Source organism: Candidatus Binataceae bacterium (assembly GCA_035308025.1).
In the GTDB taxonomy this organism is placed as follows: Bacteria; Desulfobacterota; Binatia; order Binatales; family Binataceae; genus JAJPHI01.
Window position 1 is genome coordinate 57672 of record DATGHL010000052.1, and the last position, 55870, is coordinate 113541.

Genomic DNA, 55870 nt, shown 5'->3' on the forward strand with positions numbered 1-55870 from the left:
GCCGGTCGCGGGCGACAAAGTCCAGTCGGTGAATTGGAACTCGACGAGCGAGGCTCGCGTGCTGATGAACAATTTTCCGATGGAGCAGATGCCGCCATTCGCCGCGGAGAAATTTATCGCTGATCTCAAGGCCGGCGTAGACCGCGCCAAGGCCACTTACCACGTCACCGTGCCGGTGCGGATCGATATCTGCGACGCGGCTGACGGCCGCGTGATGCAGTCAATTACCGAGTAAACTCACTCTGCCGGTCGAGATGGAGAAATCCTTTCAAGTTCCGACGCGCGAGGAATGGCAACTCGGCGGCGACACCGACACCGAGCTGACGCTGCCTGAAGTTCCGCGCCCGGCGCGGCCGCCCGCCGAGTCCGGCTATGAGCGGCTCGAGCGTCCCTTGCAGGTCGTTACCGTCGAGCATCTCGCGTGGATCGCGATCGGTGGTTGGACGCTGCTCACGCGGTTGAGCGCGCTCGGTGATCGCCCGCTGACGCCGGCCGAGGCGCGCCACGCGCTGGTCGCCTTCGATCTGATAAACCGCACGAGCGAGGCCAGCGCCGCCGGCTTTCATTCGTCGTGGTCGGGCTGGCTCGATCTGCTTACGGCTGGAATCTTTGCGCTGTGCGGCGCGAGCGATATCGCAGCGCGCGCGATCTTTGTTGTGTGCGGCATTGTGCTGGTCGCGCTCGCGTTCATCCTCCGCCCTTACCTCGGGCGCGCTGGTGCGATCGGCGCGGCCGCGATGCTCGCACTCTCGCCCTCGATCACCTGGTTCTCGCGCAGCGCGACGAGCGGGCTCGCGGCCGTCACGCTAGCCGTGTCGGCCGTTGCGCTGTTCATGACGATGAAAGCGCGGCCGTCTGCGCGATGCGCGGGGGCCCTGGGAGTCGCCGGCGGGCTGATGGTCAGCGCCAGCCCGATCGGGCTCATCATTGCGACGATCTTCGTTACGGCGATGGTGATTATCGGGCTCTTTGCGATCTTGATGACGAAAAATCGGTGGCTGCAAGTCCGCGTCTGGTTCACGCGCTACGGCAGTATGTCAGCAACCGCGATCCTGACTGCGATCGCAGTTTGCATCTTCTCTAGTCTCGTCGCCGGGTCCTCAATCGCTGGAATCGACCGGGTAATGGCCGCATTCATGCCGCTGCGCGCCAGCAACTTTCGTACGGCGCTGAACACGATCATTCTGCCTCTGAGTTTTTACGAGTTTATGATTCTGCTCGGCGCCGGCGCTGGTTTCGTCACAGTGTTGACGGCGCGCGCGCGTTCCGGCTTCGCCTTCTTCATGACGCTATGGGTCATCCTGAGTGCGAGCTTCTACTTGATGACGCCCGCGCATACGCCTGAGCAGATATTGATGGTCGTGGTTCCCGCCGCGCTGCTGGCCGGCGTTGCGATCGAGTATTTGAATCGGACGCGGCTATGGCCGCCGGCGCGCTGGGTGATCGGCGCGCTCGGGCTGCTCACAATTTACCTACAGCTACTGACGAACTTCGTATATTGCGCGCCGGATCCGAATGACGCGCCATGGGCGCGCCACGCCAATCTCTATTGGGGCGAAGGCGCGACGACGCCGCAAACCGCGACGCAGTGCGCTGCGGTACTCAAGCAGATAGCGCCAGCCAGCCCCACGGTCTATCACGCTGGGGAGTGGCCGCCCGCGCTCCGCTGGTATCTGCGCGAGGCGCGCCCGGTCGAACTCACTGCCGCTGCGATCGTGGTGGCGACCGATCCCGGCGGGCGCGCCAATGCGGGCGGCGGTAGGCAATTCGACTATGAGGAGACGTGGATTCCGAGTCCGGCTGGTTTGGATACCACGCGCGCGGTGCGCTACTTTTTTTCGCAGCGGACGTGGGGGGAAGTGACTACTCGCATCGCCTCGATTCAGGCAAATCCACGGATTGGAGCGGCTGCGCCGAGCGTGACTGCGCCGCCCTCGCGACCCTGAGCTGCGGGCCTCAGGTGCATAGCGCGATTATCACGGCAGTTTCGACAATCTCGCCCGCCGCTCCGATCAGATCGCCGGTCACTCCACCCAGCCATCGCCGATAAGCGGCGCGCAGGAGTAACGCGAAGGCGACTGCGGTCAGCGCACCGCGGATCGCAAGCGTCTTCGACGCGGCGAGCGTGCCGGCGGCGGCGATCGCCGAGGCAATCAACAAAGTCCCCTGATCATTCTGCCGCAGCAGCTCCGCACCGGCGCCCTCGCAGCGGAGATATGCCATCCGCTCGGCGACCATCACCATCGCCCAGCGGGCAAGACCCGGCGCCAGGTAAAGCGCGAGGGATCGGCGCTCTGGGACGGCGTTGGCCAGTGCAGAGACTTTAAGCAGTAAGAGAAAAAAGAGCGCGACTGCGCCGAACGTGCCGATGCGGCTGTCGCGCATGATCTCGAGCGCCCGCGCGCGATCGCGTCCGGCGCCCAGCGCATCTGCCGTATCGGCCAAGCCGTCCAAATGCACCGCACCTGTCACGACCGCCAGCGTCATGACGGCCAGGATCGCGCGGGCTGACGGTCCCATGAAGCGGCTTGCGGCCGAGTCCTCAAGACAGAGAAGCGCGCCGATTGCGAAGCCAATCAGTGGAAACCAGCGGAAAGACGCCGCCACCGCTTCGGGCGGGCGCGGCCGATTATTCAGGGTCGGAATGATCGTGAGAAAACTGGCGGCGAGTCCGAGTTGCGTCAGAATCCCGCCGCGCGTCGCCGGCGTTGATAACGCGGACGACCCGTCGGCCTCGCTCATTCGAGTTTGCCGGAGACGCCGGCGCTCGCGAAAGTCGCCATTTGATGAAAGAGCGCCAGCGCGCTCTCGACGAGGTTCATGGCCAACGCCGCACCGGTGCCCTCGCCAAGTCTCATCCCGAGATCGAGCATCGGCGCGGCGGCCAGCGATCGGAGCGCGAGCGCGTGACCGCCTTCGGCCGAGCGATGGCTGAAGAACATGTAGTCGCGCGCCTGCGGCGCGATTTTTATCGCGACGGCGGCGGCCGCGGTCGCGATAAAACCGTCGACCACTATAGGCGCGCGCGCCGCGGCGGCGCCGAGGCATGCACCCGCCATCGCCGCGAGCTCGAAGCCGCCAACCGCGGCTAGGAGATCGATGCCGTTGCCGGCCGCTGCGCGATGACGTGCGATCGCAGCTTCGACCGCGGCGACCTTGCGCTGCAGACCGGTGTCATCGACGCCAGTGCCGCGGCCGACCAGTTGCGCCGGCGCGAGTCCGGTCGTCAAGGCGAGGAGCGCCGCCGCGGATGTGCTGTTGGCAATGCCCATCTCGCCGATTCCGATTAGGGTTGCGCGGGCCGCGGCAGTGCTGCGGGCGCTCTCGATACCGACTTCAAGCGCGCGACGCGCCTGCGCCTGAGTCATCGCCGGACCCGATAGAAAATTTTTCGTGCCGGTACCGACGCGCGCATAGGTTACTCCTGCAAACGGCGTCAAACTGGTATCGGTCGCGACGCCGACGTCGGTCACCCGCAGGTCGTAGCCGAAGCGCCGTGCGAGCACGCTGATCGCCGCGCCGCCCGCGCCGATATTGCGCAGCATCTCGACGGTCACGGCCTGCGGATAAGCGCTGACGCCGGCCTCGGCGACACCATGGTCGGCAACGAACACGAGAATCGCGCCACGACCCATCCGCGCGGAGCCGTCGCCGCGGCAGGCCGCGTAACGCGCGACGATCTCCTCGAGCCGCCCCAGGCTGCCGGGCGGCTTGGTGAGTGAATCGAGCCGCGCGCGGGCGGCGCGCTCGGCGGCTTCGTCCGGCGGTTGAATTGCCGCGATAGTTTCGCCTAGGGACATGGCATCGTGCTGGAACATTGTAATCGTGGCCGGAAATTGACAGGCCGGACGCAAACGCGCAAGCAGTCTACCGCCTTTATACCGCGGACGGCTTTGCCGTGCGGACCAAGATGCGCAAGAAGATCGCGCGCCGCGCACGCGAGCCGGCGCAGGATCTCCTCGAGCAGCGGCTCCTCGCCCGCCCTCCTCATTGAGCTTGGATGGTCATCCTTCGATTCAAACTGAGCGGCCTTATCGGAGACTGGTTGTCGCGCGTCCCGGTCGCTGCCAGGAAAGCCCGCCTGTTCCGTAGCCGGATTACCTTTAAATCCGGATTCAGACTGCCACCACGACCATTTGGTTTGCCAACACAAAGCTATGGGATGATTCCCCAAAATCTTCGGGGTTATGCTCGCCTCGGCGTTCTCTGCGGGTTGGCGACACTGAGCGTCAAAGCTTTGAGCGCCACGTCATCGGCAGGCGTGGCTTGGCTGGGGCTGGGTAAAAGAGGTGCTACCCGATGAAGGACGCACACCGCCCACGCCATGCCCCGCCACTGCGTACTCATTCGGTCGCCCGCGAAACAGTCGGATCTCCGTCTTCGAACAAATAGGGCACTAGCGTCGACTGCGCCGGGATGCGGTGCTTGTGCCACCTGCCGCCGCCGTAATAGGCGAGGCTCCCCGGCGCCGCGTTACCTTCACCATTATAGTAGGAGATGCAATCGCGCAGCGGCGCCGTCGCGATGTCGACGACGCGGCAATGCTCCGCATACGCATCTTCCAGCTCCTTGCGGACATCGACGATCCTCGCGCCGCGCTCCCGCATGGTCCGCAGCATCCACACGACATAGTCACTGTGCGCGTCGATCGCGTCGGTGAAGTTGAAGCTGCCGCCGCCGCCCTGCGGACCGGTGACGATGAACAGGTTGGGGAAACCGTGGCTGTGCAGGCCGAGGAACGTCTTGGTCCCCTCGCTCTCCCACTTCTCCTTCAAGGTGCGGCCGCCGCGCCCGGTAACCATGTTGAAGGTCGAGGTGCCCATCCACTGGAAGCCGGTGGCGTAGATCAGCACGTCGAGCGGATATTCGACCCCCTCCTGGACGATGCCGCGCTCGTTGATCTCGCCGACGCCGCGCGGCGCGGTATCGACCAGATGGACATGCGGCAGGTTGAACGCCGGCAGGTATTCGTCGTGGAAGGTCGGCCGCTTGCAGCCATACGGATAATACGGCTTCAGTGCCGCCGCGGTCTTCGGGTCCTTGACGATCGCGTCCACGCGCGCCCGAATCTGCTCCATGATGCGGAAATTGGAATCGAGCTGCTTCTGGGTCAGCTCCTCCGGGCTCAGCTCACGCTCGTGTTTCCTGGGCTTCCTGTCCGGGACCTTACCCGCCAGATAGTCGTCGTTGGCCTGGATGGCGGTGCGGCCGGCCGAGATCTTCGCGAAGCGCGCGCGCCTCGCCCGGGCCCATCCAGGCTCGTTGGCCCAAGTCGCCCGCTCCTCGTCGGTCGTCGCGCGCTGGTCGCGCACGTCGATCGAGGACGGCGTGCGCTGGAACACGTAGAGCTGTCCAACAATCTTCGCGAGCTCCGGCACCGCTTGCACCGCGGTCGCGCCGGTGCCGATGATGCCGACCCTCTTGGCGCGCAGGTCGATGTTGTAGTTCCAGCGCGAGGTATGGAAGGACTCGCCCTGGAACTTCTCCATGCCGGCGATGCGCGCCAGCTTCGGCGTCGTCAGGATGCCGTTGGCCAGGATCACGAAGCGCGCACGCATCGTGTCGCCGCGATCGGTCTCGACGATCCAGCGGCCGCAGGCCTCGTCCCAGGTCGTCCCTTCGACCGTCGTGTGGAACAGGCAGTGGTCGTAGAACCCGAACTTTTGGGCCAGGTTCTGGCAGTATTCGAGAATCTCGAAGCCCGAGGCGAACTTCATCGACGGGACGTAACCCATCTCCTCGAGCAACGGCAGGTAGCTGTAGGATTCGACGTCGCAGGCGATGCCGGGATAGCGATTCCAGTACCAGGTGCCGCCGACGTCGCCGCCCTTCTCGCAGAAACGGACGTCGGTGAAGCCGGCTTGGCTCAGCCTGTGCCACAGCAACAGTCCGCCGAAGCCGGCGCCGACCACCAGGATCTCGCACTCGTCGGTCAGCGCTTCACGCGGGATCGGTGGCTCCGAATAGACGTCGTCCAGATATTTCTTAAACTCGCCTTCCATCGCCATGTAGTCGGCGGCACCGCGGCGGGCTTCCTTAAACGCGCGGTACTTGGCCTGCTCTTCTGCATCGAAGATCGCGCCGGCCGGCAATTCCGGCAGCTCCTTCAGCTTCTGATCGGTGAGGACGGAATAGCCCTTGCCGACAATCTTTTCGGACGCCTTGGCCGCTCGCGTGTTAAAGACTTTCAAGCCTGTCTCAGGGTCGATAAGAACTGGCGCGTTCATTTGAGTTCCTTGTGAGTTCCTTTTGGGTGAGAGGGTTCTTTAGCGAAGACCATGCCTTTACGGCAGCCCCTTAATGAGCGACGTACTGTGCTTGGGCAACCCTCGCGCTACGAACAGTTTCGGAAAACGCTAAGTATCAACTCAGTATGCTAATCTATATATTGCCTATCATGAACACGTAGCTCAATGGCTGTGCGACAAGACGGGTCTGCTTGCAGCCGCGCTTCGACTAGCTGAATTGAATGGTGGGCCAGTCCGATGCCAACCGCTCTCCGTCAATCGGCGCCATGAATGATGGTTGACGCTATACAGACGCTTGACGCTATACAGTGGTTGATGCTTGGCGGCTGACACGGCGCGTGAATCGCCACTTCCTAAAGCGACTTTGAGCCGAGTTTAATACAGCGCAACTGGAACTCGCCGTTAGCTGCGATCCGAGCCCCCTTCAAGTTGAGAGATTGAAACATGGCAGACGCATCTGCGCTAACCCGCATCCTGGTCGCTCTGGCGCATAGCAGTGATCTAAAAAGTCAGCGCGTAAAAAAAGATGATCTTCCTCCCGATGTGGTCGCCGCCGTCACGAGATGGACCGCGATAGGCAACGCAAAGATGGGGAAGCCCGCAGCGGCACTCGATGCCATCGCCGATTCGGCGTTGCGGTCCAAATATTCCGATGACGAGCGAGAGTTTTACACGCTCGAATATTCTCGTGCCGCCGGTAGCGTAATAAAGGGTTGGCTGATCGTTCAGGGCGGCGTCGTGGTAGGCGACGTGTCGGACGAACCGAATTCGGGCTCACCGAGCAAGGATTTTTTGACAGCACGATTGCCCGTAAAACCGAGTGCGATCGCGCCCGACGGCACGGATGTTCGCATGCTCCTCCAGTTGAACAGTGGTAGCTTGGCGCATTTCGAGCTGGCACCCGGCAAGATCTCACATGCCGTCACCCACCGTACCATCGAGGAAATCTGGTACTTCCTCGGGGGACAGGGCGAGATGTGGCGCAAACAAGGGGATCGAGAACAGATCGTGCCGATCGAAGCGGGTGTATGCACAACGATTCCATCCGGCACAAAGTTCCAGTTTAGATCGTATGGATATGCGCCGCTGGTCGTCGTGGTTATCACAATACCGCCATGGCCCGGCGGAGACGAAGCCTACGAGGTCGACGGAAAATGGAAGCCGACCGTGGGTTAACGAGTTCGCCGCCGAATCATCTGCCCTGAACGTTCTTACCGTAAGCGTCGATGCGATCGGCGCATGGCGGCCACTGCATCCTGCCGAACACCCGGGCAAGGGTCGCAAGCCTGCGGAAATGATCAATGGGCTAGCTCAGAATTCCCGCTTCGCGCAGTTCAGTGATTTTTTCTGCCGAGTAGCCGAGCAGCCGGCCCAGCACCGCTTCGGTATCCGCACCGCGCAGCGGCGCCGGGCTACGCACCCCCCGCGGATGCTGCCTCACGGTCCAGGGCATGCCGATGTGCGTTCTCCGGCCAACCTCCGGATGCTCCAGCTCAACCAGGCATCCTCTTTTCCGCAGATGGCCGTCGTTTGCAAGGTCCTTGTTACTCATCGAGGGAAATGCGGCCACGCCGGCGCGCTGTAATGCCTTGGTGACCTCCCAGCGATCGCGGGAGCTCGTCCAGGCACTGATTATCTCATCCAGTGCCAACTCATTTGCTTTACGTGCCGCCGCTGTATTGAAGCGCGGATCGCGCGCCAGCTCCGGCTGTCCCATCGTCGAGCACAGCGAGCGCCATTCGCTTTCGCTGCCGACTACTATACTCACCCATTTGTCCGCGTCGCCTACTGCCTTATAGGTATTGTGCGGCGCCATCAGGCGATCATGGTTACCCATCCGGGTCGGCTCGGCGCCCGTCATAGAGTACTGCATCAGGCCCTCGCCTATCAAAGCGGTCGCGGTTTCGAGTTGCGACTGATCGATGAAGCGACCCTTGCCGGTCTTTTTTCGATTTATCAGCGCAGCCATCACCGCGATCGCAGCGAACACGCCGGCGTTGGGATCCATGTAAGAGATACCCAGTTCCATCGGCGGACCGCCTTCGTATCCCATCGTGGCGAAAAAGCCGGACAGCGCTGCTGCAGGCGGTCCATAACCGAGATAGTTCTTGTATGGTCCATCCTGACCGTAGCCTGACATCGAGATCATGATCAGGTCAGGCCGATATTGGCGCAGCTTTTCGTAACCTAAGCCCATCCGTTGCGAGACGCCACCAGCGAAATTTTCGACCACGACGTCGCATTGCGGCGCCAGATCGTAAATTACTTGCAGCCCTTCAGGTGCAGCAAGATTGAGCGTGACGCTACGTTTGCCCTGGTTGTATTGGTTAAAATATCCGGAACGATTCGGTCCCGGCACGTCGTCCGCGAACGGCGGTATCGTCCGGGTGACGCAGGGCCGTTTCTCACTTTCGATCCGCAGCACTTCCGCACCCATATGCGCCATTTGCAGCGTCGCAAAAGGTCCCGCCCAAGCCCATGTGAAATCAAGCACTCGCACTCCCGCGAGGGGTAGCCTAGTGTTTCCCATCTGCATCACCCTTCAGATGATTCCTGCATCATACAAAGCCGCGAATTTCGCGGGACTCATCCCCAGTTCGTCCACAAGAATTTCTTCGTTGTGTTGTCCGAGCCGCGGCGCCAACGAACGAATCGACCATTCACCACCCCATCTGGCTGGTGCGCCCGGAAGCCGCAGCTTACCAACTCCGGGATAGTCAAGCGTTACGAAGTAGTCGCGGAAGTTGAGTTGCGCGTCCGCGTAAACATCTTTCATCTGATTGACGCTGGCGAACGGTACCCGTTTGCCCTGGCCCGCATGAAACAGCTCTTGCGTTTTCCAGCTCGACGCCCACTCCTTGATAAAGAGATTAAGCGCGTCGCTGTTCGCCCCGCGCGTGAGGCGATCTTTGAACAGCTCCTCATGCGCCCACCCCGGATCGCCCATCACTTCCACCATGCGCTGCCACTGCGCTTCTTCGGCACAGGCCACGAAGATAACCCCGTCGCTGCAATCAGCCAGGAGCCACGGTCCCAAGATGCGGCGCCCCAGTCGCGAGGTCTCGCGTCCCGCATATGTGTAATGCATGAAATTCAGTTCGAGCATCGCGGCAATACATTCCTGCTGGGAAATCTCGATCGTGAGGGGTTCCCCACCGCCGAGCCGGCCCCAATAGGCCGCCAATGCGGCATAGCAGGCATGCAAGCCGCCTTGGTACTCCGGCTGATCGCCAAACGCCTTGAGGGGTGGTAACTCCGGGCTCTGCGAGGCCCCGGGAGCGAGAAAGGCCATCCCGCCCGCGTTTTCAAGGTTGAGCGAGTAGGCTTTCCAGTTACTATATGGACCACTGTCGCCGAAGGGCGATATTCCAGCGATGATTAATTCGGGAAACTGCTTGGCCAGCTGGTCACTCTCGAGGCCACGGACAGTGCGTTCGCACGGCGGCACGTTATGCACCAGGATATCGGCGTTGCGCAGCAGCCGTCCGAGGATCTCGCGGCCTTCGGGCCGATCAAGCGCCAGCGTAACCCCGCGCTTGTTGTTGTTGAGGTAGAGGAACAGTCCGCTCTTCTCGGGATTTTCCTCGTCGTTCGGAAATGGTCCCCGCCGCCGCGAGCGATCGCCGCCGGGCGCTTCGATCTTGATCACATTTGCTCCAAGATCAGCCATCATTTTTGCGGCAAATGCTGCCGCTATGCCTTCGCCGCATTCGACCACGTTTATCCCAGCGAGGATTCCGTCTTCCGATCTGCTCGAACTCTCATCGCCCGAGGTCATCTCGTCCTCCGTCGTACAGCGGGCCAGCCACGACCCTTAAAGCGCGCAGACTTTAGCACGTTCCGAAGCAAACTCCCGAGCCGACAGGTTCTTGGGTCCAGCCACCCACCTACGATACCACGCTAGTTGCCCCACGAGTTTGTCGCGCTGTTCGGGGGTGAAACGCGCCGTCGGCCGGGTGATTAATCACGGGAGACTCAGGTCTTCGCACTCACTGTGGTAAGCTCAGGTCTCGCATTTCGGCAGCCTCCACATATGCGGCGGCATCCTCGGGCAGTAGGAGCCTAGCCGCGACCAAGCGTTGCGCTGCCGCGCGAACCTCCTCGGCGTAGCGACCGTGCGTGACGTACCGTTCTTCAAGCGACAAGCGCGGATCACCAGCCGCGATCCGCTCCGCTTTGCTTCGCGCGAACGGAATGAAAGAGCCCATCGCCGAACATTCGTCTCTGGGTGCGCTCGCCAGCAGGTTCCAGCCGGTATACGTTCCGACCGGTGCTGCGATATCCGGGAGTCGAATACCGGCCAGATCGATGCCGTCCGCATCCACTTTTGGCACCAAGGTCGAGTAAGCGCGACCGCGTGAGACCGGCGGCAGCGTACTGATAATTCCGCGGTCGAACTGAGGTCCGTAATCATAGAGCTCGCGGAAACTCGCCACGCCGGTGTAAGTCACTCCCGGAATTTCCGGAAAGCCTACAGCGGCTTGCGACGATGGCGCCGTCAGAGTGCCATCGTGCAATCGCGGCACCCTGCTCGGCGGCGGCTCCTTGCCCGACACAACCCATTCGGTCAAAGCGGCCAGTAGCGCGCGCAGCGCGGGACCCGGGCTAATCGGATTCTGCAACTGCCGGCAGATACCACGTCCCGAAGCCACGCCATGCGCGATACTCGAAAGCAGGTAGAAGCGCACGTTGACTGGATCAACCAGATCTTGTGTTCCGTCGGGTGTGGTAATGGCGAGAGAAGCGCTTTTGAACCAGTAACTATTGGAATCGTTCACTTCCATGATCTTGGGGTACGAACCGGAAGCCTCGCACCGTGCGAGCACGCTATCAGTCTTGCCCGTGAGCGGGTCGGTAAGGCTGGTGTAGGCGAACGGAAAGACCTGTTCCGGATAAACGTGGCTCCAGCGCTGGAACGCGGTGCGGTTGGGTTGCGCAAACCGATGATTGAAAAATCCTCCACCAGCCCCATTGATATACGGCATCATGCCGTCGAAAACCTGCCGCCCCTGCTCATCCTGGTTGAACCCGAGATACAGGAAAGGTCGATGGAACCGCCCGGACTGTGATAGGCCTGTCGCGACAGACCAGTTGACTGAGTTCACCAGCGGGTTGGGCGTCCCATTCGCATCAGCCGTCGAATGGCGCAGAAACGCGACGAAATCGCGCACCGCCGCGAACCCGATTCCGATGACTTTCGGATCCGTTGCAGGGTAGACGAACTGATAGATCACGCCACGCTCGAAGGCTTTCTTGCGTGCCGGAGTCAGCTGGATTGTTGCCGCATCGAGGTATTCCCAATCATCCGCCGGTACAATGATCGGCGGCTCATCGCGGTACTTGCGCACGGTCAGTGTTGCCCTGGATTGATCGAGGCTGGCCGCCGGGTAGGTCAGCGGCCAGCTGAACATCTCCGCCTCAGACGATATGTTTTGCGGCGTATCAACCATGATCTCTTCCAGCGCGGGGCCGATGATCGGTTTCCCATCGACTGATGCGACCGGAACCGTGATGGTCAGGCGATCGTTGCCCGATGGTGCGGTAGCGTCCCAGCCGGTCCAGACGATCGCATAGCCCTGACGCATCAGGTATCCGGTGCCAGCGTCGCCAGGGCCGCTGGGATCATTTATCGGCATAAACTCAGGCGGCGCCTTGAACGGAAAATTCAAGGGAAGGTACGTCATTTTGTTGCCGCGATTAGTCACATCGAACAGCAACACTTTATTGCCGCGCGTCAAATCCACCGGCTTCAAAATATAGAAGTCAACTGCATATTCGACCTTGCCGTCGATATTGCGCGGTGCTAATCCGATATCTGCGATAACGGAGTTGCACTGGCTTGCAGGATCAAGCTCGCCGAACGCGCGTCCTGTCAGTTTTTCGTAGCATCCGACTTGCCCGAACGATGCTCCGCCGAATACTGGGGAGCGCTCGGCATCGAACGAAATTTTTGTGATCATCAGCCCGTTCCCATGCTTGCGGCATTGCGCTTGCGAAGCGTCCTAATCTAACATTCTGCGTCACCTTTGGGTCAGGATCGCGCGCTAACTGAGGGTTTGCAAATGACCTGATTTCGGTAGGACTCTGAGGCGAGGTTCAAAAGCGGATTTAACGACCGTAAAAATGATCGGGCGTCCGGGATTTATGGTATCGCTTGCATGACCGGCTGCGGAGCATAAGGTCCGCACAAACTCCGACTGTGCCCGCAAGCTAGTCCGAAGGAGGCTAACTTAATGATCGAGAGAAAACAGCGCGTACCTTTTCGCGATTTCTCAACGCTGGGCGCAGACGACCGGAAGATGGGGGAGCGCACCCAGGTTAACGGCAAGGTTGTCAACATCTTCCGCGTGCTGATGCAGCATCCCAAGCTAGTCAGGGCGTGGGGAAAATTCGCGAGCTACATACTTTCCGACCAGCAGACCTTGGCGCCCCGCGAGCGGGAGATTTTGATCCTGCGCATCGGATGGCTCAACCAGGCGCCCTACGAATTCGAACAGCACGTTCGTATCGGAAAGGCTGCTGGCCTCACCGATGATGAAATCGATCGGATCGGCAAAGGGCCGGGGGCAGGATGGAATAAACACGACGCGGCGCTGATTCAGGTTGCCGACGATCTGTTCAGGAACTCCGTCGTCTCCGACGAAACCTGGCAGACGCTGTCCGTCCGCTACAACACCGAGCAGATGATGGACGCGGTGTTTACCGTCGGCCAGTACAACCTGGTCTCGTGGGCGCTGAACAGCTTCGGCGTCCCGCTGGACGATTACCTGCCGGGCTCGAAGAAATGATGATTGGAGACAGCGGCAAAGGGTTACGAGGGATTCGAGTTGCGATAACGTGCCAAACGGGCCGAGCAAATTAGAGGACGGCCATCACCGATGGTCGTCCTCTTCCTTTTGGCCGCAGCTCTTGCAGCGATGCGCTCGATCGCAGTACGAAAAGGCGAGGAGGCGGAGCAAATAATGGAGATAGTCGACGCACAGATCCACGCCACTCATAGAGGGCTCGAGCAGTCAATCGCGATCATGGATGCGATGGGCGTGAGTGCTGCCGTGCTCGACGATTGGCCGCCGACGCGGCAGAAGCTGCCGAGCGGCATCAGTCGCTTTGAATATCCCTTCGCCGAAGACGCAGTCATCCGCTTCCCGGCGCGCTTCGCCTACGTCGTTCGCTTCGACCCCAACGATCCTGACATCGACGATCTGGTCGGACAAGTGCGCAAAGCACCGGGCCGGATCTGTGTGCGCATCGCCTCAGGCCACGATTTCAAAGTCTTGCGCGAAGGCGGGCACGAACGCATCCTGGCGGCGGCCGGCAAACATCGCGTGCCGGTGATGATCTATCCCGGCGGCGAGCATCAGTCACTCACCAACTACGTCCGCAAGTTCGACGACGTTCAGTTCATCATCGACCACGTTGGGATGGGCGTGGAGCGCGCCGCACTACCCGACCAATTGCTGACGACGATCGACCAGCTTTTGACCTACGCGACATATCCTAACGTCGCGATCAAATGGGGACATGCGCCGCGGCTGTCGCGAGAGCCCTTTCCCTATCGCGACCTGCTGACGCAACTACGAAGGGTTATCGAGGCCTTCGGCGTCAAGCGCCTGATGTGGGCGAGTGATTTCACGGTCACCACTGATCACCATACCTACGCGGAATCTCTCTTCTGCATACGCTGCGCCGATAACTTGTCCGAAAGCGACAAGGAATGGATTCTCGGCGGGACAGCCCGGGAAATATTAGCGTGGCCCAAAACAACTTGAGTCAGGATCCCCATTGTATTTGATAGTTTGCTGGGGCGGGCGCTTACGGGGTGGCACTGCGAAGAGCCCGGCTATATATGGTCTGGTCCCAATTGTTCTGGCCCGTTTGAAGGCTGGAAGGCCAGTCCGATTGCAAAGTTCCGCCCAATCGCTAAGGATTCCGCTCAGCGATTCTGATCTCGGAGAGAGCTTATGCCACGCATAAACGGTGGGGAGATGCTGGTTCGAGCACTCGAGCGTGAGGGCGTGCAACAGGTCTTCGCACTGCACGGTGGTCACCTGGACGCGATCTTCAAAGCCTGCCGCGAGCACGATCTGCGTGTGATCGATACGCGCCACGAGCAAGCCGCGGCGCACATGGCCGATGGATGGGCGCGTACGACCGGGTGTCCGGGGGTGGCTATGGTGACCGCCGGGCCCGGGGTTACGGATGCAGTTACCGGCGTTGCGAATGCATATCTCGACGCGATTCCGATGATCCTGATAGGCGGACGCAGTCCCTTGCTCGACGACGAAACCCTGCCGCTGCAGGGTGGTATCGATCAGGTTGCGTTGATGAAGCCCATCACGAAGTGGGCGCGCTCCGTTACTCACACCGAGCGAATCCCGGAATATGTCGCGATGGCATTTCGGCAGGCAGTATCGGGGCGGCCCGGACCCGTATTCCTCGAACTTCCGATTGATGTCCTGTTCGCACGCGTGGAGGAGGAGAAGGTCGCCTTCCCGGAAAACTATCGTCCCAAGTCACCGGCCGGCCCAAGCCGCGAGGCACTGGCGCAGGCGCTCCAATGGCTAAGCGAAGCTGAGCGGCCGGCGATTCTTGCAGGTGGCGGCGTCTGGTTCGCACAGGCCATCACCGAGTTGCGCGAGTTTGCCGAACTAACTCACACGCCGGTCCTGGCCAATGCGAAGGCGCGCGGCGTAATCTCCGAGGACCATCCCTTGTGCTTCGGCGCGTTCGGCGCGATTCATCCGGCGGCGCATGCTCGCCGCGGCAACCAAAGCGCCGATCTCGTTTTCCTGCTGGGCACGCGGATCGGGCTCGCCACCGGTGGACGGAACAGCCTGATCCCAACTGAGGCTCGCGTAATCCAGGTGGATATCGAGCCCGAGGAGATCGGACGCGGCCGCAGCATCGAGCTCGGGATAGTGGCCGACTGTGGCGAATTTCTCCGCCAGGCAAGCGCAGCATCCCGCAACATGAAATTCGGCGGCCACGAAGCGTGGATCGAGCAGCTCGCAACGATGCGCGCGGGTCAGCGCGGCAAATGGGATGAGGCGATGAAGAGCGAAAGCCCGATCCATCCCGCGCGTATGGCGCGAGAAGTCGTGCAGGCGCTCGACCCTGACGCAATCATCGCGGCCGATGGCGGCGAAACTGCCGCGTGGATCGCCAACGCGTTCAAAGCATGTCAGCCCGGCAGTTTCCTCAGCCACGGCTATCTGGGATGCCTTGGTATCGGCATACCGTTCGCGCTTTCGGCCAAAGTCGCCCATCCGCAAAGGCAGGTTGTCTGCGTTATCGGCGACGGTTCGGTCGGGCTCAACTTCGCGGAGTTCGACACCGCAGTAAGGCACAACCTCCCAATCACTGTAGTAGTCAATAACGATATGCAGTGGGGTATGTCGAAACACGGCCAGGTCCTTGCCTGGGGTGCGGGGAACACGATCGGGACTGAGTTGGGCATCGTCCATTACGAGCGCGCCGCACAAGGACTGGGCGCGCACGGCGAGTTTGTCGATCAAGCCGGCGGAATCGCTCCGGCACTCGAGCGTGCATTTAAAAGCGGTCGTCCCGCTTGCGTCAACATCATGACCGATCCCGACGTTATCGAACCAGGGACACTTGCAATGTACAGCGTCTTCAGTGGCGGAAAGGCTCCAAAGAGCGCAGGCCAATCCGAGGCAAAGTCGGACGAAACGATGCTGCCCTATTACGGCAAACGCAAAATCGATCGATAGTTCACGAACTCACCGTGATAGTTGGCGGCACCCTCGTCGCCGTATCTGCTTTAGCGCAGCACCGCATCGACGGTTCATGCGTAAGCGGACCAAAGGCCGGAGGGGCGATCTCAGGCATCTTCAAGTCGCTGGAAAATCGCGCCGCACGCGGAAAAAGTCCGCGGGCAATCTCGATAGACACCGTGATCCGCGTTGCTGAAACGCTCCAGTTTGACTGTCAGAGATGCGGCATCACCTTGGCGGCGAACATCTCCATACTGCGCATGACCTGCTGATGTGGAACCTGACCGCCGGGGTTGAACCAGCAGATCACGCGGCCCATGTTGAAATCCTGTTGGAAACGTTGCAGCCGCTCAACGACGGCTTCGGGTGTGTCGAATACCGCCATCACTTCGCAGACCTGCTCGTAAGTCATACGAGCGAGACGTTCCAGCGTTTCCTTGAGGGGCGCCGCGACGTCCGACCGCGGACTGCCGGGGCGCGGAGTGCCCGACCCGTACAGTGCCGTGACCGTACTCAGGAAGTGCTTGATACTCGGCTCGACCTCGCGCCGCACCTGCGCCGCGCTCTCGCCAACGTAAAGCGGCATAAGAACCGTCACGTCCTCGGCTGCATTATCGGGATGACCCGCCGCTTTCCGTGCTTCGCGGTAGATCGGCAGAAATCGCTTGATCCGGTGAAACGGATTTACCTGCGACGCGACGAAGATGGGCAGGCCCATTCGGCCGATGACCTCGAACGTATCCTGGCTGTTCACGGCCACCCGGATTGGCGGATGGGGTTGCTGCACCGGCTTGGGCACGACTGATATCCGCTCGATATCGAAGAAGCGGCCATGGTACGACACGCGATCGCTGGTCCACGCCTGCAGGATAACCTCCAGCCCCTCGACGAAACGCTCGCGGTTCTCGGAAAGCGGAACGCCGAAGGCCCTGAAATGGCTGGGAATCGCGCCCCTGCCGATTCCGAACTCGACACGGCCGTTGCTGATCACGTCAAGGGTCGCGACCTCTTCAGCAATTCGCAGCGGATGCGACAGTGGCAGCAGTACGATCGCGATGCCGAGACGGAGGGTGCGGGTCCGCTCGGCCAGCGCTGCGAGCATCAGCAAGGGTGAGGGCATAATCGAGAGGTTGGCGTTGAAGTGCTGCTCGACCGGCCATACGGAATCAAAACCTAGGGCCTCGGCATGGACGGCCTGATCGAGTGTGTCGCGGTAGCGCTGGACTGGAGATTGACCGGCACCGCACGGCAATTGATAGTGAAGCCCGAATTTCATGCGTCTCCTGCAATCCTCAGCAATGCGCCGGCCACAGGCTAAGGGCGGTTTCGCCGAACAGCCAACGTTGGTCCTCTTGCGGGAAGAAGGCTAGCTCTTCTCGCGCCAGCTCCACTTGCTCCTTGAAGCTGCGGTCGTGCGTGGCGGGAAAATTTGATCCCCACATGATGCGCTGGGCACCGAACCGTTCGAGCAGGCGGCTGAAGAATTCCTTCGGCGTACTGTGTCCTCGCCGTGCTGCATACAGCGTCTCGGTTGAGAACTTCAAGTACAGGTTGGGGAAGCGGGCCAGCTCGAAAAGGGGCTGAAGCGAATCATATGGCGGGCCGTCGCTCAGGCGCGGCAGTGCGAGATGGTCGAGCGCGACGCGGACATCCGGGAACAGTTCAAGCACCGTCGGAAGTCGCGTTACCTGATGGAACCGCGTCATGATGCAAATCGGGATCGCGAGAGAGGCCGCGCGCGTCCATAGGGGGAGCGTCCGAGCATCGTCCAGTAGCGGCTCGGGCTCTACGATCGTAAGGAGCCGCAGGCCGCTCACGCCGCGCTCGCGCACCCAATAGGTCAACTGCTCGGATGCGTCGGCCTGGCGCTGGTCCAGAATGCAGACGGATGCGAAACTGTCCGGGTATTGGCGCGCGCAGTCCGCCGCATAGCTGTTATCGCACCCATAGGCTCCGTAACCCTGTACCAGTATCGTGCGGTCGATGCCGGCCTCGCGGTTAAGCGCGAGCAACATCTCACCCGAGGTCTCGCGCACCCATTCCTGGGGGTCAGCTCTCCGCGGATATTTTTGCTGATCGCCCGAGATGACGTGTACATGAGTATCTATGATCATGCCGTTAAATCGCCCTCCTCCATGACCATGACTCATCCTTCTCCTGATCGTACTATCGGCGAACTTAGGGCACGAACGCTATGACCGCCTCATCCACGAGGCTAACCTTGGGTATCGCCGGAAGACGCGCTTCGTAACACCTGCCTGAGCCGCTACAGCGGGGAATGGGAGTTGTCAAGCTCCGCAGTTCTGGTGCAAACCACCTCCCTTCGAAGTTTCCTGGCGTAAGTCTAAACCGTAGCGCTTGTCTCTATTGTTACCTCGCCTGCCAGATCTTTGAGCTTCGACGCATTCTTGAACAAATTGCCCGCATAGGTCTCTGGAAAAAGCTTATTCGATGCCGTTATGGTTCTTTGGAGAATGGCTTGGGTTTGTGCTGGAATGCCCGCTTTTAAGTTTTCAAAGTCGCATTTTGGCGAATCCAGCGCCGCTAGCGATTGAAACACGATATAGAGAATGAAGCGGTTGCCATGAACCGCGATGTATCGATCCTTCCCAGTGAGGCTTTTTTGGCAAGCTTTCAACGTAATATCTACTAGACGCATTACCTCTACGGACCGCCATAGCTTATATGCCGATACCGACGGGTTAAACAGCGCTGTATATGGTGGTTTCGTCACATCGTCATAGAGCCGTCCTTGCGCGGCCTTTGCGAACACCACCAACGTTGCGTCCGGTTGTCGGCAAGCTAGTGCTACAGCTGCCTCATCGAGAGTACACCCTTCGTCGGGTTGCGGTTCATAATCTCCGGTCTTATACGAGTAATCCTTACTAAACTCCAAGAACAGTTCAGTATGTAAGCGCTCCTGCTCTGGATCGAGCGCTGCAAAATCTTTCTTTTCGATTCGGTTCTGCGTGTTAGCTGCCCGCGTAAGTTGTGAATCGAAATTCGGGGGACAGCCTTCAAGCGAGATCAACCGAACTAAAACGCGTGCATGATGAAAGCCGTTCTCGCCGCTGCTCGAAGCCGCGATTATGCTACCAACCGTCTGAGCGCCATTCACGACACTCGCACCCTCGCAATCGAATACACCACTTGTCCGATTGCTACCACCTAGAGGTTGCTTAGAGATTTTACGACAAAGTACGGTAATACCATTATTGAAAAACCAAAAGTGCTGCGGCGACTGACGCATCGTACTGATAATCGCGTCATTTACTTCTGTACTACCTTTGAATCCGCGAAGATTACCAGAGTAAAGCTTCTGACCGTATTTTTTCCATTTTATTATGTCCTCAAGCAGTACTTGTCCGTAGTATGCTCGGTATGGTTCTTCGAGAGTGCCCCACTCATGGAGCATTATATTAAGGTCTATGGACTCCCCTTGGGCAGCTTCCGCTACAATTGCGTGAAGATCAGCTTGGCGCAATACTTTGTAATTAATCAGATCGCTTACGTCATTGAGTTGTTTAAGCAAGTCGTCTAGCGGGGATTGCGCCTCTGGAGCAAGCGCTGGCTCTCCGGTATAGGCGACCACGAGTACAAATTTCGCAGTCGAATCACCAAGAGCATTGTCTATGTCCTGTTGCTTCTTTTGAAGCTTGTCAAAGCGGTCCATCGAAGCGCTTAGCAGATCGCGTACGCCTTGGATGAACTTGTGAACTTCGCCGACTTGGATGCTATTAGTCCCGCTCTTGCTCCATTTACTTTGAACCAGATAACAAACGTGTTCACTATTGTCGAAATAGAAACCGTCGATACCATTATCTTTGGAGCCATCCACAACCGACGCTGCCGCAATCTTGTCATCTACGCCAGCCAATTCCGCGATCGCGAACGCGGCCAAGCTCCGAGTAAGAAAAAAATTCTCGCGCTCATCGCTCGGACAATTAGGTCCCAGATCGGAGAGATCGATCAAAGACTCGAAGCGGACGTTCAAGGCAGCTTTGATATGGCCGATATGCAAAATGCTCATGCTAACGACACCCTAGCACAGCCCTCAAGTATGTTACTGCCCTAATTTGGAGCATCCCTCCTGGCGAGTTCTCCCAACTCTGTGACGCTTTCCGATGACTTGCGAAGCGGCAAGGCTGCCGTGCTAAATGGCTAGCCTCCGCCACGCAGCTATCAAGATTATCGGCGCGGCCGGTACCGATCGGCAGTGGCACGGCTGTCCATAAGTGCGCTCCGATTTACAGGAGCGACACAGAAAATGCGACTTTCAAACGGCTTGGCAATTGGATACGGTCGGGTGCATATTCTAGGCGTGGAAAGTGCGCAACGGTTCGGCCCGCTGCGTGAGAATATGCTGATGGTCAGCTTTGGAGGAGTGTGAGTTATGGCAAGCAAAGACTTCGAGGTGCAGCAGTTACTCAAGGCTTATCGCAAGGGGCTCATTTCAGACGAGTTCTTATCACAACAGATGGACGAGCTGTGCGCAGCCAAGAACGGGCAAGGCGCTGCGACCGTTCCCTCACAGCGACCGCCAGGGATTCGCGGCGTGACGGGAGACGCACGCCTTGACGCCCCGGGCGGCATGGCGGCGTTAATGCAGAAGGGCAAGACCTATGATCGGACCGCTGAAGACCTGGGCAATATTGTCGCGCTTGAACATGTCAATGTCACAGTCCCCGAGCAGGAGAAAGCCGCATTGTTCTACATTAACGGGCTGGGACTGACGCGCGACCCCTATATGATGACAGGTCCGGCCAACATGTGGGTCAACGTGGGCCGCCAGCAATTCCATCTTCCCACCAGCAAACCCCAAGTGTTGCGCGGCCATGTAGGGGTGGTGGTCTCGGACTACGAGGCCCTGCCGCAGCGCCTGGGCCGGGTACGCGAGGCACTTGCGGGTACCCGGTTCGAATTCCATGAGCGCGACGGTCACGTTGAGGCTCTCTGTCCATGGGGCAACCGCATCCGTTGCTATGCACCGAGTAGCCGCTTCGGCTCGATGGCGGTTGGGATCCCGTATGTGGAGTTCGATGTGCCGGCAGGAACCGCGGATGGAATCGCACGTTTTTATTCACAGATTCTGGGCGCGCAGGCAGCACCGCTGGAGGATGCGCGGGGCCGTTTTGCTTGCGTCACTGCCGGGACCGGGCAGAATTTGTTTTTCCGCGAAACCAGCCAGCCGACCCCGCGCTACGATCATCACCATATTCAGATCTACATCAATGATTTCTCGGGGCCCCATCGCCGGCTTGCCGCGAAGGATCTGATCATCCAGGAGAGCGATGAGCATCAGTATCGATTCCAGGACATCGTCGATCCTGAAGGCGGCAAAGTGCTGTTCACCATCGAGCACGAAGTTCGCAGCATGAAGCATCCGCTCTATCTGCGCCCCCTGGTAAATCGCAATCCGTCTCAAAGCATCATGGGTTATACACCGGGAGAAGACGCCCAGAACTGGGCAATGGCATCGAACTAAACGGAGTGGAGGGGCTAAGGTCAATCGCGCCGATCTCGAAAACCGTCATGAGGTTGCCGACTCGGTGTAACCGCCGAGTTGGCCTTTATCCTCGATTCGGCCCGGCTGCTGCCGCACACTAAGCAAGGGCACAACATCTCGGAAAAATGCCGGACGCAGGGGAGAAAGACCTCTGGCGAAGGCGGCGTAAGATTTGATCGCGCGACCTCCTGGAGGGCATAACTTCGTGATCAGAACGTCGCCGCTGGCGACATCATCCCATGGAAAAAAGAGCGTTTGGAAAGCTCGGGGAGATTAGCTGCCTGACACTTGGTGGCGGCGGCATCGGCCAGGTTTGGGGTCCAACCAGCCGCGACGAAGCGGTCGCTACTCTGCGCGAGGCCGTCGAAGCGGGCATCACCTTTCTCGATGTCGCGCCGGCTTACGGCCGTGGCGAAGCCGAACTCGTCGTCGGCGCGGCCTTCGATGGCCGGCTCCCCGACGGCGTGCGGATCTCGACCAAATGCATGCTCGGCAATCCGCCGCGCGAAGAGGTCGTATTGCGCCTCGAGCGAAGCCTCGACCGCAGTCTCGAGCGGACCAAGTTGAAGAAGTTCGATCTTTTCTTTTTGCATGGTCAGATTGTGCCGGACGCAATACCGGGTTCCGCGCAAGGCACGCCGCGCAGCCTCTTCGTCGAGGTGGTGCGACCGGCTCTTGAACAATTTGTTGCGCAGGGCCGCGTCAGCGCCTGGGGCGTTTCCGGCATCGGCGTGCCTACCGCTATCCTTGAGACGATTAACGAGAACCCGCCTCCGGGTGCCGTCCAGGTTGTCGCCAATCTTCTTGATTCTGTCGGTGGGATGAAACTTTTCGACGAGCCCGCGCGGCCGCGTGAGATCATCGCCGCCGCCGGTCGGCGAGGTATTGCCGTAATGGGCATCCGCGCCGTGCAGGCCGGCGCCCTCACGGACTCGTTAGATCGCGAATTGGCAGAAACTCATCCGGAAATGGTCGACTATCGGCGGGCCGCCCCTTTCCGCGCTTTAGCCAAAGAAGTCGGCGAATCAGCGGCGGCGCTCGCCCATCGCTACGCACTCTCCATCCCGGGCGTGGCGACGGTAGTTCTCGGAGTCAAGAATCGCGCTGAATTGCGCGAATGCCTTGCCGCTGCCGAGCGTGGCCCACTCGACCCCGAGCTCATCGCCCGCATTGATGCGGCTGTGGACAGAGTCTAATAGGGTTGATCGTCACCTCGGGTCGTTCGGAATCCTCTGCTCCGTAAATCCGATCACCATTCCGAACGCGTCCTCTCGATCGATCACCAGCGACTCTGCATCTTTGGCAAATCGCTGTCCCTTGGACCGCAGATGCTCCGCGGCACGCTTCAAGTCCTTGGCCCTGAACGTCACCGAGTAGATTCCCTCGCCCGCGCGTTCCATATCGATGGCTTCAGGACTCGTCGGCGACAGCGGCTGCGCGGCCTCGATAACGGTATCCTCGCCGACCGCGTAAAAGACGCTCCGTTTGCGCCCCGGTGTCTCCTCCTCATGGATTGGAGTCCCGCCTAGCGCGTCCTGGTAGATCTTGCGTGCGTCACCCGGATCCCGGAAAAGCATCGTGAGATGCGATGCGCGCTCGACCCCGAGCGGATGCTCGTCGCGCGCAAAAGCCGTCGACCATCCGGGCTGCAGTCGCGGGTCGATGAAGAATTTCGGCGCCACGGCGAACTCGAACGCTGCATGCGTATCTTGCGGATGCGTCCACACGGCGCCGTCGTTGCGCGCGGGCTCCTTGACCGCATTCCCTACCATGTCGAACAGCCGGATTTGGCGCTCAGTCAGCCTCGCACAGGTTTCCGCAAGGTCATCGACATACCACGCGATCGAGTGAAAATGTTGGCCGTAACGCGAATAGAACTTGCCCAAAGCTGATTTCTCCCAGCCCGGCGCTCGGCGAATCGGTTCCGCCGGCTCCAACACGAAATCGCCGATTAGGACCAACGACGCCTTGCGCATCGCGGCCTTCATCGAATTTCGGACGAACCGTCGCACCGCGAAGACCTCGTCGTACCAACCGTCAACCGTATCCAGGTCGGAGACTACGTGTAGCAGATGAAATTCCTTGCCAACCTTGAACATCGCTCTCCTCCTGCAATTGACTGAGCCCACGGCCGGGCGTTACGCGCCCTCTTTCTAGCACAAGAATGTGGAAGACGGTCCACCAAAGCGGTACCTCGCCGAGTGACCTGCGCCGATGATATAGGGTGCAATCAGCGGAATGTCGAACTGATTGTTGGCATTCCAATATTCGAAGGCTCAGCTGATGAACCAGCAGCGGGCACTCGAAGGAGGTTGTCGTGTCTGAGCTCGCCTATACCAGCGCAGTTGCGATCGCCAGGAAGATCCGTCGGCGCGAGATTTCCAGCAGAGAGACCGTCGATTATTTTCTGACGCGAGTCGCGGCGCTTGATAAGCCCATCAACAGCGTCGTGACGATCGACGCGGAGCGAGCTCGGACGGAGGCCGACCATGCTGACGCCGCCTTGGCGCGTGGGGAGGTCCGCGGGCCGCTCCATGGTGTGCCCATGACGGTCAAAGACTCTTTCCAAACCGCGGGAATGCGAACGACCTCAGGCGCCCCTGAGCTGGCCGGGTTCATCCCGGATCAAGACGCTTGGCCAGTTGCGCGCCTACGCGCAGCGGGAGCTATCGTCTTCGGCAAGACTAACCTTCCGATTTACGCCGGCGACCTGCAAAGCTACAACGAAGTTTTCGGCACAACGAACAATCCTTACGATCGGTCGCGCACTCCCGGGGGCTCGTCCGGCGGCTCGGCTGCGGCTTTGGCGTGCGGATTCACTCCGCTGGAACTTGGCAGCGATATCGGCGGTTCGATTCGCCTCCCATCGCATATGTCGGGAGTTCTCGGCCATAAGCCGAGTTACGGGATTGTGCCGGCGCACGGTCAGATCCCCGGGCCTCCGGGAACATTAACTCTCGCCGACCTTGCCGTCGCTGGACCCATGGCGCGCACCGTCGAAGATCTCAAGCTTGGCCTTGGCATCATGGCTGGTCCTAATCGCTGGGAAGTTCCGGCCTGGCGGCTGAAACTGCCGCCACCGCGTCATCGGACCCTCAAACAATACCGCGTTGCCGCCTGGCTTGATGATCCGGCTTGCAGAGTAGAGCCGGAGTTGCGTGAGCTGTTGGAAAGGGCAGCGCAAACGCTCGCCTCTGCGGGAGTATTGATTGATCACGAGGCGCGTCCGGTATTTTCCTTGGAGAAGGCAGCGGACACTTTCTTTGCTCTCTTGCAAGCCGCGATGGCGGGCGGAGTTTCGCTCGACCGACTTGAAGATTATGCCTCTACCGCCGGCCCAACGCCGGCCGCCCATACACGACGACTCCTGGCGATGCGCCATCGCCAATGGCTCAGTTACAATGAGCGACGGTTGCAGATGCGCAAACGCTGGGAGGAGTTCTTTTCGCGGTGGGACGCGGTTTTGCTACCGGTCATGCCCTGCCCAGCGATAGTACACGATCATTCTGAGCCTCAGGCCGGCAGGACAGCGACGGTGGGAGGCGAGCCGCGGTCGTATTGGAGTTTGATTACCTGGATGGCTCCCGCAGGCGCTTGCTATCTGCCGGCCACGGTAGTTCCAGTCGGTCTTTTGAGAAGCGGCCTCCCAGTCGGAATTCAGATTGTGGGCGCATTCCTGGAGGATCAGACGACACTCGACCTTGCCCAGCGCTTGCTCGCTCTGCTGGGTGGTTGTCCGCGACCGCCCAGCTTCTAATTGGAGAGATTGCCAAACCGCTCCATCCAACGAGCTCGCAACAGGAGATTCTCGCAATGAATATCGGAAAAGTCGGCGTGTGGGCGATGCTTGAGGCGATGGCGGCGCCCGAGACCCTCGATTTCGCAAAAACTCTGGAGCAGCAAGGTTATCGAGCGCTCTGGATTCCTGAAGGCCCGGGACGCGATCCTTTCTCGCATGCCGCCTACCTCCTGAGCCATACCTCGGACCTTGTAGTGGCGACCGGAATCGCCAATGTCTGGGCCCGCGACGCGATAGCGATGGCCTCAGCCGCAAGAACGGTCGCGGAAATCTCGCAAGGACGCTTCATCCTCGGAATCGGAGTCAGTCATAAACCGGTGCTGGCGGCCCGTGGTCAGCGCTACGACAAACCTTATAGCTACATGCAAGAGTATCTACCCAAACTGAAAAGCGCTCTGACAAAGGCGCCTTTGCCGAAGGAGCAGATACCCCTTCTCATCGCGGCGCTTCACCCCAAAATGCTCGATCTGGCCGCGACGCAGACTAACGGCACTCATCCTTACTTCGTACCACCGGAACATACTGCGAAGGTTCGAGCGCAAATCGGTCCCGACCCTTGGATATGTGTCGAGCAGGCGGTGATACTCGAGTCGGATACCGCCAAGGCTCGTGCCGCTGCGCGCCAACACATGAGCTTTTACGTCACTAATCTGCCCAATTATCGAAACAATCTGAAAGCCCTCGGTTGGCAGGATGCGGACTTCGAAAAAGGATGCAGTGATCAACTGGTAGATGCGATCGTCGCCTGGGGCTCGGAAGAGAAGATACGCGAACGGGTCGAGGCGCACTTCCGGGCGGGAGCCACTCACGTCTGTATTCAGGCGCTTCGCACGGATGGCAAACCACTACCGGATCTTCGTGCACTCGCGGCCCTCGCCCCCAAGTAATCATGATCAAACCCTATATCGTATGTCACATGATAATGTCATGGCCGTATAGCCGGCTCGCGATGGCAGTTGAGCGCGGAAGGCCGGGCCGAATATGAGACTGCAGGGGCAATCTATCAGGCGAATGCGTGGATGTGCGGTCGAATCACGATGGCCGCCCGTCACTCGCATAATTTATTCTAAGAGCGAGGTGTTTAAATTAATCAATCACGCGTTAAGAGCTATTCCATAAACCTTCGCGGCGTTGCGGCAAACGATCTTGTCCCTGACTTCTTCGGAAAGCCCGCTGAATTCGTTGTCAATTAATCTTCGTGAATTCGGCCAGGTCGAGTCGCTGTGCGGAAAATCCGACGCCCACATGTAGTTGTCTTCACCAAAAATCTTGCTCGTCATCGGACCAATCGGGTCGTCCTGAAACGTCACCATCACCTGGCGGCGAATATAGACGCTCGGCTTCATCGGCAACGGCTCGTCCGACATCGCGTTGAACTTGTCGTAAGCGTGATCGAGCCGGTAGAGATAGTGCGGGAACCAGCCGCTGTCATTTTCCGAGGAGATTAGCGTCAGGTGCGGAAAGCGCTCGAGCACGCCACCGAAGATGATATCAGTGAACGAGCGCTGGACTTCCTGGATCGCGTTTACGTAATTGCGCGTCATAAATGGCGGGCGCTTGTGGGTATTCGCCGGCTTGACTTTCTCGGCGACCCCGGAACCTTTGCCGGTGCCGAGATGAAGTGAAAGCGGTATGCGCGCTTCCTGCGCCATGGACCAGAGCGGATCATACTCCTCGGACCAGAAGGGCCGATCAGCGGGCGCTCCGCCCCAGATCTGTGCGCCCTTCAGCCCGATTTTTGCGCAGCGTTCCAGCTCCTTCACGCCCGCGTCCAGGTCCTCAAGTGAGATTAGCCCGATCGGGTAAAACCGCTGCGGATTATGGCGGCGGAATTCCGCTACCCAATCGTTGTAAGCCTTGAAGCAGGCGCGCTGCAGGTCCGCGTCCGGCAGCCGGAACAGCGGCATGCCGAAAGTGGTATAGAGCACCTCGGCGGCGACGCCGTCGACATCCTGATCTTTGACCCGCTCGATTGGATCCCAGCCGCTCGGCCGAGCCACCGCAAAGCTGCCTTTTTTGAAATAATTCTCGAGTTCCTTGCCGCTGCGGCCGGCAGCGAATCCCAGCGAGACCCGTGATGGTTGAATACCCGGCGCAACAAAATAGCTGCCTTTTTCGCTTTCCTCGACGTGAGGCGCTGAATCCTGGTATTTTTTATCCAGGCGTTCAAGCCAAAGGTTCGGCGGTTCGATCATATGCGAATCGGCCGAAATCACGGTGTAGTTTGGCATCTCAAAACCTCCTGATTGATTTTCTTACTTCCAGTGTGCCCGCTTCAACGTCGGGGCTGCCTGATCGATAATCCCTTAATTGCCCCGTGCGCGCGCAATCGGCGCCGCGCCAGCCACTATTCGATGAGCGGCCGAAATTTGGGCAGTGCAACCTGATCGTCCAGATCGTCGAACCAGACTTCGACCGGCATGCCGACCGTAAGCCGGTCAGGAGGTAGTCCCGTAATCCACGTCGCGAGGCGCGGTCCCTCATCGAGTTCGACGATCGCCGCGGCATACGGCACCTCATTGGCAAACGCTGGGTCGAGCGCCTGATGGACAACGGTCCAGCAATAGACCTTGCCCTTTCCCAAGGTTGGCGCCCATTCCCGCCGCATCGAATGGCAACTGCCACACATCGGGCGTGGCGGATGACGCCAGACGCCGCAGTCCTGACAGCGCTGAAACCGCAGCTCCCGCTTGCGGCACCATTCGTAGAACTCTTTCGCATTACCGCGCAAAAGAACCGATCGCTTGTCCGCCGGCGCCGGATTCTCAGTCTTCATGTTTTTCGCCATTCGCGCAGCACGCGACTCCGATTCTTGATGAGACTCGCAGCGACGTGCTCGATTATCGAACTCCTCTCACGTGAAAACATTCTCAACGGCGTAGAACCGCAACCGAGCCGTGGCCGTGCCCACCCCAGCCGGTGACCAATCCTAGCTCTGCCTCGTTTACCTGCCGGGCCCCGGCCTCGCCGCGTAGCTGCACGACCGCTTCGACCAGATGATTCATGCCCGAGTTGTGCGCCTGCGACAAAAGCCCTCCGTGCGTATTGATCGGCAGCTCTCCGCCCAATTCGATACGGCCGCCTTCAACGAAAGCTCCCCCTTCGCCCCTTTTGCAAAAGCCGGCGGCCTCGATCTGCAGCATCGCCTGCCCGGTGAAACAATCATAGATTTCTGCGAAGTCCATGTCGGACGGCTTCATCCCCGCCATCGCGAAGGCGCGCGGCGCGCAGAAATCGAGACCCATCTTGAGTATGTCAGGACGGTTCGGCAGATCGTGCGGCGGAAACGGATGCCCCGAAGCGATACCCGTCACATAGACCGGTTTGCGCCGCAGGTCTCTGGCGCGTTCGGTGGTCGTCACCAGCAACGCGCCCGCGCCATCGGTCTCGAGACAACAATCGAGCAAACGATACGGATAGCTAACCCAACGCGACGCCAGATAGTCGGCCAGATCCATCGGCTTACCGCGCATCACCGCGTTGGGATGAAGCTGCGCATGTTTGCGCATCGCTATGGCGATAGCGCCAAGCTGCTCGTGCGTCGTGCCGTAGAGCTGCATATAGCGTTGCGCCATCCACGCATAGTGCTGTGGCGGCGCGCCAACTCCGAAAGGTGCGTAATAATCGCGAATCGTCTCCGCGGATTGCAGCCCGGTGCCGGGATCGGAATTCAGCTGTCGCGCCTTGCGCCCGGAATAAAAGCGGCAGCAGAGCGGGATCAAGGCGTAGCTTGCAATGCCGCTGGCCAGCGCGGTCGCGGCGCACTCGAGTGCAGCCACACACATCGCTCCGCCCATCTCCTGCAGCGACGTCGTATAGTGCAGATCCTGCAGTCCGAGATTCGCGATAAAATCGCCCGCCGTGCCGCCGCCTCCAGCTCCGCCGGGCAAGATCACCGTGTCGATCGCTTCCGGCTTGATCCCGGCGTCCTCGATGGCGGCAAGCGAAGCCTCCAGCGACAATTCAAGCGCGCTCTTGTTGGTGCCGCGCGTGTAGGCCGTCTCGCCGATACCGACGATGCAGGTCTTGTCGCGCAGATCAGCCAGTGCAGGCATTCTTGGTGCCTCCCTGTCGCAAAAACGGCCCTGACTATTTACGCCGATTTTGCGGTCACACGGAATTTTGAAACAAACGCGCTCAACTTCCCGCGTCTAACTTCAGCACCTCGCTCTCGCCAAGGCCGTAGATCGGCGCAGTCGTCCGCGGGCAAGCTCACAACGTTTATGTTCCGTCACGGTCTTATCACAACGTGAAAGAAGTATTACTGCCGTCCCGGAGCTACGCGCAAGCAGAACGAGTGCCGCGTGTCCGAAGAGTTTGAATGGCGAATTGCAGGTCAGCGTCTTTCAAGCGGCGAGCCTCGAAGACCTCGAGCCGCATACTTTGCTTACACTTCGAGAAGGTCGCGCTCGAGATTTCGTCGCGGTGGCAGGTCGGCGATCCGCCGGTTGAATTGCCTCGGTTATTTGAGTTGCCGGTAAACCAGCTGCCCCAGACCGGAGTCATCGCGAAGCGGTTGACTGTATCGGATAGAACTTTCTTTGCGAGCTCGTCGCAGCTGGCTTGCACCCGATGCCCGTCAGGTGAGAGTAGCATCGGTTGACGTATTTGCCCCGGGCGGGTGGTGAGACACGGTGACGGGCCGCGGAGCCCTTCCCGGCGCGCGTTTGCGCCGGCCACGACGGCGCACCATCAACTGCTCTTCGCGATATAATCGGCAGAGCTTTTTGTGATTCATCCGTCGACCTTCACCCCCCAGTAGCCAACCCCGGCGCCGACAACCGAAACCCCGCCGGCTTGCGGCGAGCTCGCGCAGGCGCAGCCGCACCAGCGCATCGTCCGGTCGTTTCGGCGAATAACTCAGGCTCGAACGGTTGAGTTCCACCAGCCTGCACGCACGCATCCGACTCCTCCCCGGTACTGCTCGAGCAGTCGTATAGCCGCACTCCGTCGCGTCGCAGGCCTCAGACGTTTTTTCCGAGTAGGTCCTTGAGCGCAGCGCGGTGGGCAGGACGAAATACTCGCCCTGTCGGCTAATGTGTGATAGACCCGGTAAAACTATATACCCTGTGCACCACGATTGGGCACTTTTTATCAGGGGTCATGCTATGGACCAGCTCAAGGACATCGAGAACCACGTTGCGGGGATTACGAAGAGAGCTTCGTCGGTCTATGCGCCTCCCCTCCAACTCACCAAAGGACAGCCGGCGCCAATCGCTGCGAATGGCGGTCTATCCTACATGTCCCTCGACCGAAACGGCGATGCCGGGACTGCCGCCGCGACCGAGGATGCGCTCCGCCAGATTGCCGAGGGCAAAGGGCAAGCGCTTATCGATGCGCTCGATAAGGCTCCTCCCGGCCCGATCGAGACCAAGTGGGGCCGTGGATTTCGTAGCTACGCAGAATGCCTTGAATATATTCGAGCGCACCAAATCGAAGCCCCTGAAGGTGGCGTAGCGCTTCCGCTGCGCTACGCCGTTGACGAGCAGCCATCCTACTCGATCGTCCCGTCAAACGCACTCTGGCGGGACCCGGCGCGCGCGGCCGAGGCCAAGGCGTTGCGCAAGGAAGAGCAAGACATCGGGCGACGATGCCTCTATTTTCCTGTAGTTTTGCGCGACGCGCGACGAATCGGGGAATACTACCCAGGTCTCTCGCCCAACAGCGCCGCATGCATGGACAAGCTCGGTGTTTCGCTCGCGCGCTGCGAGTCCAAGTGCAAAAATTTTTACGACGCGGCGGAGGTGGAGCGCGTGTTCTACCCGGAGATGGAGAAGCTCTTGTTGGAGTTTTTCCCAGGCGCCGCGGATGCACTCGTGTACAACCACGATGTTTTCGACAAGGACTACAAAGGCGACCGCACCGAGGATCAGGCCAAGAACAATCCAGGTGTGAACGCCAATTACGCCTACATCGTGCACAACGACCTGAATGATAACAGTGGCCGCGTGCGCTGCCGCGAGCTGCTCACGAAGAACCTGCGGAACTTCGGGCGCGCGCAGCACTACACGGAGGAGCAGGCCGACGCCAAGATGTCGCAGCGGTTCATGTCGATCAACCTCGCCAAGCCGATGGAGACCGTGTGCCAGAACCCCTTCGTGCTCTGCGCCTGGCCCTCTTTCGCCGACCAGCCGTACGTCACCAACTACCGCGTCTACGACGATCGCGTCGGTGAGACCACCCGCTTCACCTACCGCGCCGACCACGAGTGGTACTGGTTTCCCCAGCAGAAGCCCACCGAGGTCTCGATGCTCAAGTGCTACGACTCCGTCACCGACGGTTCCGTCTCGCGCTGGTCTTTCCACACTGCCTGCATCGACCCAACCGCCCCCGACGACGCTCCCTGCCGCAAGAACGTCGTGGTCCGAGCCTTTGTCTTTTTCTAAGAAGACAAGAAGACGCAGCGGGAAAAGGGCGAAGAGCGGCTTTGATTTTATATATTAGCGGCTCCTCACACTCTCCTGCCGCGCGTGGCGAAAGTCAGTTCCACCACTACAAGTTTGACACAGTCGCTATCTGCGTCGTAGGCATTGGCGTACGCATGTGAGAGAAATTGTGGAGCTTGAACTCGTACCCGCCAGAGCCGCGAGTTCCACCGCTCCTAGGCGACATTCGCACTGCGACGAGCTCCCGCAGAGCTGACCGAGGTGCTTGGCCTAGATCGCGGCAACCGCAACCGCCAGCACCTGCTTCTGATAGGTTCGCGGCGCCACCGGCCGTTGGCGCCAGGCAGAGAACCCGGCCCGCGATACCGCCAGCATCCGGCACATCAACGCTACTGGGAAAGCGGCCTTCTCCGTCGCGATGAAAGCGAATCTCACACGCTCTCCCTGGCGAAGAAGGCCGTCGCTTTTTCAGGATTTCGCGCTCCCTGCGCAAACGCTGATTATCGCGCGCCCATGCCGCTTCAAGCCACGGGTAAGGCCGCGTCAGAGCCAAGCGTAGCTGCCTACTGACGCCACAGCGACGAGCCTTCGCTCGGTGTATGCAGCGCGCTCTACAAACACGAAAGCCTGTACGCCCCGCATTCGTTCCATCATGACCGCGGCGATATATAACCGAGACATAAGCCACTCTGGCCAGCCCCCAGCGCCATGATGGCGAAATCGGCGGGCGTTACAGACTGGACCTGCTCCAGCATCGTACGCGTTGAGTCGGGTTAAGCGGCCAACCGCGGATAGTTGCGGCGTTCAAATTCGACCGGGCTGAGATAGTCGAGCGATGAATGGCGCCGCCGGCGATTATAGAATCGTTCGAGATCTTCAAAAATCGACGTGCGCGCTTGGGCACGGGTCCGCCGCGTGGCGGACGGCGTTGCGCCAGAGCCATGCGCAGCGCGTCCAACGCCAGCTTGCGATCAATCCGCTCGCTCATCGCCCAACCCACTTCCTGCCGCGAGAACAGATCGATGATCACCGCCAGGTAGAGCCAGCCTCGCGGGTCCACAGCCATTCGAAAGGACACGCGCCTTGGTCCACAAACACTTTCGGCGGCGTCTGCGCCGCGACGACGCACGCGATCAAGACCGCGGTAAAGGCGCCGATTTGAGCTAATAAAATGCCGCGCATCGACGTCTATCGACGGAATCAAGCGGATAGACGACCGGTTTCGCCTGGATAGGCTGCACCGTCTTTTGAGCGCCATACAAACTCGACTTCGACAGCGATGCCGAGTTGCCGAGCGGTGTGCAAGGTGTATCTCCACGCGTGATTTGCGTCTTGTCCCTGCACCGATAAGCCGACGTCTGAAAGAAACCGATAGCCGTCGGTCTCTTTTCGACCCACTACAAATGGTACGGCGAGGAACCGTTGAAGCTGCGCGTGGTCATTGCCTGCCTTGGTTTTGGCCAACCTAACTACCGCGACGAGCAATGTCTTCCAGTTAGTCTTTCCCGAAATCGGCATCCCGCCCAGTTGCGCCGATTGCAATTTCGTATGCCTTAGATCGGGGGGCGCGTCAGGATCGAATTGTCGGGGCTGAGGCCGGCCCTGTGTCGACATCGGAGCGCCGTTAGTACTTCGCGCAGCGCTAGGCGCTGGCGCCTGCATCTGTTTTTCCAAGTCGACCCGACGAGTTTCAAGTTTTTCAAGGTCGCTGCTCAGCTTGCCGATACGTTCGCAGACTTCACGGTATTCTTTGATGTCGAACATGGCTCGTTGCCCTTAATTCTACAGAGTGAAATACATACATACCAGAAATACATACCACACGCAACTCCAAAGCGACAAATTGCTATTCGCTATAACCACGCACGAGCGCAAGTCGGTCGCCCTTGACAGCGACCGCCTCCGATTGCTCCAACAATCACTGACCGATCGCCGATAACTAATCGCGAGCCCGACGCATACGGGCAGCGCGCAGGGGAGAATCGACAGGTGAGCACATTACGCGGAGAACAGATCATCGCGAAGAGCTTTCAGCGCGAGGGCGTCGATACCATCTTCTTCATGATGGGTGGGCCGACCGGCGGCACCGCCGGCGCCTGTCTCGACCTCGGCATGCAGGGCATCTATGTCCGCCACGAGCAGGCCGCCGCGATGATGGCGCATGCCTACGCGCGCGTCACCGGCAAGCCCGGCATCTGTATCGCGCCGATGGGCCCCGGGGTCGCCAATCTGGTCACCGGCCTCGCCAACGCCTGGGCCGACGCCTCGCCGATTATCGCAATTGGCGGCTCCGCCCCGATGCGCGGATGGACGCTCGACACCTTCCAGGAGATGGACCAGGTGCCGATGATGAAGCCGATCGTCAAAAACGCCTTTCGCGTGGACCTCGGCTATCGCATCCCTGAATACATCAGTATCGCCTTTCGCGAGGCCCTCGACGGCAAGCGCGGCCCGATCTATCTCGACCTGCCGGGCGACATCCTTTCGGGCAAAGTCGATGAGGAGAAGATCAACTGGGTCGACGGCAACTATCGCACCGAGGCGCGGCCGGCCGGCGATCCGATCCTGATCAAAAAGGCGGTCGATCTGCTGGCCAACGCGCGCAAGCCCCTGATCGTCACGGGTAGCGGCGTGCTCTGGGCCGACGCGGAGGCGGATCTGAAAGCCTTCGTTGACGCCACGGGCATCCCCTTCTTCACGACTCCGCAAGGCCGCGGCGTGGTTTCCGAGGACCATCCGCGCTCATTCCCGGCGGCGCGTTCGACCGCCTTCCGCGAAGCCGACGTCGTGCTTGTGATCGGCGCGCGGGCCAACTCGATGCTCTCGTTCCTGCGTGCGCCGCGTTTTTCGCCCGACGCCAAATTCATCAACGTCAATGTTGACGGCCGCGAGATCGGCCACAACCGCGCCGCCGATATCGGCATTATCGGCGACGCCAAGCTGGTGCTGGGGCAACTCAAAGACGCCGCGGCGGGCCGCTTCAACGCCAAAGAAGAGAGCGTCTGGGTCGCGCAACTCGCGGCGAAGCATCGCACCAACCAGGAGCGCAACGCCCCGCTGATGCACTCGTCCAAGACGCCGATTCATCCGCTGCGCCTGTGCAACGAGGTCAAGGACGTCATCACCCGCGACACGATCCTGGTCGTCGACGGCCACGAGATTCTCAACTTCGCCCGCCAGTCGATTCCGATCTACAACGCGCGATGCAGCCTCAATGCCGGGCCGCACGGATGCATGGGCGTCGGCATCCCCTTCGGGATCGGCGCAAAAGTTGCGGCGCCCGACAAGCCGGTCGTGGTGCTGAGCGGCGACGGCGCCTTCGGCTGGAACGGAATGGAGATGGACACCGCCATCCGGCACAAGCTCAATATCGTCGTCGTGCTCTCGAACAACGGCGGCTTTACCTCGCGTCAGACCGGCGGCACGGTCGGCCGCGATCTCGGTTATCAGCGCTACGACAAGATGGTCGAGGCGCTCGGTGGCTACGGAGAATTCATCGATAAGCCCGACGAGATCCGCCCGGCGATCGAGCGCGCGATCAAGTCGAACAAGCCCGCGCTGGTCAACGTCTGCACCGATCCGGACGCGCAGGCGACCACCGACATGGGCTTCGCCGGCTACTGATTGGTTTTCTCCCGGGTGCAGCCGGCGGCGCCCGCTGCGATAATGCGGGCCCGTCGGCTAAGGCGCCGAGCGCGCTTCGGTCTGCGTAGTGTTCGCGATGTCGGCGACCGTTGCGCGCTGCAGGTCGCGGACCCAGCGCAGATCGTCGTAAGCGCCCCCGCGATGCATCGTGCAGCGATCGTCCCACATCACGAGATCGTGCTTGCGCCATCGATGGTGATAGACGAACTGCCGCTGGGTGGCGTGCGCGATCAGCTCGTCGACCAGCGTGCGCGCTGCGTCGTCGGGCATCCCGCGGATCTTGCCGATGTGTGAAGCGAGATAAAGCGAGCGCCGACCACTTTCGGGGATCGTACGGATCATTACCTGCGGGACCGGGCTCAGGTTGGCGCGCTCCTCCGCGGTGAAGTTGGTAAAGCCGGTGCGCTCACGCGAGTAGATCAGGGAGTGCTCGGCGATCAGGCCCGCGAGCCGCTCGCGCGCGGCCTCGGGTAGCGCGTCGCAGGCGGCGCGCAGATCGGCAAATTCGGTGTAGCCGCCGACCGGCGGAATCTCACGCGCATAGAGCAGCGAGGCCCGCGCGGGCAGATACTTGAAGGAACTGTCGGTATGCCAGAGCCGATTGCCCGCGGCGATCATCCGCATGCGCCCCTCGTCGCGCCAGATTTCGCTGCGATGGTTGAGATTCGAGACGTCGGCAAGCTCCGGGCGCAGGCGCAGTTTTACGTCCATCTTGAGGAAGACGACCTGCTCGAGCTCGCCGAAATTACGCGCGAAGGCGAGATGCTGATCCTCGGTGAGCTGCTGCTCCGGGAAGATCAGCACGCTATAGTCCCAAAAGGCCTGCTTGACCGCAGTGAGATCGGCGGCGCTTAACTCGCGCGAAAGATCGATGTCGCCAATTTCTGCGGCGAAGTTGTCGCTCGCCGGCCAAACTGTAATCGCCAAAATACACCCCTTCTCTATGCCTGCTGTGGACCTTCGATCTAAGCCCAAGCGCACGCCGATGCCAAGAGCGCGTGGCCGGGATACGGCAGAAGCTGACCGCTCCGATGGCCGGGGGCGGCGGTTCAGGGTGGCGACAGAAGTTGAGTTACTGCCCTTTCTGCTGGGTCCGCCGCTCGAGCTCTCACGCAAACGCGCGAAGGAGTTGATCCGCTTCGGCGCGGTGAGCGTCGCGGGCCGGACGCATCTCCGGCACGATACGCGACTCGCGGCCGGCGACATCGTTACGATCGCGAAGGGGCTGAACCTGCGTCCGGGCACCCCGCCGCCGGCGCTCAAGATCGTTCACCTCGATGCGGCCATCGTGGTCATCGACAAGCCCGCCGGGCTGCTGGCGATGGGCTCGGCGCGGGAAAAAGAACGCACCGCCCACCGGCTGCTCAATGAGTATCTGAAAACCTCCGTCAACGCGCGCGACCAGCAGGCCTTCATCGTCCATCGGCTCGACCGCGAGACCTCGGGCCTGATGATCTTCGCGCGGAGCGAGGCGAGCCAGTCGGCGCTGCAGCGCGGATGGAAGAACGTCACCAAACGCTATCTGGCGACCGTGGAGGGAGCGCCGCCCAGCGCGGAGGGGACGCTCGAGGATCGCCTGATGGAAAACGCCTCGATGATGGTGCGGCGGGTACCGAGCGGAGGCGAGCTGGCCGTCACGCACTATCGAGTGATTCGGCGGCGCAGGCTGCGATCGCTACTCGAACTCACGCTGGCGACCGGGCGCAAGCATCAGATTCGCGTGCAGCTCGCCGGCGCCGGATGTCCCGTCGTGGGCGATCGCAAATATGGCACGGGGGTCGAGTCAGCGCCGCGCCTCGCGCTGCATGCATGCGAACTGAGCCTGCGTCATCCGGTCTCGGCGGCATCGCTGGTGTTTCGCAGCACCCTGCCGCTAGCCTTGGCTAAGTTGCTGCAATAGCCGATTCTGACCGGCAACTTGGGAGCGTTATCCGGTTTTGGCGATATAGAGTTCGCGCGGGCGGTTACGTTCGTCGACGTGGATCACGGTGGGTTTGCATTTGCTCGCGCCTGCTTCGTCCATCGGGGCGAAGGTCGCCACGATAATGATATCACCGGGCTTGCCGCGCAGCGCGGCGGCGCCGTTGAGCGCGACTTCGCCGGAGCCCGCCGGCGCATTGATCGCGTAAGTTTCGAGCCGCTCGCCGTTAGTCACATTCCAGACGTGAACCATCTCGTATTGGAGGATGCCCGCGGCATTGAGCAGGTTGGTATCGATCGCGATGCTGCCCTCGTAGTCGGGGTCGGCGCCGGTCAGATGCAGGCGATGAAGCTTGGCACGCAGCATTATTCTCATGGCAGTGACTCACTGTCGCGAATAGGTAGAACCAGGTTGTCGATCAGGCGGGTCTTGCCGATGCGGGCGGCGATCGCGACGACGATCGCGCGTTCGGCGGCGTCGATTGCATGCAACGCTTCGGCGTCAACGACTTCGACGTATTCGACTTCCACCCCGGGGGTGCTCTCGAGCAGATGGAGCGCTGCGCAGCGCAACTCGCGCGGATCGCGCTGACCGTTCTTGAAAGCGGCGCGGGCGGCGCGCAGCGCGCAGCTCAGCGCCAGCGCCCGTTTGCGTTCGTCGGGCGACAGATAGGCGTTGCGCGAGCTCATCGCGAGGCCGTCGCTTTCGCGCACGGTGCCGACCGGGATGATCGCGAGATCGAAATTGAGATCGCGGACCATCCGCTCGATCGCGCGCAACTGCTGAAAATCTTTTTCACCGAAGAGCGCGCAGTGCGGCTTGAGGATATTAAAGAGCTTCGCGACCACCGTCGTGACGCCGCGGAAGTGGCCGGGGCGATGGTCCCCGCAGAGCCCGCGCGTGACCGCGGTGGCCTCAACCCAGGTTTGCGAGCCGGCCGGGAACATGACGTCGGGCTCGGGCGCGAAGAGCACATCGACCGGCACCGTGCGCATCAGCTTGCAGTCGCCCTCGAAGTTGCGCGGGTAGCGCGAGAAATCCTCGTTGGGGCCGAACTGGGTCGGATTGACGAAGAGCGAACTGGCCAGCCGCGTGGCGTGACGCCGCCCTTCGCGCATCAGGGTGAGATGGCCCTCGTGCAGGAAGCCCATCGTTGGGACAAAGGCAATGGTCTCGCCGCGGCGGCGCGCGCTATCCGACCAGGCCTGCATCTCGCGTGGATCGGCGATAATCTCCATCGCGGTCAGCGCCCCTTGACGCCGTAGCAATGTTCGGGTGCCGGAAAAGTGCGCGCGCGGACGTCGCGAATATAGCCGGCGGCCGCGGCCGCCGAATCCTGCCACAGGTTTGCGTAGGGCTTGGCGAAGCGCGGGACGAAGGACTCGCTCAGCCCCAGCAGATCGTGCATCACGAGGACCTGCCCGTCACAGCCGGGGCCGGCGCCGATCCCGATAGTCGGAATGGCGGCGCGCTGCGTGATCTCGTTGGCAAGTTCCACCGGCATCCCTTCGAGGACGATCGCGAAAGCTCCCGCCTGCTCAACGGCCGCCGCGTCCTCGAGCAGCCGCTCGCGGCATCCGGGGCCGTGGCCCGAGCGACGTCCTTGCACGCGATGCCCGCCCATCCGATGGACCGATTGGGGCGTCAGCCCGATATGGCCCATCACCGGGATGTCAATCTCAACCAGCCGGCGGATCGTCTCGGCCATCGTGATCCCGCCTTCGAGCTTGACCGCTTCGGCGGCGCCATCCTTGATCAGGCGGCCGGCGCTGCGGATGGCCTGCTCGACGCTGACCTGATAGCTGAGGAAGGGCAGATCGCCGACGACGAGGGCGCGACGCCGCGCCCGCGCGACCATCCGCAGGTGGTAAATGATTTCACTGAGGGTGACCGGCAGCGTGCTGTCAGCCCCCTGCACGACCATCCCGAGGCTGTCGCCGACCAGCAGAACGTCGATGCCGGCTTGGTCGAAAATCCGCGCGAAGGGATAATCGTAGGCCGTCAGCATCGTGATCGGCCTCGCGGCCGACTTCATGCGCGACAGATCGGTGGTCCGAACTTTTTCGCCCTTTTCACCGTTTTCACCGGCCATGGCCACGCCTGCCTTTCCGCACAAAAAAGCGGAATTCCAATCACCGGAACCCCGCAAACTTTGCGTAAGAAACAGCTCTTGAGCCTCGTTCGGGGTCCCGGTCTTTTTTAGTCAGATCCAGGCACGAGGCCCAAGCTCTATGTTCGGTTCAGCGACCCAGCAGGCCTGTTCGCTGATTTATCCTTAACGCAGCTCGCAGACTTCCTTCGGCTTCGCTCAGGACAGGCTGCCTGCTCGGCGCCACTGCGCTCCGCCTAGCTTTGGCGGAGCCGTTTTTCTAGCGCGAACCGTCGCGAGTGTAAAGCGCAAATTTGCGTCAGGATTCCGGCGCCGGCGGCATCGGCACCGGAAGCTGGACCCGCTGACCGTTGCGCACGATACTCAGATAGACGATTTCGCCGGGCTGCAGGTCGCGTAGGCAGTCCTCGAAGTCGAGGACATCGGTAACGCGATTGCCGTCGACGCCGACGATCAGATCGTAGCTTTCACCGGCCTTGGTCGCTTCCAGGAGCGGCACAACCATCATGGCGGGCGGAAAAAAGAGCGCCCCGGCGATCGACGCCGCCTCGACGACGGTTTTGATCTTCCGATGAGTGCTTTTCAGTCCCGCCTTGGCAGCCGGTCCGCCGGAATCGACGCTGATCACTAATAACCCGGACTGCTTCTCGCCTGAACTGAGAGTTCGCTCATCGGCGCGGACGGCGATACCCAGAGGCGCCACATTTTCGTCTTCGCCGGCCAGATAATCCTGCATAGTGCCGATGTTCGGATCGCCGGGCACGGCCGGCGGAGGTGAAACGGAGAAGTATGTGTCATCCGGTGAGCCGGCGGGACCGGCCGCCGTGGCGACGGCTGCGGCTGCTGCGAGCATCACCACACAGCACACGAAGAGCGGCAGTGCGGCGATCCGCCTGCGCGCGCTATTTGATCGCCCAAACGCCATCGCGGTCCGTGACGCGGCCTTCGTCGTGAAGTTTCTTGAGATGAGAGCGCACCGATTGCGCCGCGGCCGGATGGAGGAATTCCGGCACGTCGGTGTAAATCCGTTTAACGATTGCGGGAACTTCGAGCGGTCCGTCTTTGATCGCGTTCAGCACCTGGCGTTCGCGCAGCTCGCGATGAGCGATATATTCGCGAATTTTCTTCCCGGCGTTGCGAATCACGGGTCCGTGCGCCGGGTAGATCGTTTCAGCCTCGAGCGCGAGCAGCCGCCGCAGTGAATCCATGTACTGGCCGAGGTCGCCTGTGCCGTCGGGAATTATCGTCGTCCCGGCGCCGAGCACCACATCGCCGGTGAAGATGGCGCGCTCTTCGGCCAGGTAGTAGCAGATGTGATCGGGAGCATGACCCGGCGTGAAGACCGCGCGCAGGGTCGCGCCGTCGGTGCTGACGACCGCGTCATGATCGATTTCCGTGATGGGAGTCCCGGCGGCGTCGTCGGGTCCGGCGCTCGGCCACGGCTTCTTCAAGACCTCGAGCCGGCCGAAGAGCTTGGTGACGTCCTTGACCCCGCCGATATGGTCTTGGTGCGCATGGGTCAAAACGATCTTGTCGGGGCGATTGGCGCCGGCCAACTCTTCGAGCGCCACCGGCAAAAGCTCGGCCCACTTCGCGACGCCGACGCCGGTATCGAGCAGAATCGGCCGCGATCCGGTTCCCACGATGTAAGTATTGGTGCCGGGTCCGGTGAAGGGTCCGGGATTGTGGCCGAGCACTGTCGCGACGCGCGGCGAAAGCCGGGCGTAGTCGGGCAGCTTGAGCCCCATCATCGAATCGGCAACCACGCGTAGCGGCTCAGGCATCTTCGCTCCTTACTCGGGCAAACTCAGGCACTCGCTGCTTCACCCGGACATCTCTGATGGCGCGGTCATCTCTGATGGCGCGATTATGGCCGCCGGTTGCGTTCAAAGATCAAGCGCAAGCCGGTCAGCGTCAGGAACTCGTCCACATCTTCGATCGTCGTCGACTCCGGTGCAATCAAATCGGCCAACCCGCCGGTCGCAACGACCCGGGTTTTTTCCCCGCGCTCGCGGATAATCCGTTCGACCAGGCCATCGACCAGCGCCGTGTAGCCGAAGATCAAGCCGGATTGAATCGCGCCGACAGTGGTGCGGCCCACGACCTCGCGCGGCCGCGTCAACTCGACGCGGTAGAGCTTCGCCGCATGGGCGACCAGCGCGTCCAGCGAGATCCCGAGTCCGGGGGCTATCGCACCGCCGACATACTCGCCGCGTCCGGTCACATAGTCGAAGGTCGTGGCGGTGCCGAAATCCACCACTATCAACGCCGAGCGGTAACGCTCATAGGCCGCGACCGCGTTGACAATACGATCGGCGCCGACCTCCTTGGGATTCTCGTAAAGAATCGGCATTCCGGTCTTGATGCCCGGGCCGACGATCAACGGCTGACACTGAAAATAGTGCCGCGCCAACAGTTCGATCGCCTGATTGAGCGGCGGCACTACGCATGCAATAACAACACCCTCGGGCGCCAGCGGAACCTCAAGTCCCGCCGCCCTCAGCAGCACATCGAGAATTACCGCGTGCTCGTCGGCGGTGCGTTCGGCGTTGGTCGAGATGCGCCAGTGATGCGCGAGCCGATCGTCATCGTAGATGCCGATTACGGTGTGCGTGTTGCCGACATCGATCGCGACCAGCATGTCTCTTCGCTCCGTCTACGCCCTAATACAGGCGCGCCCTGAGAGGATACTACGTCGCGAAACCGACGGTCGAAAGAGGTAATCTTCGCTCAGCGAACTCGATGCCACCAGCCGCCGAAGACCGGGCCGGACCCGCGCGGGCTCATCAGCAGGGGGCTATTGGCGGGGATCGCACTGAGGCCGCCGGGGCGCACGATGATCACACTCGAAGGCGGGATCGTGATGTACCGCCAACTGCTGACGCCAGGGTAATAGGGGATCGATCTTGGCGCCAACGCGAGCGCGCGCGCGGCCGCCAAGCGGTTCGCGTAATCGTCGAGATAGGCAGCTTCGTTCCCGGACAGCGTCGCGGCCGCGGCGTCATTCGAGTCCATCGCCGCCACGCTGTCGTCCGTGGCGCCGTCCGCCGAGGCCGCATCCGCGGGAGTTGCGTCCGCTGAGCTCTCGCCGGGATCGATGACCTGCGGCAACTCGAGCACCTGCCCGGAAGAATCGGGCGACGAATCGTCGACCCGGCTCCAGTCCGGCGTCGCTGCTTCGGAGATACCTTCAGTCAGGGCTGGCGTGGAATCGGGGTCATCCGTCTGCGCGCGGAGCGCGAGCGGGATAACTGCGGTGATTAAGAGGAGCGCGGCGGCGAGGCTGATTCCGCGACGATTGTGCAGTTGATTGAAATCCATCACTGCTCCCGATCGACCATATTTCCCCTCGCGCAGAGACTACCACGCGCCGGGTTGACGGCAAAACCGGGCGCTTGATTCAACCGGACTCTGCGCAAAGGTTGGCCGCGGCGGCCCTTCCAGCTAAGCTGCACGCCATGTCAGAAACCAAGGTCGCATTGATCACAGGCGCCGGACGCGGAATCGGCCGCGATATCGCGCAACGGCTCGGACGCGAGGGTTACGCCTGCGGGCTCATCGCACGGACCAAATCGCAACTCGACGAAACCGCCGAACTGATCCGCAAGGCCGGCGGCAAAGCGCTGGTCACGCCCACCGACGTTTCGAAGCGCGAGCAGGTGGTCGCGGCGGTCGCGGCAGTCGAGCGTGAGCTCGGGCCGATCAGCGTGCTGATCAACAACGCCGGCGCCTATCTGCGCAAGCCCTTCGTTGAGATCACCGAAGAGGATTTCGACTTTCAGCTCAAGGTCAACTGCTACGGCCCGTTCTTCGTCGCGCAGGCGGTGGTCGGCGGCATGGCCGAGCGCGGGCAGGGCACGATCATTTTCGTCCTCGGCTCCGAGACGCGCGGCGGCCCGGCGCAGTATGCGGCCTACACCGCCTCCAAGGTCGCCCAGCGCGCGCTCGCCGAGGCCTGCGCTTACGAATTCATGCATCGCGGCGTGCACTCGGTGGCCCTCGATGTTGATGGCGCGGTCGGACTACCGCGCGTGACGGCAGGCATGCCGGAGGAAGACCCCGACCACTTCGTCTCGACCGAAGCCATCTGCAGCGAGATCGTCCACGTGATCAATCAGCCGAAGAATGCCTGGACCTTCGCAGTCGATCTGCGCTCCTACTGGCAGTGGCGTCCGCGCGTCGCGGCGAAGAAAAAAGCTTGAGGCCGGCGAAGGCCACGCCTCGGCGATAGCGGCGCGGCTGGCTAAACCGCGTCGATCGGATAAGCTCGAAGCGGACACGTTCAAGCGGAAAAGTTGGATGCGAGTCCGCGGGTCGGGGTGTGGCGCAGCCTGGTAGCGCACACGCTTGGGGTGCGTGTGGTCGCCGGTTCAAATCCGGCCACCCCGACCAACTTCTAACCCCGCGATAGCGTTAAAGAATCTTGCATTTTCCTTTCTTTGTTTCCTGTCCCGTTCGGGACGAAAAAACCTTCCATCTGACACCTATCTGACAATTTTGGCGGGAGTTGTGGCATGAACGCGACTCCGCAGCTCACATGGCTGGACCTCTGCTCGGGACTCGGCGGCGCGTCGCAACCGGCGAAGGATCGTGGTTGGAAGGTCATTCGCGTTGACATCGATCCGCGGTTCAAGCCGGACATCGTGGGCTACGGAGCGGCGGGCGGGGGGCGGTGATGCCTAATGTAGATGACCACTTGGAGCCGGACCAGCTTCTATCGAGCCAATGGGCGGACCTCTATCGGCGGCGCCATCACGGGATGGAGGGCGAACGGCGGCTGGTGCTGGAAGTGTTCGCGGATGCGCTGACGGTCCTGCGGGTTCATCGTCGGGCCACGCGCTCGAAATGGATGGTGCTCTACCGCGACACGCTGGCGTGGGTGATGAGCGCCGCGACGCAGCCGTTCAGCGTTGAGTGGTGCTGCCAGATGTTAGAGAGCGACGGCCTGCGCTTCGACGCCGAAGCGATTCGGCGGGCAGTGCGCGCCCGCGAGATCGGGGTAATTGCGCGCCGAGCGGTATCAGTCCCAAGGGTTGCGCTGGTGCAACCACGATCGCGCGAAGCGGCGGCGGTGGGCATGATGACGGGCGCGGATTGCCGGATGCGGCTGCTCTATCTGAATTGGCTGGTCGCGGCCTTTTGGCTGAGTTTGAGGCGCGAAGGTTTTCTGATCGGCATGAAGTCTTGCGGGGGGACTCGAGATGTCACGAAATACGGCGCGGATAATCGCGGATGCGCTAAACGATAAGCAACGCGCTGACCATCTGCTTTGCGTCAACTGTCGCGCGCCGCGCGCGATGCAGCGGCCACGACTGCTCGACCTCACGCTGCTCGAGGTCGTAGCGGCCGCGGTGAAGTCGTCGCCGAGGCATCTGATCAAGGCCCATTTCGGGACTAGGTTCGGTGATTGGGCGATGCGAGAAGTGCGCCTCATCACTTACCTCAGGCCACGCCTAAATTGCGTCGGTTCGATTCGGCCGCGCAAAAACGCGCAGAGGACTGCCGCGTGAGCCGGTATCGCAAAGTAGACCCGCGTTATTGGATCGACGAGCGCGTCCGCGCGCTCAACGAAAGCGAAAAGCTGATCGGGCTCTATTGCATCACGGCGCAATCGAACCGGATTGGGCTGTTTAATTTCTCGCCCGCCCGCGCGGCCGAGGACTTGGGCATGGCATTCCAAACCTTCGCCAAAGGTTTCAAGAAGGTCTGCCGAAGCCTGCGGTTCGCCTTCGACAAAGCCGCCCGCGTGCTCTACGTCCCGACCTGGTGGAAATACAACCCACCGGAGAATCCGAACGTTCTGAAAAGTTGCCTCGCCGACCTCGACGATTTGCCGGAAACTCCTTTAGTAGCAACGTTTTTCGACAATCTGAAGTACCTGCCGGCGAGCCAGCATCAAACCTTTCGGGAAGGTTACGCCAAACGTATGGCTGAACCTTTGCCACATCAGGAGCAGGAGCAGGAACAAGATCAGGAACAGGAGCAGAAGCAGGATCTGGACGCGCGCGCGGGTACAGCGCCAATCAGGAATCAGCCGAGTCGGATTCCGGAAGGCTTCGAACTAACGGCTGAGCGCACTTTGGCAGCACTGGACGTCGGCCTCTCGCAGCCACGCGTCATGCCCGAATTCGATCGCTTCGTCGATTACTGGCGAGCCAAGGCCGGTCGCGAAGCGGTCAAGGCCGATTGGGACGCGACCTGGCGCAACTGGTGCCGACGGGCACTCGAGATCGAACCGTCGCGTGGAACGCCGCCGCCGGCGCGGCCGCGGCTGAGTCCGGGCATGGAGACGCTGAAACTAATCGGGGAGAAAGCCCTTGCAGCTGAGCGAGATAGCGAACGAAATTCTGCCGCGCCTCAAGGCCGCCTGGTATCGCCAGCCGATCGACGAACCGACGGTCCGGCTCTGGTTCGAGACGCTGGCGAACCAGGAGCTGATGGACGTCTTACCGGCGATACAGGAATTCATTCTGAGCGACCGGGCGGAGCCGCCGACGCCGGGGATGGTTTATCAGGCGGCGTTGGCCCGCCGGCAGTATCGCCGCGAGGAGCAGCGGCGGCAGACGCGGGCCTTGCCGGAGCCGGCGCGCACGCCCGAAGAAATTGCGCGGGCGCGGAAAATCTTCGCCCCCTTTACGAACCCGATCCGGGCGCTCAATGCCCGCTGCGCCTAACGGCAAAACGGAGGAATGACTAATGGCGGAAAAGGAAAACGGGAAGGAAGAGTACAGCCCGACGAGTATCACCACGCTCGCGCAGGGTGCGGTCGAGGAGCAATTCGCCGATGCCCTGATGAAGGTCATGGCCGACATCGACGATTTGAATGTCGAGGCGAAACAGAAACGCACGATCACAATCGAATGCGAATTTGAGCCGGACAAGACGCGGCAGGCGGTGGCGGTCCAGGTCAAGGTCAAGACCAAGCTGGCCGGGCTCAAGCCGGCGGAATCGGTGATTTTTGTCGCGCACGACCGCACCGGTCAGCCGCTCGCAGTGGACTCGAACTATCACCAGCCCGAGCTCTTTAAGGGCTAAACAAACACGGATTGAAAAACACTGAATGGGAGACAGTGAAAATGATTCGAGAGGCGCTCGAATACTTAGTCGGATTAGCTAATCGTCAACCGTATCGCGAAGCGATCGCGGGTCTGGAGTACAGCGATTGTGAGCTGAAGGTCATTAAGCCGCCGCGACCCGAGCCGCTGAGATTCTCGCGGCTACAGGCGCTGGCGGATTACGTCAAGCTCGCGCCGAAAGAAGCGATCATCGCGGACGATTACCTGATTCACGTCGAATCGCCTACGAGCGTGCGTTATTTCAGTTATCTGACGATGGCCATCGCGACCGCGAGCAATACGCAGTCGCGAATTATGCGATTCAAGGCTTTCCCTTCAAAGAGTTCTTGACGCCGGAGAATTTCGTGATCGCGGCGCAGACGCTGATCGTCGCGGATGACGAACGCGCGCGGCTGCTGGCGGTGGTCGGCAACGTCGGCGCGGAGCAGATCTCGACTTCGACCGATGACGGCATTTCGCAGACCGTCGCGGTCAAGGCCGGCGTTACGCTGGTCAAGAAAAAACAGATCGAGAATCCGTTCATGCTGCGGCCGCATCGGACGTTTGCCGAGGTGCAGCAGCCGGCCTCGCCGTTCATCCTGCGGGCGCGCCAAGCGACCGAGAATGCGATGCCGATGCTGGCGCTGTTCGAATGCGATAACGGCGTCTGGCAGATCGATGCAATCGCGGCGATCGCCGAATGGCTGAGGCTGAAGGTCGGCGAGGTTCCGGTGCTGGCGTAGCGGCTAAACCGCCGCGGAGGAGACGAAGCAATGATCGAATTGGGATCGAAAGTCCGGGACAAGATTACCGGCGCGGAAGGGACGGCGATCAGTCGTCTCATCCATATTACCGGATGCGATCGCTATTGCGTGCAGCCACCGGTCGATAAGGAAGGCAAATTCGTTAGCGAACTGTGGTTCGACGAAAATCGCCTTGAGACTCTCGAAAAGCCGAAGCCTGCATTAGCTACGGTGGGTGGGCCGTTTCCGGGGTGAGCGGGGCAATGACGCAGGGCGGTCTATTCGAGCGACGCTGGCCGGGGGCGCTTCACGCTAAGGCGGCTCCGGTGACGAGCAAGCTCGCCGCGCGGGAGCACGTCGCATCGGGGCGGAATGCTGCCCAGAGCGCGGCAGTGCTCGAATACGTGCGCCGCTGGCCGGACAGCACGTCGCGCGAGCTGGCTCATCGCGCGCGTTACGAAATGAGCGGCCTCGACCGCGTCGCGTTCGCGCGCCGGCTGCCGGACCTGGAAAAGGACGGCCTCGTCGTGAAAAGCGGCGCGCGGAGTTGTGAGCTCGGCAAGCGCATGGCGGTGACTTGGAGGGTGGCGTGATGCCGAAGCGAATCCAGCGGCAACGAGCCAAGGGTTGGAGAGCGCCGGCGGGAGCGGTCTACGTGGGCCGACCGTCGAAATGGGGCAATCCGTTTGTCGCGTGGCGCGACGGCGGCAGCAATCCATATGGCCGAGCTGTCGGACCGGGAATAGCCGTCCGCGGGTTTCGTGAGCTTCTCGCCGAACAATGGGCGTGGTCGCCGATCCCACCGCATAAATGGCCGCGAGGCAAGGTCCCCGCGCAGTTTACAAGTGTCGAAGACGTGAAACGCGAACTGTGCGGAAAGGATTTGATGTGTTGGTGCCCGCTCGTGGACGACGCCGGCCAGCCGGTTCCATGTCACGCAGATGTCCTGTTGGAGATCGCGAACGGATGAGCACTTACACCAAAATCCAATGGACCGACCGCACCTGGAATCCGGTTACCGGATGCTCCAAAGTCTCGCCGGGCTGCAGAAACTGCTACGCCGAGGCGCACGCCCATCGCTTCTGGGGCAAGCGCGAGTTCACCGATCGGCTGCCGGGTCCAAGTCGCGGCGCCGAGAGGAATTACCCGGTGCTCACGCACGAGGACATCGAGCGGTTTCCGCTGCCAGCGATTGCGGATGACGCGCTGCTGTTCCTGTGGCGCGTCGCGTCGCAGGTCGAAGAAGCCTATCGGGTCGTGCGTGCCTGGGGTTTCGTCCCGAAGACCGAGATCGTCTGGCTGAAACGCACGACCAGCGGCAAGCGCTGGTTCGGGATGGGTCGGATCGTCCGCGCTGAGCATGAGGTCTGCATTGTCGCAAAGCGCAGCCGGCCCGAAATTCTCGTCCGCAATATCCGGTCGACGTTCGAGGCGCGGGCGGGCGAGCACTCCGAAAAGCCGGAGTATTTCTATCGCGAAATAGTCGAGAAGCTCGCGGCGGGTCCTTATGTCGAGTTATTCGCACGGTGCCAGCGCGTCGGCTGGACGTGTCTCGGCAATCAAACAGAGCACAGAACAACGGTGGTGGAGGCGAGTGATGGAGCAGCCAAGCACGGAGCGGCTGAACGTGATGACGCTGGAGGAGGTCGCGGAGTATCTGCGCGTCCATCCGAGCACGATCTATCGGCTGCTCAAGCAGCGCTCGTTGCCGGCCTTCAAGGTCGGCAGTGACTGGCGCTTTGCGCGGACGCAGATCGACGAGTGGATCATTGCGGCGGTGGCCAAGCAGGAAGCGCCGCCCCCCGCCGGACGGTGATTAAAGGCTGATGAAAGAAGATCGCCAGCTCGGCGGGCGGCGGCGGCGGCGCGGTCGCGAAAAGAGTCCGCACGAGGAGCTCTTCGCGATGCATCTGAAGGCGCTGAAGCTGCCGGGCTGGGTGCGCGAGTTCCGGTTCGATCCCGATCGCAAGTGGCAATTCGACTTCTGCCGGCGGGATCTCAAGCTCGCGGTCGAAATCGAGGGCGGCACGGCCTCCGGCAAGAGTCGTCATTCAAAGGGCAAAGGTTTTGATGACGATTGCGAAAAGTATAACGCCGCGGCGATCGCAGGATGGCGGTTCTTGCGCGGGTCGGCCGAGATGGTCAGCGACGGCCGGCTGCTTCGGACGGTGGAGCGGGCATTAGGCGGGGCGACGCCGAACCGCGCAAACGAGTCGGCGAGCCGCGTCAACGGTGAGGCGGATACGGAGGGGGGCACAGATGCTCGAGACGGCGGCGCGGACGGATAAGCGGGCGGGCGTAGGATGGGGCGAAGGCGCGGACGAAAGCGGGATTGCGACCGCGGCGCGCAGTCTCGCTGGCGAAGAGATCCTGTTGCCGGTGCAATTCTTCGGCGATCCGATGCTGGTGCGGCGCAGCAGCGGGCTCCATCGGCTGATGCTGGCGGTGTTCGATCAGGCGCTACGCGATTTCTATCAGTGGCGGCATCGCGAAGAGGTGCGGCGCTGGCTGGGCTCGAAGCACGGCCCGTTCAGCTTCGGCGCAATCTGCGAGGCCTTCGGCTGGGAGGTCGAGTGGCTGCGGCCACGCGTGCGCGGCTGGATGCGCGAGGTCGAGGCCGGGCGTGGGCGGAAGTTGATGCGGCGGAGTCATTCAAGTCGCCGCTGCTCGCCGAGGCTGCCGCGTTCGCGCGATCGGCGAGAGCGGCGCCGGCGGACGGAGGCCAAAGGGCAGCGCGAATCGAAGCAAAAGCGACTTTTCGGAGGATTTGTCAAGCGGAATCCGATTTAACGCCAAAAGCACTTGAGTTCGTGGAATAATTCTCGCAGGTAAGATGGTGAAAATTCGCGACCGCATCAAGGAATTGCGCCGCGTCAAGGCCTCGGAATTGATCCCGAATCCGAAGAACTGGCGGGTCCATCCGCAGGCGCAGGCGGAGGCGCTGCGCGGGCTGCTCGCGGAAGTCGGGTTCGCCGACGCGCTGCTCGCGCGCGAATTGCCCGGCGGCAAGCTGATGCTGATCGATGGCCATCTGCGGGCCGAGACGACGCCCGCGAACGAAGTGCCGGTTCTGGTCCTGGACGTGAACGAAGCCGAGGCCGACAAGCTGTTGCTGACGCTCGATCCGCTGGCGTCGATGGCCGAGAAGGATGCGGCGGCGGTCGAGGAGCTGCTCAAGTCGGTGACGACGGAAAGCGAGGCGGTTGGCGCGCTGGGGCTCAAGCCCGAGTTGGTCAGCGAAGCGACACCGAAAAAGAAGCGGAGCCGTGGCAAAGCCAAAGCCTAAATTGCGGATTGCGCCGCCGACTCCGGAGCTGCAGACGAAGATCTGTCAGTTCATCAAGGCGGGTGCTCGTCCAGCGGCTGCAGCGGCCGGCTGTTCGGTCTCGTCGGCCGTCTTCTGGCATTGGATGGAGAACATCCCGGCGTTCAGAGCGGCCGTCGAAGGGGCGGAGGCCGAGGCGCGAATCGCGACGCAAGTCGAGTTGCGCAAGAAGAATCCGGCGGCTTGGCTCGGACGATCGGGGAACGCGGGAGTGCCGGTTTTGCGGCCGCAAATGAGGGGCGAAAAAGCGCACCAGCTCAATCTCCGTCAGCAGCGGTTCTGTCTCGAATACGTCAAGGACGGCAACGGGACGCAAGCCGCAATTCGCGCCGGGTACGCGGACAAAGGGGCGGAGGTGCAGGCCCATCACCTACTAAGAAATCCTAAGGTTTTGGAGAGGATTCGGACCGAGCGCGACCGGCTCGATGGCGCGCTCAATCTGTCGGTCGAGCGGGTGCTGCGTGAGTACATGCGGATCGCGTTTCTCGACCCGGCGCAGCTTTACGACGCCGTGGGCAATCTGTTGCCGATCAAGGAGATGCCGGCGGATGCGCGGCGCGCACTCAGCGGAATCGAGGTCGAGGAAGTGTATGACTTCGAGCGCGGCTCAAAGACTCAGGTCGCGACGCTGCGCAAGGTGCGCTTTGCGACCAAGCAGGGGGCGCTCGATGCGTTAGCGAAGCATCTCGGGATACTCAAGGATCGCGTGGAGCATTCGGGGCCGGGCGGCGGGCCGATTCCGATCACGGCGCTGCGCGAGGAGATTTTCCGCCTGATGGGCGATGGTGAGGCGGAGGAAAAGAAATAGGCCGATGCTGGCGATACTGGGCTGGGGCTGGGCGGTGGTCGTCGCCGTGGTCGTCGTGTGGGAAATCGCCACGCATAGCCGGCGGCTGGCGCGGCTCGAGCAGCGTGAGGCGCTGCGCACGGCGCTCGAAGCGGAGAAGGTAGCGGCGTTGAAGAATCAGGCGGTGGGCAGCGGGGGTGCGTGATCGCCTCCATATAGAAGCCAGCTTTTTCTAAGCCGCGGCTCGCCGCCGCGCTTGCTTGCTGACGCTCTGCCTCAGGACCGTAATAACTTTCGCCGCTCATCCGCGGATGTTCGGGCCGGCGGGGATGGAGCGGCATATCGTGCAGCATCAAAAGAAGGAATGGCTATGAATCTGTGGATTCTGCTGAGGCGGCTTTTAGCGGGTCATTCGACGACTCGGGGGGAAACAAAACAATGGAGGTGCTGAGGTGGCGATAACGATTCAGGTGCATAACATTTCAACGGTGATGACCGAGGCGGCGGTCCTGCCTATCCTGGCGGCGGTCGAGGCCCAGATCGAGCAGGACGTGGCGCCGATATGGGGCAATCAGACGGTCAGGCTTGAGCTGATTGCGGCGGGCGTCAACTTTGCGCCCGGGATGTGGCGGTTCGTGATCGCGGATACGTCGGACCAGGCGGGCGCGGCCAAGCTCGATAAGGCGGCGCGGGCGGTGCAGCGGCTGCTCGATCCGGTCGAGTTCGCGCGCCATATCCTGCAGGACGATCCGTGGGAGACACAGGTCGCAATCACGCGGGCGCTCGAGCGACCGCAGGCGCGGGTGGCGGTCAAGGGCTGCCACGCCTCGTCGAAGACTCATCTGGCGGCCGAGTTCGTGCTGTGGTTCATCACGCGCTATGCGGACGCGATCGCGGTGACCACGGCGCCGACCGCGCGGCAGGCCGAGGATGTCATGTGGGGGGAAATCCACAAGGCGCGCTCGCGCAGCCGCGCCCCCTATACCAAGGGCAACCTGACCCATCTGGATATGGGCACGGACGGGACGCCGAATTACGCGACCGGGTTTACCACCAACAAAGGCGAGCAGGCGGTGAAGTTCCAGGGCTACCACGCACCGCATCTGCTGTTCGTGCTGGACGAGGCGCCGGGGATCCCGCCGGAGATTCTTGACGCGATCGAAGGCGCCGCGGCGGGCGGCGACGTGCGCGTGCTGATGCTGGGGAATCCGACGATTCCGAGCGGCAGCTTCTACGACGCGTTCACGCTCGGGCGCGCAAACTGGCAGACCTTTACGATCGATGCCTTCGACACGCCGAACTTCAAGCCGCTGCGCGAAGCCGCCGGCGGCAACAAAGATACGATGTTGGCGCTGCTGCGCGATTATCCGGAAGAGCATCCGGCGATCGCGTTTGCCGAGCGGCCGTATCTGGCGACGCCACTATGGGCGCGGCGGCGGCTGGTCGAATGGGGCGAGCGCTCGCCGATGTGGGCGGCGCGGGTGCGCGGGCAATTTCCCGAGCAGGCCGAGGACTCGCTGCTGTCGCTGGCGTGGCTCGAAGCGGCGCGCGCGCGAGGCGGTGGATAACCCGGCAGTCAAGCTCGCGGTCGGAATCGATGTCGCGGGCCCGGGCGAGGACGAGACCGTCGTGATGGTGCGCTGCGGACGGTCGCTGATCGCGCAACAGGCGTGGCCGGAGCAGGATCCGCGCGGCGCGGTCGCGGCCTTTTTGGCGCCGTACAAGCCGCGTATCGAAGAGCTCAATATCGACTCGGCGGGAATCGGCCATTACTTCGCGCAGCATTTCGACGACCTCGGCTATGAGGTGAATTTCGTCAACGTCGGCGAGGTCGTGGCGGCGAACGTCGACACCGAGCACTTCGTCAATCTAAAGGCGCAGCTTTACCTGGGGGTTGCGGCTGCGCTTCGAGGCCGGGGATATCGCCGGTGCGCTCGACGACACGACGATCTCGCAACTGGCGTCGATTCGCTACAGGCATAATCCGCGCGGGCAGGTGATGATCGAATCGAAGGACGAGGCGGCCAAGCGCGGGGTGAAGTCGCCGGACCGCGCCGAGGCGCTGATGCTGGCGTTTGCTGAGCGGACGCCGGGAATCATGGACTTCTACAACCCGGATAAGCGCCCGCCGGAGCCCGAGACGCCGGTCGGTAATCCGCTAGTGCCGGGGCTCGAGGCGACCATGGAATCGGACGCCGACGATCTGATCGACGTCTCCGAGCAGGAGCTCAAGAAGCTGCGCGAGCGGCGGAGCTGAGCGGGCTTTAAGCCGGCAAAAACGCGCCGGGCGGCAGCTTGAAGCGCGCGGCCAGCGCGGTGATTTGATGCAGGTTGAGGGTGCGCTTGCCGCGCAGAAGCTCCGAGACGACGCCCTGGCTGCCGACTTCCGGCAACTGGCTCTGGGTCAGGCCATGCTGCGCCATCAGGAACTTGAGCAGCTCGACGCCGGCGAGGTCGGGGACTGCATGATGCGCGTGGTCGTAGGCCTCGATCAGCAGGCTCAGGGTGTCGATAAAGCGGTAGCGCGGCTCTTGTGGGCGGTCGCCCACTTCGTCGACCAGCTGATCGAGTTGCGCGACGGCGGCGTCATATTCGCGTTCGCTGCGGATCGCCAGCAGCGGCAGATAATGTTCGGGGTGCTTAAGGCTGCGCACGATGGTTCGCGTCTTCATGGTTTCCAATCTCCACGGTCGTATTCCTGATGGGTCAGCACGTGGCGGATGTATACTCGCTGGGCGTTGAAATGAATCGCGGCGATCAGCCGATACTTGTTGCCGCCGAGGCTGAACACATACAGATTGACCGGCACGTAATCGACCGTGTTGAAGGTCTGCTTCAGCTCAGCAAGATTGCTGAAGCGGCCCTGCCTGACGATCTTGTACCACGCGCGCAACGACAATTCGGCATCGGCACGGCGTTGCCAGAATTCGCGCAGCGCCTTCAACGAGATCACGTGCATGGGCGGTACTCTATCTCAAGACGCGATAGTTGTCAACGCAAATTGAGATATTAAGCTCGACGCGCAGCGCGACAAGTAAAACGCGGCGGCTAGCAACTCGCGTGCGCCGGCCTCAAGAATAAAGCGTGGCTACTCGCGGTAAGTCGCGCGCAAAGAAGCAGCTCGCCAAATCCGGCGCTGAAGTCGCGCGCCGCGACGGCGTCGCGGTCAAGCCGCTCGATCCGGCGAAGCTGCTCGCGCAGGCGCGCCGCGAAATCGCCAACAGCTACCAGCAGGGCGTGCGCGACACGATTTCGACGCTGCGCACCTCGGATTGGCTGGGGCCGCAGCAGCCGACGCCGCCGCAGGCGCCGGCTGACGCCGCGGAGATCCGCACGTGGGATTATCCGACCGGCTACAACGTCAGTTTTCAGCCGCGCAAGTATGCGCCCTACTCGTTCGGCCAACTGCGCTGGGTCGCGGACAACTTCGATCTGCTGCGTGAGGTGATCGAGCGGCGCAAGGATGAAATCACCTCGCTCGATTGGGATGTCGTCAGCCGCGACGGCGACAATATCGACGACGACGACGGCGCGCAGGCGATCATCGAATTTCTACGCTACCCCGACGGCAACCCGCAGCATCCGTTTCAGACCTGGCAGCGGATGCTGCTCGAGGACATGTTCGTAATCGATGCGGCCGCGATCTATCCGTGGCCCAAGGCCAGCGGCGAGCTCTACCGGCTCGAAGTGATCGATGGGGCGATCATCGTGCCGCTGATCGACGAAAGCGGGCGGCGCCCCGAGCCGCCCGAGCCGGCCTTTCAGCAGGTGATCAAGGGCCTGCCCTATCGCAACCTCGAAGGCGCCGGGATGGCAACCGGCGTGGTCAGCGATACCACAACGATTGCGCTGACGTCGCAGGAGCTGATCTATTTTCCGCGCAACACGCGGCCCTATATGCCGATGTACGGCTACAGCCAGGTCGAGCAGGTGGTGCTGACGATCGCGATCGGAATCAAGGCCGAGCTGCGGCAGTACTACTGGTTCACCGAGGGCACGATCCCGGACTCGATGATCAGCGTGCCGCCGAACTGGACCGGCAAGCAGATCGCGCGCTTTCAGGCGTGGTTCGACGATATGCTGCGCGGGAATCTGTCGCGGCGTTCGGGCGGCGCGGTCTTTGTCCCCGGCGGGGTCAAGGACGTGATGCTCAAGGACTACAAATTCGATCTGCCGATGTTCCAGTGGATCGCGCGCGTGGTCTGCGCCAGTTTCCATGTCTCGAATCAGCCGTATATCGAGCAGCAGAATCGCGCGACCGCGCAGACCGCGCAGGTGATGCAGATTGCGGAGGCCGAGGAGCCTGACAAGCAGTGGTGGAAGTCGCTGATGAATCTGGTCATCCACCATTATTTCGGGCGGCTCGACCTCAAGTTCGCATACAAGGAAGACGACCAGACCGATCCGCAGGAGCGCGCCAAGGCGGCCGATATCCAGGTGCGCGGCGGGACCAAGACGGTCAACGAAATCCGCATGGCGAACGGCGACGATCCCTATCCGGCGGGCGTCGGCGACAAGCCGTTTATCGTGGCCGGCAATATGACCGTGCTGCTCGAGGATATCGAGACGGCCTCGCAAAAGGCGGTCGCGCCGGCGCCGGTCGTGGCCGGG

General features: G+C 61.4%; 58 protein-coding genes, 1 tRNA gene and 2 pseudogenes (2 of these 61 only partly in view). 33 read left to right on the forward strand and 28 right to left on the reverse strand.

Translation table 11 applies throughout. The annotated features are described in order from the left end of the window. A protein-coding gene (locus VKS22_15965) for a tetratricopeptide repeat protein (GenBank protein HLW72108.1) crosses the window boundary here: on the forward strand, positions 1 to 235 show its 3' portion. It extends 761 nt beyond the left edge of the window; the window shows 235 of its 996 coding nt (coding positions 762-996); its start codon lies beyond the left edge, outside the window; it ends in the stop codon at positions 233 to 235. Between the two features lie 19 nt (positions 236 to 254). Next, positions 255 to 1946: a hypothetical protein gene (locus VKS22_15970; protein HLW72109.1), complete on the forward strand. Its 1692-nt coding sequence runs from the start codon at positions 255 to 257 to the stop codon at positions 1944 to 1946. 10 nt (positions 1947 to 1956) lie between these two features. On the opposite strand, the gene cobS is transcribed toward VKS22_15970, so the two are convergent. The 3 genes from cobS to VKS22_15985 form a co-directional block, all read right to left on the reverse strand. Then, the gene (cobS, locus tag VKS22_15975; GenBank protein HLW72110.1) at positions 1957 to 2742 is read right to left on the reverse strand and encodes an adenosylcobinamide-GDP ribazoletransferase; all 786 of its coding nucleotides are present in this window, start codon (positions 2740 to 2742) and stop codon (positions 1957 to 1959) included. After that, positions 2739 to 3800: a nicotinate-nucleotide--dimethylbenzimidazole phosphoribosyltransferase gene (cobT, locus tag VKS22_15980; GenBank protein ID HLW72111.1), complete on the reverse strand. Its 1062-nt coding sequence runs from the start codon at positions 3798 to 3800 to the stop codon at positions 2739 to 2741. Before cobT ends, cobS begins: the two co-directional genes overlap by 4 nt. 543 nt (positions 3801 to 4343) lie before the next feature. Next, on the reverse strand, positions 4344 to 6092 hold the full coding sequence (locus tag VKS22_15985; GenBank protein HLW72112.1) for an NAD(P)/FAD-dependent oxidoreductase: 1749 nt from the start codon (positions 6090 to 6092) through the stop codon (positions 4344 to 4346). 600 nt (positions 6093 to 6692) lie between these two features. On the opposite strand from VKS22_15985, the gene VKS22_15990 reads away from it, so the two are divergent. Continuing rightward, a complete protein-coding gene (locus tag VKS22_15990) occupies positions 6693 to 7424 on the forward strand; it encodes a cupin domain-containing protein (protein ID HLW72113.1) in 732 nt (243 codons plus the stop codon). Between the two features lie 130 nt (positions 7425 to 7554). On the opposite strand, the gene VKS22_15995 is transcribed toward VKS22_15990, so the two are convergent. The 3 genes from VKS22_15995 to VKS22_16005 all read right to left on the reverse strand — a co-directional run bounded on the left by VKS22_15995 (position 7555) and on the right by VKS22_16005 (position 12208). Continuing rightward, complete coding sequence (locus VKS22_15995; protein HLW72114.1) at positions 7555 to 8778, reverse strand: CoA transferase; 1224 nt, start codon at positions 8776 to 8778, stop codon at positions 7555 to 7557. 12 nt (positions 8779 to 8790) lie between these two features. Continuing rightward, positions 8791 to 10026, reverse strand: coding sequence for a CoA transferase (locus VKS22_16000; protein HLW72115.1), 1236 nt, complete (start codon positions 10024 to 10026; stop codon positions 8791 to 8793). 211 nt (positions 10027 to 10237) lie between these two features. Further along, on the reverse strand, positions 10238 to 12208 hold the full coding sequence (locus VKS22_16005) for an alpha/beta hydrolase domain-containing protein (GenBank protein HLW72116.1): 1971 nt from the start codon (positions 12206 to 12208) through the stop codon (positions 10238 to 10240). Between the two features lie 273 nt (positions 12209 to 12481). On the opposite strand from VKS22_16005, the gene VKS22_16010 reads away from it, so the two are divergent. From VKS22_16010 to VKS22_16020, 3 genes are all read left to right on the forward strand, one after another. After that, positions 12482 to 13036, forward strand: a complete 555-nt coding sequence (locus tag VKS22_16010) for a carboxymuconolactone decarboxylase family protein (GenBank protein HLW72117.1) — start codon at positions 12482 to 12484, stop codon at positions 13034 to 13036. Between the two features lie 174 nt (positions 13037 to 13210). Beyond that, positions 13211 to 14017 carry an amidohydrolase family protein gene (locus VKS22_16015; GenBank protein HLW72118.1) on the forward strand — a complete coding sequence of 269 codons (807 nt, stop codon included), beginning with the start codon at positions 13211 to 13213 and terminating at the stop codon, positions 14015 to 14017. Between the two features lie 192 nt (positions 14018 to 14209). Further along, positions 14210 to 15979 carry a thiamine pyrophosphate-binding protein gene (locus tag VKS22_16020; GenBank protein HLW72119.1) on the forward strand — a complete coding sequence of 590 codons (1770 nt, stop codon included), beginning with the start codon at positions 14210 to 14212 and terminating at the stop codon, positions 15977 to 15979. A gap of 217 nt (positions 15980 to 16196) precedes the next feature. Here VKS22_16020 and VKS22_16025 read toward each other — a convergent pair whose 3' ends face one another. The 3 genes from VKS22_16025 to VKS22_16035 form a co-directional block, all read right to left on the reverse strand. Then, positions 16197 to 17258 carry an LLM class flavin-dependent oxidoreductase gene (locus tag VKS22_16025; GenBank protein HLW72120.1) on the reverse strand — a complete coding sequence of 354 codons (1062 nt, stop codon included), beginning with the start codon at positions 17256 to 17258 and terminating at the stop codon, positions 16197 to 16199. A gap of 16 nt (positions 17259 to 17274) precedes the next feature. Beyond that, positions 17275 to 18132, reverse strand: coding sequence for an amidohydrolase family protein (locus VKS22_16030; GenBank protein HLW72121.1), 858 nt, complete (start codon positions 18130 to 18132; stop codon positions 17275 to 17277). Between the two features lie 194 nt (positions 18133 to 18326). Further along, a complete protein-coding gene (locus VKS22_16035; GenBank protein HLW72122.1) occupies positions 18327 to 20012 on the reverse strand; it encodes an AIPR family protein in 1686 nt (561 codons plus the stop codon). 363 nt (positions 20013 to 20375) lie between these two features. On the opposite strand from VKS22_16035, the gene VKS22_16040 reads away from it, so the two are divergent. Continuing rightward, positions 20376 to 21467 carry a hypothetical protein gene (locus VKS22_16040; protein HLW72123.1) on the forward strand — a complete coding sequence of 364 codons (1092 nt, stop codon included), beginning with the start codon at positions 20376 to 20378 and terminating at the stop codon, positions 21465 to 21467. A gap of 260 nt (positions 21468 to 21727) precedes the next feature. Continuing rightward, positions 21728 to 22684: an aldo/keto reductase gene (locus VKS22_16045; GenBank protein HLW72124.1), complete on the forward strand. Its 957-nt coding sequence runs from the start codon at positions 21728 to 21730 to the stop codon at positions 22682 to 22684. Positions 22685 to 22696: 12 nt separating this feature from the next. Here the strand turns inward: VKS22_16045 and VKS22_16050 are convergent, their stop codons facing one another. Further along, on the reverse strand, positions 22697 to 23587 hold the full coding sequence (locus VKS22_16050) for a VOC family protein (GenBank protein ID HLW72125.1): 891 nt from the start codon (positions 23585 to 23587) through the stop codon (positions 22697 to 22699). Positions 23588 to 23805: 218 nt separating this feature from the next. Here VKS22_16050 and VKS22_16055 point away from each other — a divergent pair, with 218 nt between their 5' ends. Beyond that, positions 23806 to 25245, forward strand: coding sequence for an amidase (locus VKS22_16055; protein HLW72126.1), 1440 nt, complete (start codon positions 23806 to 23808; stop codon positions 25243 to 25245). A gap of 56 nt (positions 25246 to 25301) precedes the next feature. Beyond that, entirely contained in the window at positions 25302 to 26174 is an 873-nt protein-coding gene (locus VKS22_16060; GenBank protein ID HLW72127.1) for a TIGR03620 family F420-dependent LLM class oxidoreductase, read from the forward strand. Between the two features lie 207 nt (positions 26175 to 26381). On the opposite strand, the gene VKS22_16065 is transcribed toward VKS22_16060, so the two are convergent. The 4 genes and pseudogenes from VKS22_16065 to VKS22_16080 form a co-directional block, all read right to left on the reverse strand. Then, complete coding sequence (locus tag VKS22_16065; GenBank protein HLW72128.1) at positions 26382 to 27518, reverse strand: amidohydrolase family protein; 1137 nt, start codon at positions 27516 to 27518, stop codon at positions 26382 to 26384. A 116-nt stretch (positions 27519 to 27634) separates the two neighbouring features. Further along, the gene (locus VKS22_16070; protein HLW72129.1) at positions 27635 to 28063 is read right to left on the reverse strand and encodes an OB-fold domain-containing protein; all 429 of its coding nucleotides are present in this window, start codon (positions 28061 to 28063) and stop codon (positions 27635 to 27637) included. 94 nt (positions 28064 to 28157) lie between these two features. Further along, positions 28158 to 29342 carry a thiolase family protein gene (locus VKS22_16075; GenBank protein ID HLW72130.1) on the reverse strand — a complete coding sequence of 395 codons (1185 nt, stop codon included), beginning with the start codon at positions 29340 to 29342 and terminating at the stop codon, positions 28158 to 28160. Positions 29343 to 29932: 590 nt separating this feature from the next. Then, positions 29933 to 30187 (reverse strand): annotated as a pseudogene (locus tag VKS22_16080) (IS3 family transposase). Positions 30188 to 30395: 208 nt separating this feature from the next. Here VKS22_16080 and VKS22_16085 point away from each other — a divergent pair. Next, positions 30396 to 31673 carry a CmcJ/NvfI family oxidoreductase gene (locus tag VKS22_16085; protein HLW72131.1) on the forward strand — a complete coding sequence of 426 codons (1278 nt, stop codon included), beginning with the start codon at positions 30396 to 30398 and terminating at the stop codon, positions 31671 to 31673. Positions 31674 to 31943: 270 nt separating this feature from the next. Here VKS22_16085 and VKS22_16090 read toward each other — a convergent pair whose 3' ends face one another. The 3 genes and pseudogenes from VKS22_16090 to VKS22_16100 all read right to left on the reverse strand — a co-directional run bounded on the left by VKS22_16090 (position 31944) and on the right by VKS22_16100 (position 33437). Further along, positions 31944 to 32108 carry a hypothetical protein gene (locus VKS22_16090; GenBank protein HLW72132.1) on the reverse strand — a complete coding sequence of 55 codons (165 nt, stop codon included), beginning with the start codon at positions 32106 to 32108 and terminating at the stop codon, positions 31944 to 31946. Between the two features lie 341 nt (positions 32109 to 32449). Next, positions 32450 to 32721 (reverse strand): annotated as a pseudogene (locus VKS22_16095) (DDE-type integrase/transposase/recombinase). 152 nt (positions 32722 to 32873) lie between these two features. Then, on the reverse strand, positions 32874 to 33437 hold the full coding sequence (locus VKS22_16100; protein HLW72133.1) for a hypothetical protein: 564 nt from the start codon (positions 33435 to 33437) through the stop codon (positions 32874 to 32876). Positions 33438 to 33662: 225 nt separating this feature from the next. On the opposite strand from VKS22_16100, the gene VKS22_16105 reads away from it, so the two are divergent. After that, the gene (locus VKS22_16105) at positions 33663 to 35297 is read left to right on the forward strand and encodes a thiamine pyrophosphate-binding protein (GenBank protein ID HLW72134.1); all 1635 of its coding nucleotides are present in this window, start codon (positions 33663 to 33665) and stop codon (positions 35295 to 35297) included. 57 nt (positions 35298 to 35354) lie between these two features. Here VKS22_16105 and VKS22_16110 read toward each other — a convergent pair whose 3' ends face one another. Next, positions 35355 to 36245: a TauD/TfdA family dioxygenase gene (locus VKS22_16110; protein HLW72135.1), complete on the reverse strand. Its 891-nt coding sequence runs from the start codon at positions 36243 to 36245 to the stop codon at positions 35355 to 35357. Between the two features lie 127 nt (positions 36246 to 36372). Between VKS22_16110 and VKS22_16115 the strand changes: the two genes are divergently transcribed. After that, on the forward strand, positions 36373 to 37218 hold the full coding sequence (locus VKS22_16115) for an RluA family pseudouridine synthase (protein HLW72136.1): 846 nt from the start codon (positions 36373 to 36375) through the stop codon (positions 37216 to 37218). A 27-nt stretch (positions 37219 to 37245) separates the two neighbouring features. Here the strand turns inward: VKS22_16115 and panD are convergent, their stop codons facing one another. From panD to VKS22_16150, 7 genes are all read right to left on the reverse strand, one after another. After that, positions 37246 to 37614, reverse strand: a complete 369-nt coding sequence (gene panD / locus VKS22_16120) for an aspartate 1-decarboxylase (protein ID HLW72137.1) — start codon at positions 37612 to 37614, stop codon at positions 37246 to 37248. After that, positions 37611 to 38507: a pantoate--beta-alanine ligase gene (gene panC / locus VKS22_16125; protein ID HLW72138.1), complete on the reverse strand. Its 897-nt coding sequence runs from the start codon at positions 38505 to 38507 to the stop codon at positions 37611 to 37613. The genes panD and panC overlap by 4 nt, the downstream gene beginning before the upstream one ends. Continuing rightward, positions 38483 to 39331 (reverse strand): 3-methyl-2-oxobutanoate hydroxymethyltransferase, encoded by an 849-nt coding sequence (panB, locus tag VKS22_16130; protein HLW72139.1) that lies wholly within the window; start codon positions 39329 to 39331, stop codon positions 38483 to 38485. The genes panC and panB overlap by 25 nt, the downstream gene beginning before the upstream one ends. A gap of 316 nt (positions 39332 to 39647) precedes the next feature. Next, positions 39648 to 40202 (reverse strand): PDZ domain-containing protein, encoded by a 555-nt coding sequence (locus VKS22_16135; protein HLW72140.1) that lies wholly within the window; start codon positions 40200 to 40202, stop codon positions 39648 to 39650. Positions 40203 to 40251: 49 nt separating this feature from the next. After that, on the reverse strand, positions 40252 to 41133 hold the full coding sequence (locus VKS22_16140; GenBank protein ID HLW72141.1) for an MBL fold metallo-hydrolase: 882 nt from the start codon (positions 41131 to 41133) through the stop codon (positions 40252 to 40254). Positions 41134 to 41216: 83 nt separating this feature from the next. After that, positions 41217 to 41990: a type III pantothenate kinase gene (locus tag VKS22_16145; protein ID HLW72142.1), complete on the reverse strand. Its 774-nt coding sequence runs from the start codon at positions 41988 to 41990 to the stop codon at positions 41217 to 41219. A gap of 89 nt (positions 41991 to 42079) precedes the next feature. After that, a complete protein-coding gene (locus VKS22_16150; GenBank protein ID HLW72143.1) occupies positions 42080 to 42670 on the reverse strand; it encodes a hypothetical protein in 591 nt (196 codons plus the stop codon). A 137-nt stretch (positions 42671 to 42807) separates the two neighbouring features. Here VKS22_16150 and VKS22_16155 point away from each other — a divergent pair, with 137 nt between their 5' ends. The 4 genes from VKS22_16155 (at position 42808) to VKS22_16170 (ending at position 44597) form a co-directional block, all read left to right on the forward strand. Then, positions 42808 to 43551, forward strand: coding sequence for an SDR family NAD(P)-dependent oxidoreductase (locus tag VKS22_16155; GenBank protein HLW72144.1), 744 nt, complete (start codon positions 42808 to 42810; stop codon positions 43549 to 43551). Positions 43552 to 43664: 113 nt separating this feature from the next. Next, a tRNA-Pro gene (locus VKS22_16160) sits at positions 43665 to 43741 on the forward strand. Between the two features lie 122 nt (positions 43742 to 43863). Next, complete coding sequence (locus VKS22_16165) at positions 43864 to 44025, forward strand: hypothetical protein (protein HLW72145.1); 162 nt, start codon at positions 43864 to 43866, stop codon at positions 44023 to 44025. Beyond that, positions 44025 to 44597, forward strand: coding sequence for a hypothetical protein (locus VKS22_16170; GenBank protein ID HLW72146.1), 573 nt, complete (start codon positions 44025 to 44027; stop codon positions 44595 to 44597). The genes VKS22_16165 and VKS22_16170 overlap by 1 nt, the downstream gene beginning before the upstream one ends. Here the strand turns inward: VKS22_16170 and VKS22_16175 are convergent. Beyond that, positions 44587 to 44736 (reverse strand): hypothetical protein, encoded by a 150-nt coding sequence (locus VKS22_16175; protein HLW72147.1) that lies wholly within the window; start codon positions 44734 to 44736, stop codon positions 44587 to 44589. The two genes, VKS22_16170 and VKS22_16175, sit on opposite strands and share 11 nt — an antisense overlap. Positions 44737 to 45666: 930 nt before the next feature. On the opposite strand from VKS22_16175, the gene VKS22_16180 reads away from it, so the two are divergent. The 15 genes from VKS22_16180 (at position 45667) to VKS22_16250 (ending at position 53516) form a co-directional block, all read left to right on the forward strand. Further along, on the forward strand, positions 45667 to 46023 hold the full coding sequence (locus tag VKS22_16180) for a hypothetical protein (GenBank protein ID HLW72148.1): 357 nt from the start codon (positions 45667 to 45669) through the stop codon (positions 46021 to 46023). A 22-nt stretch (positions 46024 to 46045) separates the two neighbouring features. Further along, positions 46046 to 46384 (forward strand): hypothetical protein, encoded by a 339-nt coding sequence (locus VKS22_16185; protein ID HLW72149.1) that lies wholly within the window; start codon positions 46046 to 46048, stop codon positions 46382 to 46384. A 41-nt stretch (positions 46385 to 46425) separates the two neighbouring features. Then, the gene (locus VKS22_16190) at positions 46426 to 46755 is read left to right on the forward strand and encodes a hypothetical protein (protein HLW72150.1); all 330 of its coding nucleotides are present in this window, start codon (positions 46426 to 46428) and stop codon (positions 46753 to 46755) included. Positions 46756 to 46769: 14 nt separating this feature from the next. Further along, positions 46770 to 47147, forward strand: coding sequence for a hypothetical protein (locus VKS22_16195; GenBank protein ID HLW72151.1), 378 nt, complete (start codon positions 46770 to 46772; stop codon positions 47145 to 47147). A 30-nt stretch (positions 47148 to 47177) separates the two neighbouring features. Next, a complete protein-coding gene (locus VKS22_16200; protein ID HLW72152.1) occupies positions 47178 to 47402 on the forward strand; it encodes a hypothetical protein in 225 nt (74 codons plus the stop codon). Positions 47403 to 47473: 71 nt separating this feature from the next. Beyond that, complete coding sequence (locus VKS22_16205) at positions 47474 to 47740, forward strand: hypothetical protein (GenBank protein ID HLW72153.1); 267 nt, start codon at positions 47474 to 47476, stop codon at positions 47738 to 47740. A 373-nt stretch (positions 47741 to 48113) separates the two neighbouring features. Continuing rightward, complete coding sequence (locus VKS22_16210; protein HLW72154.1) at positions 48114 to 48878, forward strand: MT-A70 family methyltransferase; 765 nt, start codon at positions 48114 to 48116, stop codon at positions 48876 to 48878. A gap of 95 nt (positions 48879 to 48973) precedes the next feature. After that, positions 48974 to 49435 carry a hypothetical protein gene (locus VKS22_16215; protein ID HLW72155.1) on the forward strand — a complete coding sequence of 154 codons (462 nt, stop codon included), beginning with the start codon at positions 48974 to 48976 and terminating at the stop codon, positions 49433 to 49435. Beyond that, positions 49407 to 49937: a hypothetical protein gene (locus tag VKS22_16220; protein ID HLW72156.1), complete on the forward strand. Its 531-nt coding sequence runs from the start codon at positions 49407 to 49409 to the stop codon at positions 49935 to 49937. Before VKS22_16215 ends, VKS22_16220 begins: the two co-directional genes overlap by 29 nt. Before the next feature lie 43 nt (positions 49938 to 49980). Then, positions 49981 to 50433: a ParB N-terminal domain-containing protein gene (locus VKS22_16225; protein ID HLW72157.1), complete on the forward strand. Its 453-nt coding sequence runs from the start codon at positions 49981 to 49983 to the stop codon at positions 50431 to 50433. Further along, positions 50414 to 51280, forward strand: coding sequence for a terminase small subunit (locus tag VKS22_16230; protein HLW72158.1), 867 nt, complete (start codon positions 50414 to 50416; stop codon positions 51278 to 51280). Before VKS22_16225 ends, VKS22_16230 begins: the two co-directional genes overlap by 20 nt. Positions 51281 to 51284: 4 nt before the next feature. Next, the gene (locus VKS22_16235) at positions 51285 to 51464 is read left to right on the forward strand and encodes a hypothetical protein (GenBank protein HLW72159.1); all 180 of its coding nucleotides are present in this window, start codon (positions 51285 to 51287) and stop codon (positions 51462 to 51464) included. Positions 51465 to 51711: 247 nt separating this feature from the next. Beyond that, a complete protein-coding gene (locus VKS22_16240; protein HLW72160.1) occupies positions 51712 to 52827 on the forward strand; it encodes a hypothetical protein in 1116 nt (371 codons plus the stop codon). Next, a complete protein-coding gene (locus VKS22_16245; GenBank protein HLW72161.1) occupies positions 52820 to 53242 on the forward strand; it encodes a hypothetical protein in 423 nt (140 codons plus the stop codon). The genes VKS22_16240 and VKS22_16245 overlap by 8 nt, the downstream gene beginning before the upstream one ends. A 16-nt stretch (positions 53243 to 53258) precedes the next feature. Then, entirely contained in the window at positions 53259 to 53516 is a 258-nt protein-coding gene (locus VKS22_16250) for a hypothetical protein (GenBank protein ID HLW72162.1), read from the forward strand. Positions 53517 to 53523: 7 nt separating this feature from the next. On the opposite strand, the gene VKS22_16255 is transcribed toward VKS22_16250, so the two are convergent. Then, positions 53524 to 53940 (reverse strand): hypothetical protein, encoded by a 417-nt coding sequence (locus VKS22_16255; protein ID HLW72163.1) that lies wholly within the window; start codon positions 53938 to 53940, stop codon positions 53524 to 53526. Beyond that, on the reverse strand, positions 53928 to 54203 hold the full coding sequence (locus VKS22_16260; GenBank protein ID HLW72164.1) for a type II toxin-antitoxin system HigB family toxin: 276 nt from the start codon (positions 54201 to 54203) through the stop codon (positions 53928 to 53930). Before VKS22_16260 ends, VKS22_16255 begins: the two co-directional genes overlap by 13 nt. A gap of 140 nt (positions 54204 to 54343) precedes the next feature. Here VKS22_16260 and VKS22_16265 point away from each other — a divergent pair, with 140 nt between their 5' ends. Continuing rightward, a protein-coding gene (locus VKS22_16265; GenBank protein HLW72165.1) for a phage portal protein crosses the window boundary here: on the forward strand, positions 54344 to 55870 show its 5' portion. The gene runs 249 nt beyond the window's last position; the window shows 1527 of its 1776 coding nt (coding positions 1-1527); it begins with the start codon at positions 54344 to 54346; its stop codon lies beyond the right edge, outside the window.

Excerpts from the sequence above, each read along its gene's own strand:
- VKS22_16175 (HLW72147.1), bottom strand. The coding sequence starts at position 44,736 with ATGGGCCTTGATCAGATGCCTCGGCGACGACTTCACCGCGGCCGCTAC.
- VKS22_15990 (HLW72113.1), top strand. The coding sequence starts at position 6,693 with ATGGCAGACGCATCTGCGCTAACCCGCATCCTGGTCGCTCTGGCGCAT.
- VKS22_16155 (HLW72144.1), top strand. The coding sequence starts at position 42,808 with ATGTCAGAAACCAAGGTCGCATTGATCACAGGCGCCGGACGCGGAATC.
- VKS22_16100 (HLW72133.1), bottom strand. The coding sequence starts at position 33,437 with ATGTTCGACATCAAAGAATACCGTGAAGTCTGCGAACGTATCGGCAAG.
- VKS22_16235 (HLW72159.1), top strand. The coding sequence starts at position 51,285 with ATGCTGGCGATACTGGGCTGGGGCTGGGCGGTGGTCGTCGCCGTGGTC.
- VKS22_16085 (HLW72131.1), top strand. The coding sequence starts at position 30,396 with ATGGACCAGCTCAAGGACATCGAGAACCACGTTGCGGGGATTACGAAG.
- VKS22_16200 (HLW72152.1), top strand. The coding sequence starts at position 47,178 with ATGATCGAATTGGGATCGAAAGTCCGGGACAAGATTACCGGCGCGGAA.
- VKS22_16075 (HLW72130.1), bottom strand. The coding sequence starts at position 29,342 with ATGCCTGCACTGGCTGATCTGCGCGACAAGACCTGCATCGTCGGTATC.
- VKS22_16025 (HLW72120.1), bottom strand. The coding sequence starts at position 17,258 with ATGAAATTCGGGCTTCACTATCAATTGCCGTGCGGTGCCGGTCAATCT.
- cobS (HLW72110.1), bottom strand. The coding sequence starts at position 2,742 with ATGAGCGAGGCCGACGGGTCGTCCGCGTTATCAACGCCGGCGACGCGC.
- VKS22_16045 (HLW72124.1), top strand. The coding sequence starts at position 21,728 with ATGGAAAAAAGAGCGTTTGGAAAGCTCGGGGAGATTAGCTGCCTGACA.
- VKS22_16005 (HLW72116.1), bottom strand. The coding sequence starts at position 12,208 with ATGATCACAAAAATTTCGTTCGATGCCGAGCGCTCCCCAGTATTCGGC.
- VKS22_16145 (HLW72142.1), bottom strand. The coding sequence starts at position 41,990 with ATGCTGGTCGCGATCGATGTCGGCAACACGCACACCGTAATCGGCATC.
- cobT (HLW72111.1), bottom strand. The coding sequence starts at position 3,800 with ATGTCCCTAGGCGAAACTATCGCGGCAATTCAACCGCCGGACGAAGCC.
- VKS22_16170 (HLW72146.1), top strand. The coding sequence starts at position 44,025 with ATGCCTAATGTAGATGACCACTTGGAGCCGGACCAGCTTCTATCGAGC.
- VKS22_16000 (HLW72115.1), bottom strand. The coding sequence starts at position 10,026 with ATGACCTCGGGCGATGAGAGTTCGAGCAGATCGGAAGACGGAATCCTC.
- VKS22_16220 (HLW72156.1), top strand. The coding sequence starts at position 49,407 with ATGCTCGAGACGGCGGCGCGGACGGATAAGCGGGCGGGCGTAGGATGG.
- VKS22_16150 (HLW72143.1), bottom strand. The coding sequence starts at position 42,670 with ATGGATTTCAATCAACTGCACAATCGTCGCGGAATCAGCCTCGCCGCC.
- VKS22_15995 (HLW72114.1), bottom strand. The coding sequence starts at position 8,778 with ATGGGAAACACTAGGCTACCCCTCGCGGGAGTGCGAGTGCTTGATTTC.
- VKS22_16030 (HLW72121.1), bottom strand. The coding sequence starts at position 18,132 with ATGAGTCATGGTCATGGAGGAGGGCGATTTAACGGCATGATCATAGAT.
- VKS22_16010 (HLW72117.1), top strand. The coding sequence starts at position 12,482 with ATGATCGAGAGAAAACAGCGCGTACCTTTTCGCGATTTCTCAACGCTG.
- VKS22_16250 (HLW72162.1), top strand. The coding sequence starts at position 53,259 with ATGATCGAATCGAAGGACGAGGCGGCCAAGCGCGGGGTGAAGTCGCCG.
- VKS22_16165 (HLW72145.1), top strand. The coding sequence starts at position 43,864 with ATGAACGCGACTCCGCAGCTCACATGGCTGGACCTCTGCTCGGGACTC.
- VKS22_16065 (HLW72128.1), bottom strand. The coding sequence starts at position 27,518 with ATGCCAAACTACACCGTGATTTCGGCCGATTCGCATATGATCGAACCG.
- VKS22_16020 (HLW72119.1), top strand. The coding sequence starts at position 14,210 with ATGCCACGCATAAACGGTGGGGAGATGCTGGTTCGAGCACTCGAGCGT.
- VKS22_16035 (HLW72122.1), bottom strand. The coding sequence starts at position 20,012 with ATGAGCATTTTGCATATCGGCCATATCAAAGCTGCCTTGAACGTCCGC.
- VKS22_16135 (HLW72140.1), bottom strand. The coding sequence starts at position 40,202 with ATGCTCGCAGCAGCCGCAGCCGTCGCCACGGCGGCCGGTCCCGCCGGC.
- VKS22_16015 (HLW72118.1), top strand. The coding sequence starts at position 13,211 with ATGGAGATAGTCGACGCACAGATCCACGCCACTCATAGAGGGCTCGAG.
- VKS22_16060 (HLW72127.1), top strand. The coding sequence starts at position 25,302 with ATGAATATCGGAAAAGTCGGCGTGTGGGCGATGCTTGAGGCGATGGCG.
- panB (HLW72139.1), bottom strand. The coding sequence starts at position 39,331 with ATGGCCGGTGAAAACGGTGAAAAGGGCGAAAAAGTTCGGACCACCGAT.
- VKS22_16140 (HLW72141.1), bottom strand. The coding sequence starts at position 41,133 with ATGCCTGAGCCGCTACGCGTGGTTGCCGATTCGATGATGGGGCTCAAG.
- VKS22_16185 (HLW72149.1), top strand. The coding sequence starts at position 46,046 with ATGGCGGAAAAGGAAAACGGGAAGGAAGAGTACAGCCCGACGAGTATC.
- VKS22_16225 (HLW72157.1), top strand. The coding sequence starts at position 49,981 with ATGGTGAAAATTCGCGACCGCATCAAGGAATTGCGCCGCGTCAAGGCC.
- VKS22_16070 (HLW72129.1), bottom strand. The coding sequence starts at position 28,063 with ATGAAGACTGAGAATCCGGCGCCGGCGGACAAGCGATCGGTTCTTTTG.
- VKS22_16210 (HLW72154.1), top strand. The coding sequence starts at position 48,114 with ATGAGCACTTACACCAAAATCCAATGGACCGACCGCACCTGGAATCCG.
- panD (HLW72137.1), bottom strand. The coding sequence starts at position 37,614 with ATGAGAATAATGCTGCGTGCCAAGCTTCATCGCCTGCATCTGACCGGC.
- VKS22_15970 (HLW72109.1), top strand. The coding sequence starts at position 255 with ATGGAGAAATCCTTTCAAGTTCCGACGCGCGAGGAATGGCAACTCGGC.
- VKS22_16040 (HLW72123.1), top strand. The coding sequence starts at position 20,376 with ATGGCAAGCAAAGACTTCGAGGTGCAGCAGTTACTCAAGGCTTATCGC.
- VKS22_16215 (HLW72155.1), top strand. The coding sequence starts at position 48,974 with ATGAAAGAAGATCGCCAGCTCGGCGGGCGGCGGCGGCGGCGCGGTCGC.
- VKS22_16190 (HLW72150.1), top strand. The coding sequence starts at position 46,426 with ATGATTCGAGAGGCGCTCGAATACTTAGTCGGATTAGCTAATCGTCAA.
- VKS22_16050 (HLW72125.1), bottom strand. The coding sequence starts at position 23,587 with ATGTTCAAGGTTGGCAAGGAATTTCATCTGCTACACGTAGTCTCCGAC.